Below are 57671 nucleotides of genomic sequence, written 5' to 3'. Positions count from 1 at the left end.
GCTAAGTGCAACTTATCATACACTGAAGCAAACAGAGTACACGATCGATCATGCTGCGATTGGCAAGCGTGCATTACGTAACCGTTGTCTGCAATACCTAGCACATACGGAAAAAGGTAATGATTTAGTGAAAGCACAATACGCATCTGCAAATAACATGACAGATACGATTGCAGCGATGAGTGCTGCAAATAGTGCTCAGCTTGAGTGTCGTGAAGCTCTTATGGCAGACTATAGCGATAAATGGAAGCACGATGGTTTGGTTATGGACAAGTGGTTTGCACTTCAAGGTAGCAATCCTGCAGAGGATGCACTTGAAAAAGTGAAAGCCACCATGAACCACGAAGCATTTAGTTTGAAGAATCCGAACCGTACGCGCAGTTTGATTGGTTCGTTCTTAAGTGCCAACCCTGTGCGTTTTCATGATAAATCCGGTGCAGGTTACCAATTTGCAGGAGAAATCCTTCGCCAACTTAATGATTCGAACCCACAAGTCGCATCTAGAATGATTGATCCTTTGCTTAAGTTCCGTAAATACGATGAAGGTCGCCAAGCTTTGATCAAAGCAGAACTTGAAAAGCTCAAAGCAATGGATAATCTTGCTAAAGACTTATTCGAAAAAGTGACTAAAGCACTAGACGAATAGTAAACAACACAATAGGGTGGTCATTAAGGCCACCTTATTGTTTATGTCACTTAGTTTTTACTTCATGAACTATTACTACTTCAACCTCAACATTTCATATCAAACGTTTTTATCCCATTATTCTGGCGCGGCAAGTGTTGTTCAAGTCGTCACACATAACGGTTTACGTTTGCAGTTACCCGCCGCACGATTCAGACCATTTCTTAGTCAATTAGGCATTAAAGGCCAGTTTAGACTAACAACTGACCAAAATAATAAGTTTCTTAAGTTAGAAACTCTGTGATGTATTGTATTTGCAGAGAGTTAAATAGGAATCTTAGTCACAGAATCGGACATTTCACCTCTTACCACCACGATTAGTTGTTAAACATTTGTAATTATGCTTTTACAATGGGCACATGCATTACCTATGCTTAGTTTCTAAGGTAACAACCTAGCTACTAAGTCCCCCTACAAAACAACAATTCTAATGTGGAGTGTGAATATGACCGCGCGTGAAAATGTAGTGCCGGTTCTGCTTGAAAAAGTTTACCAACTGATTCAAGACAAACTCGAGCTTTCTCACCAAACGCTTGTAACTAAACTTGCTCAACACTTATTCAGTAACATTGCTGATGATGACCTGATTCAGCGAAACGAATCCGATCTTTATGGTGCTGTCGTCAGCCTTTGGCACCATATCAATGAAAAAAAACCAGAAGAGATTTCGGTACGAGTATTTAACCCGACCGTAAGTCGTCAAGGCTGGCAATCCACACACACAATCGTAGAAATTGTTGTTCCAGATAGTCCATTCTTAGTGGACTCAGTCAAAATGGCTTTAGCGCGTTTGGACCTTGTTTGCCACCTAATGTTAAACAACCCAACACAGATACAGCGTGATAAAAAAGGCCAAGTTACCGACGTAAACGGTGAGGGTGGTGTTCTTCAATCACTGTTCCATATCGAGGTAGACCGCCTTACTAGTAAAGAAGAGATGCAAGCGCTTAAAGAAGAGCTGTTAAAAATTCTATCTGACACTCGTTTAGTCGTTGATGACTGGAAGCAAATGGTTGATAAGCTTAAGCTTGTGACTGATGAACTTGAGAAAAATAAAGATCGTGTTTCTATCCAAACGGATCGTATGGACGAAACGATCGCATTTCTTCGTTGGCTAGAAGATCATAATTTTACCTTTATGGGTTACAAAGATTATGACTTAGAAGAAGTCAATGGTGATACCGAGCTTGTTCCTGCTAAAGAAAAAGGACTTGGTCTATTTGCTGATGACAAGCGTGTACGTAGCGTCAAGCTATCTGAGCTTTCAGACTCTGCGCGGTTAGAAGCGAAAAAGCCATACGCTCTGATTATCACAAAAGGTAACAAAGCATCTCGTATTCACCGACCAGCTTATACTGATTACATCGGTGTTAAGAAGTTTGATGAAAACGGTAAAGTAATAGGTGAGCATCGCTTTACTGGTTTATATACCTCTGCCGTGTATAACCAAGCGGTACAAAGCATCCCTCTGATCCGTGAAAAAGTGGACCGTATCCTTGAAGCGAGCGGATACCGTCACGGATCGTATTCATACAAAGCATTGCACAATATCTTAGAAAACTACCCACGCGATGAACTACTCCAAGCAAATGAAGAAGAGTTGCTTGAGGTGGGTATGGGTGTTGTACAAATGCAAGATCGTGACCTACTGCGTTTATTTGTTCGTAAGGACCCATTTGGTCGTTTCTTTAGCTGCATGGTTTATGTCACTAAAGATCGTTACAACACGGAGTTACGTCGTCAAACTCAACGCATTCTTAAGCAGTACTTTGGTTGCGAGCAAGAGGTTGAATTTACAACGTTCTTCTCAGAAAGCCCACTAGCGAGAACACATTACATTGTTCGTGTAGACAATAACAACATTGACGTAGACGTGAAAAAGATCGAGCAAAACCTAATGGAAGTTTCTACCTCTTGGGATGACAGACTAAAAGAATCCATCATTGCTAACTTTGGTGAAAGCAAAGGCCTTCCTCTTTCAAAAGAATACATGAGTGCGTTCCCTCGCTCATACAAAGAGGACATGATGCCAGGTTCTGCAGTTGCAGATATTGAACGCTTAGAAGCGTTAAGTGATGATAATAAACTTGGCATGTTGTTCTACCGACCTCAAGAAGAGGGGGCGGATTCAAAAGCTGTTCGCTTGAAGTTATACCATCGTGATGAGCCAATCCATCTTTCTGACGTAATGCCAATGCTTGAAAACCTTGGCTTACGAGTGATCGGTGAATCACCGTATGAGATCGAGAAAAATAACGGACAGACATTCTGGATCCTTGATTTCTCTATGCTGCACAAGAGCGAGAAAACGGTTGATCTTCGTGAGGCTCGTGACCGTTTCCAACAAGCATTTGCCGCAATTTGGGCGGGCAACCTTGAAAGTGATGGTTTTAACCGATTGGTACTCGGTGCGTCGCTATCTGGGCGTGAGATTTCCATTCTTCGTGCTTATGCTCGATACATGCGCCAAGTCGGTTTCCCATTCAGTCAACAATACATCGAAGACACGCTAAGCCACTACCCAGACTTAGCAACAGGTCTAGTCAAGCTGTTCACCAAGCGATTCGATCCGAAACACAAAGGCAGTGAAAAAGGCCAAAACGATCTGATTAAAAAGCTAACAGAGCAGTTGGATCGTGTAGAGAGCTTGGATGATGATCGTATTATTCGTCGTTACATAGACATGATCATGGCGACACTTCGTACTAACTACTATCAGCTAGACGAAAGCAAGCAATCTAAGCCTTGGTTATCTTTGAAAATGAAACCGAGCGATATTCCAGAAATTCCGCAACCTGTACCAGCGTTCGAGATCTTTGTGTATGCACCAGATATTGAAGGTGTTCACCTTCGTGGCGGAAAAGTGGCTCGTGGTGGTTTACGTTGGTCAGACCGTCAAGAAGATTTCCGTACAGAGATTCTTGGCCTAGTGAAAGCGCAACAGGTTAAGAACACCGTTATCGTACCTGTGGGTGCAAAAGGCGGTTTTGTTTGTAAACGCCAGCCATCTCTCACAACCCGTGATGAGATCTTTGCTGAAGGCCAACGTTGTTACAAACGATTTATTCGTGCGCTACTTGATGTATCAGATAACATCATTGAAGGTGAAGTCGTGCCACCACAAAACGTTGTGCGCCATGACGAAGATGACCCATACCTAGTAGTGGCGGCAGATAAAGGCACAGCAACATTCTCAGATCTAGCAAACTCTGTTTCTGCAGAGTACAACTTCTGGTTAGGTGACGCATTTGCTTCAGGTGGTTCAAATGGTTACGACCACAAAGCGATGGGTATCACTGCAAAAGGTGGTTGGGAATCTGTTAAGCGTCACTTCCGTGAAATGGGCATCAACTGCCAGACCACTGACTTTACCGCAATCGGTGTAGGTGATATGGCTGGTGACGTGTTCGGTAACGGTATGCTGTTATCGAAGCATATTCGATTGCAAGCTGCCTTTAACCACATGCACATCTTTATTGATCCAAATCCAGATTCAGCCACCAGCTGGGAAGAACGTAACCGCTTGTTTAATCTACCAAGATCAAGCTGGGAAGATTACAATAAAGATTTGATCTCTCAAGGTGGTGGCATCTTCTCTCGTCGATCAAAATCGATCCAGTTGACACCAGAAATTCAGAAAATGTTAGGTACTAAGAAAGCATCTTTAGCGCCTAATGATCTGATTAAGATGATCTTGAAAATGAAAGTCGATCTGCTTTGGAATGGTGGTATCGGCACTTACGTTAAAGCCTCGACAGAAACTCATACGGATGTTGGTGACCGCGCTAACGACATGCTGCGCATTGACGGCCGTGACTTAAGAGCAAAAGTGGTTGGCGAAGGCGGTAACTTGGGTATGACTCAGCTTGGTCGTATTGAATACGCACTGACTGGCGGCCGAGTGAACACAGACTTCGTTGATAACGTGGGTGGCGTTGACTGTTCGGATAATGAAGTCAACATCAAGATCTTCCTTAATGGACTGGTTTCAAATGGCGATCTTACGGTTAAGCAACGCAACCAAATTCTAGAGTCTATGGAAGACGAAGTGGGTGAAATTGTCTTAGATGATGCTTACCGTCAATCTGAGTCGATCTCCGTTACTGAACAGCAAGGTGTTGGCATTGTTAAGGAACAAATTCGATTCATCCATACCATGGAAAAAGCAGGGTACTTGGATCGTGCTCTCGAATACATCCCTGATGATGAAACGCTAATCGAGCGTGAAAAACAGGGACTAGGTCTGACTCGCCCTGAGCTATCAGTGTTAGTTGCCTACGGTAAAATGGTACTTAAACAGCAACTTGTTACGGATGAAATCGCGAATGATGAATTCCATGCGAAACAGCTTGTTGAATATTTCCCAAGTGCGTTACGACGTAACTATAAAGATCAAATGGTTAATCACCCACTGCGAGCTGAAATTATCGCTACAGCATTGGCTAACCAGATGGTTAATGAAATGGGCTGTAATTTCGTCACTCGTTTGCAAGAAGAAACCGGTGCAAGTGTTGTCGATATTGCTAACGCATACAGTGCGGCTCGTGAAATTTTCGATCTAGAAGCAATTCTTAAGCAGACTCGTGAACTCGATAATACCGCCACAGCTCAAGCTCAGTACGAAATCATGTTTTATGTTCGTCGAGCACTACGTCGAATTGCACGTTGGTTGCTTCGCAACCGCAGTGGTAAATGCACAGTTGGTGAGCTGATTGCTATCTACAAGCAAGATGTCAATGTTATCACTGAAACCTTAGACACTATGCTGGTTGAGTCTGAAGTAGAAGAACACAATGAACTTGCTCAAGGGTGGATTGAGAAAGGGGTAGAAGAGAAACTTGCACATCAAGTCGCTCGTTTATCCAGCTTACAATCTGCACTGGATATCTCATCAGTGGCGAGTGAAACAGGTAAAACGGTTGAGCAAGCATCGAAGCTCTACTTTAACTTGGGTGACCGTTTGTCGTTACACTGGTTCTTGAAGCAAATTAACAGCCAAGCCGTTGATAATAACTGGCAGGCACTGGCAAGAGCTGCATTCCGAGAAGATCTGGACTGGCAACAACGTCAACTTACGGCTCAGGTATTAAATTGCGGCTGTGCAACGGAAGAGCTAGACGTGATGAAAGCGTTAGAAGATTGGATGGAAACTAACGAGCAATCACTGCACCGTTGGGAAAGCATCTTGAATGAGTTCAAAGTTGGCTCTGTCCACGAATTTGCTAAGTTTTCTGTAGCACTTCGAGAATTAGTACTCTTGAATCTCAACTGTTCGTCGAAAGAGTAGATGAGTTAGTCAAATTGTAAGTAAAAGCCTCGTTATTTAGCGAGGCTTTTTTGTTGCTCATCGTTTCTACTATAGTGCAGGTGAGTTACAGCGTAACAGCGTTTGGAAGTTAAAATAGGCTGAAATCGATTGCTTTAGGGTGGTTAGTTATAAATTTTATTGTTGAAATCTTACTCTAATTGTTTGTTTTATATTTGAAAATATTAGAAAGATATAGGTTTTTACTTAATACATTCATTTTCATTGAATTACGATGAAAAACAGTAAATAATATTGTCCCGTTTATACGGGGCTTTTTTCTTTCGGAGGCACAATGCTTTACCGTCTAGCCAGAACTGGCTTTTTCCAACTCGATGCCGAGAAGGCACACGATCTTGCAATCAAGAACTTCCAACGCTTTAACGGCACACCACTTGATCTCTTCTACCGCCAACAATTACCAACTCGTCCAGTTGAGTGTATGGGACTAACATTCCGTAACCCAGTAGGTCTTGCGGCTGGCTTAGATAAAAACGGTGAATGCATTGAAGCATTTGATGCCATGGGCTTTGGCTTTGTCGAAGTTGGCACAGTAACACCTCGTCCGCAACCAGGGAATGATAAACCACGCTTATTTCGCTTAGTCGAAGCTGAAGGTATCATCAATCGCATGGGCTTTAACAACCTAGGCGTTGATAATTTGGTCGAGAATGTAAAGCAAGCAAAATTCAACTGTGTTCTCGGAATTAATATTGGTAAAAACAAAGACACACCAATTGAGAAAGGGGCAGAGGACTACCTGATTTGTATGGAGAAAGTGTATGAGTACGCAGGCTACATTGCGGTTAATATCTCATCACCAAACACTCCGGGTCTTCGTTCACTTCAATATGGTGAAGCGCTTGATGAACTACTTTCTGAATTAAAAGCGAAACAAGCGGAACTTTCAGAGAAATACAACAAATACGTTCCGCTAGCATTAAAAATTGCGCCTGATTTGAGTGACGAAGAAATCTGCCAAATCTGCGATTCTTTATTGAAAAACAATATAGATGGTGTGATCGCGACTAACACAACTCTGGATCGCACGATCGTAGAAGGAATGAAACACGCCAATGAGGCAGGTGGTTTAAGTGGTCGCCCTGTGCAATCACGCTCTACGGAAGTCGTACGTAAGCTTCATGAAGAGCTAGGAGACAAACTTCCAATTATCGGTGTTGGTGGTGTGGATTCCTATGTTGCAGCCAAAGAAAAGCTGATGGCAGGCGCTAAACTTGTTCAAGTCTACACCGGCTTTATTTACCACGGCCCAGGCCTAGTACGTGATATTGTTAAGAATCTTTAACATACACATCAAAAACCACTGAAAAATCAGTAGCTATTACATAAAAAAGAGGACTCTGTTTCCTCTTTTTTTTTATCCGTTCGTTTGTAAAATTTAAAAATCACGAGTAGGTAATTAAGCGTCTTACCTCTTTACCACTGATTTAACTAGTCAAGAGAGAACGGAATAATGCTTAAACCCAGCGACAAATGGAATTGGTATTTTGACGAGCAAAAAGCTTGCTTAATGCTGGATCTGGGGGAGGAAATGATTTTCCAAACCAATTTATCCCGAAAATTGTTGGTTAACTGTGCCTTCTCGAACAATGAATTTACCGTTGATGACGCCAGTGCATTCCAAACGTTTAATGAACGTATTCGATGCCTCGACATCAGCGAATACCGCCAAGCTGAGTTAACACTGTATTGTGTTGCAGCAAAGCGCTTTCATAAACCTGTACAGCCTAAAAGCTGGTTCTTTGAAGCACAGTCCTCAGGTTACGAGCCTGAAGAAGGGGACATGGTCTTTCTAACAAACCAATATTCTGATGGCATGTTCATCGTGTTAGAACCAGGCGAGACGTCGAGCTTATGTGCTTATGTTAACCAAGAAGCGTTTGTGCTTGATGGCAATAAGGCGCTTCAGTTTGGGCAGCCGATTAAAGTAATGCATGACCGCATGGCTTGTGCAAATCACCTCTTTGCAATAACCCCTATGGCAATGGTGGGGTAAACCTGTTTAATTTTTTCTTTATTTCGTTCCTTTGTTTGCATTAGTCGACCTCGTTAGGTCGATTTTTTTTGTCCTTTCCTTTGATACTAGATCCCCATCAGCCATGAAACTGTATGTTTTCTATGCATGTAAACATGAAGCTGGTCACTTTTATTTTACTTATTTCAATCTGATGACTCCCTTAACTAGGCAACCTAGCGCTTAAAATGACCCCATTTATTCCCCTATAAGGCAAAAATGTAAGTAACTTACATCAATAATCATTACCTGGTATATACCAAAATTTATGTAAATAAGTATTCACTTCTTTCCAAGGGAACAAAATTTCGTTCGTGAATAAAAAATACTCAAATTGAAGATGTTGAAAGTTTCAGATCATTTTGTTGGTGATGATTTGAACTAACAGGTGGGGAAATTCCTTTAAAAACGAGGCATTGATCGTAAAGTCAGGTATAATTGAAGCCATTTTTTATCAGCGAAAGAACACTATGAATCAATATCTCGCGGTAACTTCAAATGGCATGGAAAATTTGCTTGTTGAAGAACTGACTAAACTAGGCATTGAAAATGCGAAACCAGTACAGGCAGGCGTAAAATTTAAAGCGACAAACGAACAGGTTTATCGCTGTTGTTTGTGGAGCCGTTTAGCGTCTCGATTTGTACGTGTTTTATCTGAGTTCACGTGTAACAACGACATGGACTTGTATTTATCTACATCTGCTATTAACTGGGTTAACCAATTTCATAGCTCTAAACGTTTTGTTGTGGACTTTAACGGCACAAACCGTGAGATCAGAAATAGCCAATACGGTGCGATGAAAGTCAAAGATGGCATCGTAGATTGCTTTGAAAATAAAGGTTTGCCGCGTCCCAACATCAGTAAAGAACGCCCAGATGTTCGTATTCACGTTCGTTTGCATAAAGATAAAGCGTTGCTTGGGATCGATATGGTAGGCAGTGGTTTGCATCAGCGTGGCTACCGACCAGAATCGGGTCGTGCCCCGTTACGTGAAACGCTTGCTTCTGCGATTATCATGCGTTGTGGCTGGGATGGGCATCAACCATTACTCGATCCAATGTGCGGTTCTGGTACTTTGCTTATTGAAGCTGCGATGATGGCTGCCAACATGGCTCCTGGCGTTAAGCGAAAGCAATGGGGTTTCGAAGTGTTGGAAGACTTTGAACCAGAGACTTGGGCAGAGATTAAATCAGAGGCTAATGTTCAAGCTAGACGAGGTGTCAAGAAAGTTGACGCTAAGTTTTTTGGCTTCGATAACGACCCTAAAGTATTAAAAGTTGCTCAAGAAAACGCGCGCAGAGCAGGCGTTGAAGAATTGATTGAGTTCGCACAAGGTGATGCTGCAACCATTACTCGTCCTGCAGGATTCGAACACGGTGTTATCGTTTCAAACCCACCTTACGGTGAACGTCTAGGAACTGAGCCGGGGCTAATTGCTCTCTACACCGCATTTGGTGGACAGCTAAAATCTGAGTTTGGTGGATGCAAAGCCTCTATCTTCTCGAGTTCAGACGAGCTGCTGAGCTGTCTTCGTATGCGTGCTGATAAACAGTTTAAATTGAATAATGGTGCGTTACCTTGTCACCAAAAGAACTACAGTATTGCAGAGCGCAGTGCTGATGAAGTGAAGGGGGCTGATACTAATGTTCAAATCGCACCAGACTTTTCAAACCGTTTAAAGAAAAATATTGGCAAGATTGGCAAGTGGGCTCGTAAAGAGAAATTAGATTGCTACCGAATCTATGACGCTGATCTTCCTGAATACAATGTGGCGATAGACGTATACGGCGATCAAATCGTAATTCAAGAGTATGCTGCGCCAAAAAACATTCCAGAAGAAAAAGCAAAACGTCGCCTAACGGATATCATTCGTGCAACGATTCAGGTGACAGGTGTAGAGGCGAACAAAGTTGTACTTAAAGTTCGTGAAAAGCAGAAGGGTCGCAGCCAATACCAAAAATTAGGTCAGGTATCAGAGACGCTTGAAGTAAACGAGTACGGTGTGAAGCTGATCGTAAACCTTCATGACTATCTAGACACTGGCTTGTTCTTGGATCATAAGATCACTCGTCGTCGCTTAGGTGAAATGGCGCAAGGTAAAGATTTCTTAAACTTGTTTGCATATACTGGGAGTGCGACGGTTCACGCAGCGGTTGGTGGCGCTCGTTCCACAACGACTATTGATATGTCAAATACCTACTTGAACTGGGCGAAAGACAATATGCAGCTTAACGGCTGTGTAGGACGTCAGCATCGCTATGAACAAGCAGACTGCTTGCAATGGCTAGAAAACGCGAAAGGTGAGTACGACTTGATCTTTATTGATCCACCTACATTCTCTAACTCTAAGCGTATGGAAACATCATTCGATGTACAACGTGACCACATTAAACTGATGAAGAATCTTAAACGTTTACTAAGAAGTGAAGGCACTATCGTATTCTCGAATAACAAGCGCCACTTCAAGATGGATGAAGAGTCGCTGGCTGAACTTGGTTTGAAGGCTCAGAATATTTCTTCTCAAACGTTACCATTAGATTTTGCGCGTAATAAACAGATTCATAACTGTTGGCTAGTAACGCACGCGTAGTATAAACAAAAGGATTAATACGTGCTGATATTGTATAGCACGGAGGGATGCCATCTTTGTGAGATGGCATTTGCTCTAGTAGACCAAATTGGTTTGGCCGAGCAAACAGATATCATTGATATTGCGTTCGATGATGCACTGTTTTCTCGTTACGGCGTCACAATACCCGTATTAAAGTATCAAGATTCTGAGTTGAACTGGCCGTTTGACTTAGAACAACTCACACATTGGTTGGATAATAATGGCATTACTTACCATTCATAACGCACAACTTGCATTTGGTGACCACCCATTACTGGACAAAGCGGAGTTCGCTCTTCAAGAAAACGAACGCGTTTGTTTAGTGGGTCGCAACGGAGCAGGTAAGTCCACGTTAATGAAAGTGCTTGCCGGCGACATTTTGTTGGACGACGGCAAGATTCAAATCACTCAAGACGTCGTTGTTTCTCGACTTGAACAAGATCCACCGCGTAATCAAGAGGGTACGGTTTACGAATACGTATCTGGCGGTTTGGCTGAAATCGGCGAACAACTGAAGATCTATCACGATCTTCTCGATCTTGTTGCTCAAGACCCGAGTGAGAAAAACATCAACCGTTTAGCCAAGGTTCAAGAGCAGCTTGACCATTCTAATGCTTGGCGTTTTGATGACCGTGTTAAGAACGTACTTGGTGCTTTAAAACTAAGTCCAGAAACTAAACTGACCGATTTATCCGGTGGTTGGCAACGTAAAGCCGCTTTAGCTCGCGCGCTGGTTTGTGACCCTGATGTATTACTTCTTGATGAGCCAACAAACCATCTTGATGTAACAACTATCGAATGGTTAGAGAACTTCTTAAAAGACTTCAAAGGCTCGATCATCTTTATTTCTCACGACCGTGCGTTCATCAAATCAATGGCAACACGCATTGTTGATTTAGATCGCGGGCAATTAGCTTCTTTCCCTGGTGATTACGACAACTACCTAGAAGAAAAAGAAGAGATGCTCCGCGTTGAAGAAATGCAGAATGCTGAATTCGACAAAAAGCTTGCTCAAGAGGAAGTTTGGATTCGGCAGGGCATTAAAGCACGCCGAACTCGAAATGAAGGTCGTGTACGCGCATTGAAGAAACTTCGTGAAGAGCGTCGCGATCGCCGGGATGTCCAAGGCAAAGTTAACCTTAATATCGATGATGCTTCACGTTCAGGGAAAATTGTATTTGAAGCAGAAAACATATCTTTTGCTTACGAAGGCAAGACAATCGTCGACAACTTTAGCTTTAACATTATGCGCGGTGACCGTATTGCACTTATCGGACCAAATGGCTGCGGTAAGAGTACGGTACTTAAATTGCTATTAGGGCAATTGGAAGCGCAGTCTGGTCGTTTACACTGCGGAACAAAATTAGAAGTCGCGTACTTTGATCAGTACCGAGAGATTTTGGATCCAGAAAAGACAGTGATCGATAACTTAGCGGATGGGAAACAAGAAGTAATGGTTGGGGGACGTCAGCGTCATGCGCTGAGTTATCTTCAAGACTTCTTATTTGCACCTAAGCGCGCAAGAACCCCGGTTAAGGCGCTCTCTGGTGGTGAGAAAAACCGATTACTGCTAGCTCGTATCTTGTTGAAACCAAACAACTTACTTATTCTTGATGAACCAACCAACGATTTGGATATCGAAACGTTGGAACTTTTAGAAGAAATGCTTGCCAACTATCAGGGCACGTTGCTTTTAGTTAGCCACGACCGAGAGTTTGTTGATAATACCGTTACCACAAGCTGGATCTTCGAAGGGAACGGAGTGATTGAAGAGTTTGTTGGTGGTTATCACGATGCAAGACAGCAGCGTGAACAGGTATTGGCGGTTCGTCAAGCGGTTGAAAAGCCAGCGAAAAAAGAGAAAGTGGTTGAGGAAACTCCCAAAACAACTCAACCTAAGAACAACTCGAAGAAGTTATCGTATAAGCTGCAAAGAGAATTAGAAGCTCTACCAGCTAAACTAGAACAATTAGAGTCGGATATCGAGGGCCTTCAGGAGCAAGTGAACGATCCAGAGTTCTTTGCTAAACCTGTAGAGCAAACTCAGCCGGTATTGGAACAGCTTGCTGCACTAGAGCAGGAGTTGGAAATCGCATTCGAGAGATGGGAAGAACTCGAAGCAATGCAACAGGATAGTTAAGAATTCAATGAATTGTAGTAATAAATTCAAATTGACCGCCATTGCAATGATGGTTGGTACCACAATGAACGCACAGGCGGCATTGTATCAAGTGGTTGAGGTTTCACCTCAGGATCATGGTTCAAACGGTGACTACCAAACGGCTTACGGGGTTGCAATTCAACAGGGCGATGCAGGTACAGATCCTTCAACAGATTCACCTTTCGCTTTAGGCTGTTTTGATTCTGCGGCAAACTGTACGCCGGAAAAGTTTAAGCTTGCGATGGAAACTCGCACAACACCTATTTCAGCGACACAAGCCGTGGATGGAAATAGCTATCGTGAGGAAATTCCATTTGGATTGGACGCAGGCTTTTATTACATCCAAGAACTCAAAGATTTTGAACGTTACTGTTATAACCAGCTTCGCTATTCTACTTGTGACTCTTGGGCTTCTGTAAACTGGACCCCATGGAACAAAGAGCGTAGTAAAGACTTTACTTCTAATGCGTTAGCATTTGTAGAAGGCGATTCTGCTGCTTATAAAAATGAATATAACAATGTTATCAATCAGCTCACCGAAGATGGTGCAGCTATCGGTAATCAAAGTAAAGTCAGCAGTGAAAACCAGTCGACACTGGAAACAAGAAATACAGTCGTAGCACCTATTGAACCAAATTTTGTTACAGGTGATAACGACGCAAGCGTTGTGCAAAGCCACGCTTGGAAAACCGATGGCACTTTTACCGTTGGTAGTGTATCTCGAACAGCAAGCAATACCAATGGCGCTCACCACACATCGAAAGCAGCTATTTGGGATCAAAGTGGAACCGTCAGTGAATTGGCTTGGCCAAGTGGCACATCTAAAGATGGAGAAAGACTGGCTCAAGGAAGCATGCGTGACCTTGTCACAGATGGAACAACGGTTTACGGCGTGGGTTACAACACATACAGTGATGATAACTATCTGAATGCTACTGTTTTTGTCGGAACCCTAGAGGCAGAAGGTAGCGTTGAAAACGCAACTTGGAAAAACAAAGTTGTTGTAGGAGCGAGACAGCGTGAGGGCGATGATACGGTTCATACAAACTCACGATTAACCGATGTTAACTCAAATTTTGTTGCTATTGGTGAAGCAAAACGTTCAGGCGGATACTTAATGCCAACGGGCTCTGCTCCAAATCGTCTCTTTATCGTAGATGATGTTCGTAAGGATTCTATTAACGCTTTTTACCCAAGTACCGGAATTTTCTTCAGCGGTGCGGGCGGTAAGATGGGCGGGATCAACTCTTACAATGAAATTGTCGGACAACTCGATGCGGAAACGACGCGTGAAGACGATGGTAAGCCACGTCGTAAGCGCGGTTTTATCTACCCATATAGCGTAGGTGGTGAGACTAGTGAACGTGCTTCAACACTATTTAATGGAAAAGCTTGGTTCCTAGATAGTTTGACTAATGGCGGTGACTACTCTGAACAAAACAACCAGTTCCGTATCATTGACGCAACCGATATCAACGATGCAGGTGTGATTTCTGGTACCGCGATGAAATGTGCTGGCGGTTACAGTACAACAGCAAACAATGCGACATGTAGTTCTGATGAACAAATCGTAGCTGTAAAATTGGTGCCTATTGCAGGTGCGACTGAGAAGGACATTGTGTCTCGAAGCGTTGACTCAACGACAACAGAGCGTCAAGGTGCAGGCCTTGGTTGGTTAGCTTTGACCATGCTTGGATTGTTTGGGTTCCGTAGAAAATAGTCAAAAATCGTCAGTAATTTTTAAATCAAGCAGAGGCTCACACATTTGAGCCTCTGCTTTTTTTATGCCTTGAGAAATCACTCAACTTGATCGATTCTTATAAGTGGAGTCATAAAAACTCCATCAAAGTTTCACAATAACAGCTGTACGTTAGTAAATGGACCTGTATGAGGAATTAACTATGAAGAGACAAAAGCGTGATCGCCTAGAACGAGCTCAATCTCAAGGCTATAAAGCTGGGTTGAATGGAAGGTCTCAAGAGGCTTGCCCATATCAACAAGTTGATGCTCGGTCGTATTGGTTAGGTGGTTGGCGTGATGCCAGAGATGAAAGACAATCTGGTCTCTACAAATAAACTCTCCACATACAAAAAGAAGGATTCGAAAGGGCTCTACGGAGCCTTTTCTACATTTATAGACTAGGCAAACAAAAAGGCCCCTAAATAGGAGCCTTTATAAATCGATTAAAGTCGTGATTAGAAGTTTGAAGTGTCTTGGAACAAACCAACTTTCAAATCTTTCGCAACGTAGATTTCTTTGCCATCTACGCATACACGACCGTCAGCCAAACCCATTACTAGTTTACGATTTACGACGCGTTTCATATGGATTTCGTAGGTTACTTTTTTCGCCGTCGGTAGGATTTGGCCTGTAAACTTCACTTCACCAACACCTAGAGCGCGACCTTTACCTTTACCGCCAACCCAGCCAAGGAAGAAGCCAACAAGTTGCCACATCGCGTCAAGGCCAAGGCAGCCAGGCATTACTGGATCACCAGGGAAGTGGCAATCAAAGAACCACAAATCTGGAGTAATATCCAATTCCGCCAAGATCAAACCTTTACCAAAATCGCCCTCTGTCTCAGACATTTTAGTAATACGATCCATCATTAGCATGTTTGGCGCAGGAAGCTGAGGGTAACCAGGCCCAAACAGTTCCCCTTGGCTAGAAGCAAGTAGATCGTCACGGTTATAAGAATCACGTTTGTTTTGCATTATCAATTACTCCAATTTTTGATAGCTGCATCTTAGTGAACACGTGTACGCTAAACAACTCCGATCAGTACTAGACAAACCAGTTTTTGATGCGCTGCACAATTCCTTCTGGATGCTCATGTCTTTCAAAGTTTTCAATACGTTCCGCTATTTTGCCAATAATGCTCTCGTCTTCGCCTCTAAAAGGTTTATTCATAACAATCGGAATAGCTTCATCTACCGTAGAGACGGACCAAATATGGAACTCACCATTTTTAATGCTTTCTATTACATCTTTATGTAATGCAAGGTGTTTAAGGTTTGATTTCGGCATGACAACGCCTTGATTTCCCGTAAAACCCTGATGTTTACAAACCTGATAAAAACCTTCAATTTTCTCGTTCAAGCCACCGACTGCTTGCACTCGACCAAACTGATCGACGGCTCCTGTAACCGCAACTTGTTGATTAATTGGAGATTCAGATAACGCACTCACCAAGCAACAAAGTTCTGCGAGAGATGCGCTGTCACCGTCAACTTCACTATAAGACTGTTCAAATACAATCGAGGCAGAGTAAGGTAGTGGTTCATCCAGTTTTAGAGCAGAGCTTAAGAAAGCTTGCATAATCATCATGCCTTTCGCATGTAGATTGCCTCCAAGCTCAGCTTTGCGCTCAACATCGGAAACATCGCCATCACCAAAGTGAATTACACACGATATTCTGGCAGGCTCACCATAGCTGACAGGGTGTCCAGCCATATCGATGACGGTTAGGCCATTGATTTGACCAACTTGTTCCCCAGTTGTCTCAATAATGACTTGTCCATCTAAAATATCGTACACGGCACGCTGAGGAAGATAGGATTCGCGATAATACTTGTCGTCAATCGCTTTATCTAATGACTCGTAATCTAATGTTTGGCCATCACTGAACTGGCTAGCAAGTGTTAGAAGTTGAGAATGCCACATTACACCTAACGGCAAATAATGTTGATCTTCAGTAAATCTCATACCAGCTAGCAACAGTCTTCTAAAGCCACTTTCCGTTAAGTGAGGCAGCTGATATTGAGAACATATCCAGTTCACCAAACCAAAGTAATCTGTCAAATTCTGCTCTGACAAATGAATATCTTCTTCAACTTCGGTATACATGGCAAAGCCTGAACAAAAGTCCTCGTCGATATATTCTAGCTCTGCTAACTGACTTCTTTCCCCAGTTACAATCAGTTTTACATCATAAGCTTTAGATGGCGGTACTGAAGTAGGTAAGCGAGTAGGGCTTAGGTTCAGTGGCTCGATAAGGTTTTGTTGAATTGCAGACTTTATATTCGGCCAAAGTCCCGGGTTAGCCAGAATGAGATTAGCAGGTACAATCAAATAACCGTCGTCAGCTTGTGAAATCAAGCCTGGTTGGAAGGCAATATCACCACTTACATCAACACTGTAACGGTCAAATAAACGTTTGGCATCAAGTGATTCCGACAAAACAATCGCAGCGTTAGAATGACTCTGAAGAGCTTTACTGATGAAATCTCTATAGACAGAATTATCGACGCAGTTAATGAGTAGCACGCGTGTCAATCCCGACATTTTGGAAAAGCGAGATATCGTTGCCGACATCCTCGGTTGAAGATCAGTAAAAGACTTCTTTGGTAATGAAGGTGCAGACTTTAAAAGTGCTTCGTACTGCTCAAGTGAAGGTGTTACGTCTTGCCAATTAAGTTGGTTCATTAAAATTCATCGTAATTCAATCTTGCCGACATTATAACGAAATGGACTATAACACCCTAGCACCAATTTGGTTCGCTCACGGCATTCAACACTCAATGAACAATACTTAGACAAATGAGTGATCAACATCGATACTTCTAAGAGTTTTATTTGCCCAAGTAAATTATCTGGGTTACGCTGTCACTAGGTTATGTTTATGGGTCGGAATAAATGAAATATCAGCAGCTTGAGAATCTAGAGTGTGGGTGGAAATGGAAGTATCTCATCAAGAAATGGAAAGATGGTGAAGCGATTACCCGACATATTGATACAAGTGAAGCAGATGCCGCGGTTGCAGAGCTAAAACGTCTTGAACACGAACCTACGCTTGTATTAGCTTGGATAGAAAACCACATGTCAGAAGAGTTGGACAACAAACTCAAGCAGGCTATCCGAGCGAAAAGGAAGCGTCATTTCAATGCAGAGCAAGTCCATACAAAGAAAAAGTCCATTGACTTAGATTATCGAGTTTGGGAAAAGCTTTCTAGCAGAGCAAACGAGCTCGGTTGTACATTATCTGACGCAATTGAATATCTACTTTCTGAAGCATCGAGAAGTGAAAAAGCGAGTCAAAAAGTTACCTCGATCAAAGAGGATTTGAGTAAATTGCTATCTAGCTAGGATAGGGAGTGCCAAATGTTATATGTAATCTTAATTGCTGCCATCGTAATCTTTTGGTTGATCGCAGTTGATAGACCAGTGCTAAAAGTAAAGTTTGATAACGGCCATATCAGTAACGTAAAAGGGCATCTACCACCTTCTTTCAAACATAACTTACAAGATATTAGTGAACATGATCCTTTTAGTGGTGAAATGAAGGTATATAGCCAACGAACTGGCATGCGTTTGAGCTTTTCCAAGGACGTTCCCAAAAAAATCCAGCAGCGGATTCGCAACGTTTTTCCGCATCAAGGTTTCAAAGCGAGCAAAGGCAAGAAGCGAGCTTAATTACATATCAGTTACTTAATCGTGTTAAATGGGACGCAATATAGCGTCCCATTTTCGTATCTATAGAAAAATTATTTATCATTGATTAATCAATAAGATAAACGGGCTTAAATTATGCGATACGTTGTAACTTTAATGTTCTTACTCTTCGTAAGCACTCCAGCTTTGTCTGACGACTCGGAAACGAACCCATTGGCTAAAAAGATTAAAACTAAGATTCAAAGGAAAGCGGACAATAAATTTGATGACTACCAAGGTTATTGCGATGTCATGATAGAGATGGAACACAAAGGTAAAAAAGCAGTAATAAAAAGAGTAACCAGTAGTGGTGACAAAAAAGTTTGTCGGTATGTGAAATCCAACTTAAGGAAAGGAAAACGCTATCGTTATAAATATCCAGAAAAGTATATTCGGCTTCATATAGCCACAGGTTCGTGATTGCAATGTTGATTAGAAGCACCGGACAGCAAGAGCGCAAAGCTTTCAGACTCGATGAACTAGATGAAAATGAAGTGGCTCTCGTGTAATTGGTTGGGAATGCAGGCTAGGTGAGTCATAAACCAATCATCTCGCAATGATAATCCGCAGATAAAAGCAGTATGGGAAGGAATTGCAAAAAAGTTTAACGGACTTGGATTATCAAGCATTTCAATGGCTTGTGCTGGATTGGCCTTAGTGATTGCAAGTCCACAGGAACCCCTATATCAGTGCGCATTATATGTGTTATGTTAAATATGGTGCTCGTACGCCAAATGTTGCCAATGAGCACTCCTATTCCCCTGTGGATTTGAAATTTAAGGTCTCTAGCATAACCATTAAACATAATGGCTATTTACCATAAAATACTTAATATAGATCTTAATAATCTATCGATTGTTAAGATCTATATTAATGCTTTTTCTACTTACAGAAATGGCTGTATAGCTTCAAAGATATCTTGTCTTCGAACTGGTTTGGAAATGAATCCATCCATACCTGCGTCAAGGCATTTATCTCTATCACTTTCTAACGCATGAGCGGTTAATGCGATGATTGGAGCCTTGAAACCTTTATCTCGGATAATCCTTGTTGCGGTAATCCCATCCATCACTGGCATCGAGACATCCATAAGAATCAGGTCGATTAAATCCTCATTTTCCTCTAAGAACGTTAATGCTTCTGCTCCATGACTTGCGATATGAACATTATGACCAAGCTTATTTAAAATAAGCTTTATTACAAACTGATTCGACTCGGTATCTTCGACTACGAGAAGATCCATCGCTTTTATTGGTTGGTTGTTTTCTATTTTAACTGGACGATTTTGATTGCAACGAGTTAAAACGGGAATCTTAATAGTAAATGTTGAGCCGATATGCTCGTCACTTTTAACGATAATCTTGCCGTGCATCATTTCAACTAAATGCTTGGTTATTGCTAGCCCTAGTCCTGTGCCACCAAAGCGTCTCGTGATGGAACGATCACCTTGATGAAATGCCGTAAATAGATGTTCTTGCTTGGCTTTAGATATACCAATTCCGGTGTCTGATATTGAAATTACAAGCTCGGAGTCTTGCTCAGATACTGAAACTTTTACTTCTCCTTCATCAGTAAACTTTATTGCATTCCCAATAAGATTAAACAGGATTTGAGATAATCGCGTAGAGTCAATCCAAAACTGTTTGTCGGTAGTTACCATGCAATTGAGTTTAAATTGAAGGCTCTTCTTCTTAGCTATTTGTTTTTGTTGAGAGATAACAAAAGTGACAGTGTCTCTTAAATTAACCCACTGTTCATTGAGTTGAAAGCGACCTGATTCAATTTTTGAGAGGTCAAGAATGTCGCTGATAATCGCGAGAAGTAACTCCGCTGAGCATTCCATTTGGCTCAGGGCATCGATTTGCTCTTCTGATAAGGTGGATTGTTTCAGAATATCGAGCATTCCAAGGACGGAATTTAGAGGGGTTCTAATTTCATGACTCATCATCGCTAAGAATTCTGACTTTGAGCGATTTGCAAGCTCTGCTTCTTCTCTTGCTTTAGCAAGCTGAGTTGTCCGCACTTCAACAATACGTTGTAACTTCTCTTTGGTCTCAATATCGATGACAGCTCTCTCTATTAAAGGTCGAAAGCGTCTTAAGGTTTCCTTATTTTCTATGCTAAAGTGCCCTTTCTTAGCACCAATGAGTAAGATGACTGTTTGTGTTACCTCTGAGCGTATGCCCGTTAGGACGACCGAGTTTACATGGCTTTTTATAAAGCTGTTTAGGTTAATAAATTCAGCAAGCCTATCTGGTTCGAACAGCAGAATACATTCGCCATTCAGCGCCCTCTCAGATGCGTTACCGTGTAACCAAGATATATTATCAAATACACTATTTGTCGATATCAATGTTTTGAAGGGGTACCTTTCATCATCACGAGTTAGAACGATAAAATCATCAAAGTTGATGTACTTTTTAAGTACATTATTTAATCCCGTAAATATCTCGTTCCGGTTTTTTGCTTCACTCATCGCGGATATCGCTGAAAGAATAGCTTTATTCTCATCGGCGAGCAGTCGTTCTCTTTGCCTAGCCTGTTTTAGTTCGACTAACGCTTCTTGCAGCGCTTCCTGTTGGTATATGTCTAAGTATTTATCTTTCATAAGGTTTATGGAATATCGCTGATGAAATCATCAGGTTTCCATGTCCATTCTCACCACCAATAAATCTACCTTGCTCACCAAAAGTAAAAGGGCAAATAAAAGGTAACTGTTCTAGTTCTTGGTTAATTTGTTCACAAACGCTATTCATGTCTTGCATTAAGTGCAACATAGGACCTGCGCAAAAGATGTTTATCACCCCAATTTTTCGAGATTCTTCTAATTTTTGATTAAAGGCTGCATTTACAACTTTAGCAGCGCGTGCAACGAGGTGTTCTCTGCTTCCTTTCATTAAAGTGAGTTCATCACCCTCTTCTATTCGTGTAAATAGCTCAATTCCTCCATCTCGCGTCTCACGAATTGGATGGGACAATTTGTAATATGGACGCTCATAGAGGTGGCCAGCGACACGCCCTAGTGGATAAGCGCTCGAGTTTGTAAATAGCAGGTTGTTTTTGCCTAGTTGGTTATCTTGATGGTTTGTCCACTTTCTATAAACATTGAGGGCTGGTTCGTCATCAATTTCTAGTAAGCACCTATCGTTAGTTTTGGTTGCAACCCCTTTGATATTGGTTGGAGTGTGCCCAGCACTAAAAGCAATATCAACAGGCTGTGAGGAGTAAAATAATGTCAGACTTAAACCTGCAGTTTGAGATCCTTGGGCGGTAATAACAGACCATTTTCCCGCGATATGATTATCAGCGGCTGAACCACCAATAATTGGGATCAGCGTACCAAACCTTTCATCTATAGATGCAATGATTGATTCCTCTTGCCCTGGAGTTGCATGAAGCAGTATTAAGTTTGGCACTTCTCCTACGCGGTTAGCGTTCTCAAGAGCCATATTTAAGGCTCTTGTTACACTGTCACCTAGGTCATGGTTAGAAATACCAGTGCCATAAGCATGAGGGCCTGAATCATAAATTGCGAGCGCCGCAATCACTGGGCCCGTATGAAACCCCTGGTCTGTCATTACTGCTTGGCATGAACTAGCTCCATGAAAAGGCACACCGGGAAAATGCTCAAGAAACGCTTCTCGAATTAACTCGAAGTCGTACTCTTCCGTGTAGTAGCACATCACGTAAGACAAGTTCTGTTGTGTCAGTTCGGACCTAAGCGTTTCTATCGCTGAGTCTTCATCTTTAATATGAGTAAAAACTGATTGGCAATGCATACGATTTTATAATTGGGTATCACTCTGCTGTTATACCATTCCAACCAATTTTCTCTAGGTAAGAAGGTGAAAATTTCATTAAGAAGTTGCGATTATCTCGTGACAGATCGTATTTATAATTGAACTACAACAATGTTTTCGCCTTTTTTAAAGGTGATTTTTTTTGATTCAGGCATTGTGTCCCATTCTATTTTCTTATGCTCTCGATCGAGATTGATAAATTCGCCAGATTGATTTGGATCAATTTTTAGAGTGCTACTTTTTATCGTTTCGAGCGAAATTCCCGTTGAGTCACGATTAATTGTGATTATTTCACCTTCAATTGTTACATCGCATCGTTCTTTTTGTGAACAGTCAATGCTAGTAACGCTCTCGTGTGTAAAGGTACGCCAGAAAAATGCGCCTATTAACACACTGAGCATGATTAAGATTTGTGCAAGTCGCGCCTTTGTTAACTTTTGTGCAGGCATAATTACTAATATCCTTGTTACAAACTTCAAACTTTTTAAATAAAAAATGATTTCCAGGGGGCCAGTAAGGTTACTACCCTGTCATTGAATTGTTAATTCAAGTATAGTGTCACGCTGAAAATGCCACTTTTTATTAAAGTCAGCAATGGAAATAAGGTGATGATAACACTTGAATTCTAGAGTTTACTTGGGTGGTGTTACGACGCAAGTCGTGTTGGAAGTAAAAGTGTAGTTAATTAGAAATTGGAAGCATGCAAATGAGCCAAGTAAAGCAGCTTGAACAAAACTACAACTATACAGTCGTTCGCCAATTTACCCTTGTGACCATTTTATGGGGCATAGTTGGTATGGCTGTTGGTGTTTTGATTGCCGCTCAATTAGTTTGGCCACAGCTAAACTTTGATACGCCGTGGTTGACGTACAGTCGCTTACGTCCACTGCATACTAATGCGGTAATTTTTGCGTTTGGTACAAGTGCTCTGTTCGCAACGTCTTATTATGTTGTACAGCGCACATGTCAAACACGTCTTTTTGGTGGCCCACTCGTTGCCTTCACCTTTTGGGGTTGGCAAGCAATCATCCTGGCAGCAGCCATTACTTTGCCTCTCGGTTTAACATCGGGTAAAGAGTATGCTGAGCTAGAATGGCCTATTGATATCGCAATTGCGCTAGTATGGGTATCATATGCGGTGGTGTTCTTCGGCACACTGGTGAAGCGAAACACGTCACATATTTATGTGGCAAACTGGTTCTTCGGTGCCTTTATTATCACAGTAGCAGTACTTCACATCGTGAACAGCATGGCTATTCCTGTGTCACTTGGTAAATCTTACTCGATTTACTCAGGCGCAGTGGATGCGATGGTTCAGTGGTGGTATGGACACAATGCGGTAGGTTTCCTACTCACCGCTGGTTTCCTAGGCATGATGTACTACTTCGTTCCTAAACAAGCTGAACGTCCTGTTTATTCTTACCGTCTATCTATCGTTCACTTCTGGGCGCTTATTTCTCTATATATTTGGGCAGGCCCTCACCACCTTCACTATACAGCGCTACCGGACTGGACTCAGTCTCTAGGTATGGTGATGTCGCTGGTTCTATTTGCTCCTTCTTGGGGTGGTATGATCAACGGTATTATGACGTTATCTGGTGCATGGCATAAGCTTCGTTATGACCCTATCCTACGTTTCCTAATCGTTTCTTTGTCATTCTACGGTATGTCTACCTTTGAAGGTCCAATGATGTCGATTAAGACAGTTAACGCACTTTCTCACTACACAGACTGGACCATTGGTCACGTTCACTCTGGTGCGTTAGGTTGGGTTGCGATGGTTTCTATCGGCTCTGTATATCACTTAGTACCTCGTCTATTTGGCCAAGAGCGTATGTACTCGGTCGGTCTAGTGAATGTGCATTTCTGGCTAGCGACAATCGGTACCGTTCTTTACATCGTTGCGATGTGGATCTCTGGTGTAATGCAAGGTCTGATGTGGCGCGCGGTTAACTCTGACGGTACGCTAACTTACAGCTTTGTTGAGTCTGTAGAAGCGTCTTATCCGTTCTACTTTGTACGTTTCTTAGGTGGATTTATCTTCCTATCTGGTATGTTCCTAATGGCATACAACACGTACAAAACGGTAAGTGCACCAAAAGAAAGCCTAAAAGCTATCCCACATCCGGCATAAGGAGATTTAAGAATGAGTAATAATTCTAATAATCGCCACGAAATCTTAGAACGTAATGTCGGTTTGTTGGCTATTTTTATCGTGTTTGCTATCAGCTGGGGTGCTCTTGTAGAGATCACTCCTCTGATTTTCCAAAAGCAAACGACTGAACCTGTAGAGAATCTGCGTGCTTACACTCCTCTGGAGATGGAAGGTCGTGACATCTACATCCGTGAAGGTTGTAACGTTTGTCACAGCCAGATGGTTCGCCCTTTCCGCTCAGAGACTGAACGTTACGGTCACTACTCTGTCGCCGGTGAGAGTGTTTGGGAACACCCATTCCTTTGGGGCTCTAAGCGTACAGGTCCGGATTTAGCTCGTGTTGGTGGTCGTTATTCTGATGAATGGCACCGCGTTCACCTACTAGATCCTCGTGAGCTTGTGCCTGAGTCAAACATGCCAGGTTTCCCGTGGCTAGCTGAAAACGTTTTAGACGGTAAGCTAACTCAGAAGAAACTTGAGCTATTTCGTGATCAGTTCGGTGTTCCATACACTGATGAAGAGATCGCGAATTCGGCTAAAGAAGTAGAAGGTAAAACAGAGATGGATGCAATCATCGCTTACCTTCAGTCTCTTGGTCATGCAATGAAGTAAGGGGATCATATGGATTTCGGTACAATTCATAGTATTTATACCGTTGTACTCTTCGCTAGTTTTATCGGCATCGTATGGTGGGCATTTAGTAAAAAGCGTAAAGCACGCTTTGAAGAAGATGCCAACTTGGTGTTTGCTGACGAAGAACAAACGACCCCAAATAACCAAGGAGTGAAGAAGTAATGACTACATTCTGGAGTCTCTGGATTATCGTGATTACTGTCGGTACGCTGGTAGGCTGTGCGATTCTCCTGACTTGGTGCGCTAAAGATAAAATGGGCGTCGAGGAAGGGGAAGACATGGGCCACGAGTACGATGGTATTCGCGAGCTAAACAACCCTCTACCAAAGTGGTGGACTTACCTGTTTGTAAGCACATTTGTGTTCGCAGCAGTTTACCTTGCCCTATTCCCAGGTCTAGGTAGCTTCAAGGGCTTTTTAAATTGGCAGAGTTCGGCTCAAACCGTTCGCTCACTAGAAGAGTCAAAAGAAGCCATCGCTGCAGCACAAGAGAACAAGCAACTAAACCAATATGCAAAAGAACTGGATGATGCCGACGCTTACTTCGGCGAAGCATTCCGTAAACTCGCGCACAATGACAGTGGTCTACGCCCAATTCCTGAAATTGCGCAAGATCCTGAAGCATTAAAAGTTGGCCAACGTTTGTTTTTGCAAAACTGTTCTCAATGTCACGGCTCTGATGCTCGTGGTCAGAAAGGTTTCCCTAACCTAACTGATGATGCATGGCTATACGGCGGTGAACCAGCTGCAATCGTAACAACCATCATGCATGGCCGTATTGGTCAAATGCCAGCATGGAAAGATGCGCTTGGTGAGCAAGGTGTGCAAGAAGTTGTAAGCTACACACTTAGCCTATCTGGTCGTAAAGTGAATGCTCGTGAAGCAGCGGCAGGTAAAGCACGTTTCGTCGTGTGTGCAGCTTGTCACGGTACTGATGGTAAGGGTAACCCTGCAGTCGGTGCACCTGATCTTACAGACCAAGATTGGCTATTTGGCGACTCTCGTGCAGCTGTAACCGAAACCGTAATGAACGGCCGCTCAGGTGTAATGCCCGCGTGGAAAGACATTTTGGGTGAAGATAAAGTTCAGCTCGTTGCCTCTTATGTCTGGAGCTTAAGTAACTCAGAGAGTAAGTAACTGAGATATTAAGTAACATAGCAATAACAGCCCCTTTCATAGGGGCTGTCTTTCCTTTAAATTTAACGCCTTACATTTTTTCATTTAGCTGTTGAGAACTTTTTTATGGTAAAGCCTTGGTATAAACAATTTTGGCCGTGGTTCCTAATCATCCTTCCTCTTACTGTCGTAGTTTGGACTGTGATTACTGTGGTCGTTTTCTCGAACAACTCTGTTTCTTTAGTCGCCGAGGATTACTATAAAAAAGGCAAAGGCATTAACATCGACATTAGTAAAATGAATGTCGCTCGTGACCTAAGTCTTAACGCTGAGATTTCCTCTAAAAATAACAATGTTGTGATTGTTTTCGCTAAAGGGAAGCTATCTCATTACCCTGCTCTAACGGCCACTTTCACTCATCGTACTCTTCCTGATCGTGACTTTACAAAGCTCGTAACGGCGGATGCATCTGGTAATTACCGCCTAACGGCAGAAGAATCTATTCAAGGTCCTTGGTTTATCGAACTACAACCACATGACCAACAATGGATGATCCAAGGTAAAGTTGAATTTCCTGCCTCGTCAACACCGTTAATGAAGTAAGCATATGTGTGAATCCTGTTATCACTGTGGTGAAGATGTACCAGCCAACACGGATTTTAAAGTTGATATACTCGGTGAATCCCGCAAGATGTGTTGTCCTGGCTGCGAGACGGTTGCTCAAACCATCGTAGACAGCGGCTTAGTATCCTACTATCAATATAGAACTGCGCCTGCGGAAAAAGCAGATTTAGTACCAGAGCAACTCCAAGCTTTAATTCATTATGATAATGAAGATGTACAATCAGAATTTGTGCGAAATCGTGAAAATGTCTCTGAAGTAACTCTTTCTTTAGAGGGCGTTTCATGTGCAGCTTGTGCGTGGTTAATCGAAAAGCAAGTCTCTAATACGGCTGGGTTAGTGTCTATCCGCGTGAATACAACCACTAACCGCGCGTTACTGGCCTGGGATAAAACTCAGGTGCGATTAAGTGAACTCCTATCTGTCATTCATAAACTGGGTTATAAAGCCGCACCATTTGAAGCTGATAAGCAAGAGGCCTCTTATCATCGAATGATGAAGCAATACTTATACAGATTAGGTATTGCTGGTTTAGCTACCATGCAAGTTATGATGCTAGCCGTCGCATTGTATCTAGAAGTTTTTGGTGACCTAGAGCCGGAGTTTAAAAATTACTTTCGTTGGGTAAGTTTGATCTTTGCTACGCCAGTCCTACTCTACTCTGCTCTTCCGTTTTACTTAAATGCGTGGCGAAGCATCAAAGGCCGAACCCTCGGTATGGATGTGCCTGTCTCGATTGCACTTATTTTTGCCTATGTGGCCAGCTTAATAGCAACCGTTACAGAACAGGGCGAAGTCTTCTTCGAATCGATTTCAATGTTCACTTTCTTCCTATTGGTTGGACGATTTTTAGAGATGCGAGCACGTCGCAAAGCTGCTGCGGCGAGTGGTAACCTATTAAAGTTAATCCCAGCGATCGCCACAACGTTGGATGGCGAGCAAATACCAGTGAAAACTCTTAAAGTTGGAGATCGTATTCGCGTCCTTCCTGGTGAACATATCCCAGCTGACGGCAAAGTTATTTCGGGTCGTATTCATATTGATGAATCCATGCTAACGGGTGAATCCGTCCACGTGGTGAAACGAGAAGGCGATGCGGTTTATGCAGGAACATTAAACGGTGATGAGTCATTTGAGCTAGAGGTCATGAGTTCCAAAGCTGACTCAATGATTTCCAATATCGTGCGTTTACAAGATGAAGCTCAACACTCCAAACCTAAAATCGCAGAAATTGCAGACGTTGTTGCTCGTTACTTTGTTGGAGCGATTCTTATTATTTCTGCTGGTACTTGGTTGTACTGGCATCAAACAAAACCAGATGATGCGTTTTGGATCATGCTATCCGTATTGGTAGCCACCTGTCCATGCGCCCTATCTCTTGCGACACCAACTGCTCTAACTTGTGCTACCTCTCGTATGGGAAACTTTGGCATTTTGCTTCGTAAAGGTCATGTGTTCGAGACGCTATGTAAGATCAACCACTTAGTTGTAGATAAAACAGGTACTCTGACGAAAGGCGATATTGAGATCTGTGATACAAAAGTGTTGAGTGATCTTCCAAAAGAAGATTGTCTCTCTCTAGCCGCGGCATTAGAAGCTCATGCAAACCATCCTATCGCTCGCTCTTTTGCAAGTTACGCCAATGATGACTTTGTTGTGTGTGAAGTGCAAAACGTGATTGGTTCAGGGATTGAGGGGATCTGGAATGGTAAAATCGTTAAGATAGGCAGTGCTGCGTTTGTTCAAGGCAAGGAAAGCGATGAAAGCCACGCGGTCTATCTTTCAGTTGATGGCGAGCATGTCGCTAGCTTTTACTACCGCGACCCTATCCGAAAAGAAAGCAAAGCCTTTATTCAACGTTTTGCTGACGCTGGAATTAAGACAACGCTGCTAACAGGTGACTCTCTCTCAAACGCTCGACCTGTAGCGAATGAAATTGGTATCGATCACGTCCTTGCGTCAGCAAAACCAGAAGACAAACTCGCGTACCTTAAGAGTCTTGATGAAGACAGTATCACAATGATGGTTGGCGATGGCATCAATGACGCACCTACTCTCGCCGGAGCTCATCTTTCTGTTGCAATGGGCGGTGGTACGGATGTCGCTAAAGCTTCTGCTGATATGACGTTACTTGGGGATAATCTCGAAAAGCTACTAGAGGCACGTTTGCTTGCACTGCGTACAAGAAAAATTATTCGAGAAAACTTGGCTTGGTCTTTGGGTTACAACCTGTTAATTTTGCCTTTAGCTGTCGCTGGTTTAGTGGCTCCCTACATTGCAGTAGTTGGCATGTCTGCAAGCTCAATTATCGTTGTATCTAACTCTTTGCGCCTGCTCAAAGAGAAATAAGTAGAGAAAGCAAACATGGAAAGTCTTTATATATTGATTCCCATCGCTATCGTTCTCGTTTGTGTTGCTGTTGCCGTTTTTCTTTGGGCAGTAAGAAGTGATCAGTTTGAAGATCTAGAACGACAAGGACATAACATTCTTCTTGATGAAGAAGACAAATCTAATAGTGATAAAAAATAGCAACCTTTATGACTCCTGACTTTATTGGTGCTTTGATGATCGGCCTCGTCGGGGCCGGTCATTGCATGGGAATGTGTGGTGGTATCGCGTCTCTGCTTACCATGGGCTCTTCTACAAGTAAAAGCTCACCCCTTATTCCACTCTTCTACAACCTAGGGCGATTGAGCAGCTATGCCGTAATCGGTGCATTAGTAGGCGGAGCAATATCAGGTTTATCTGAGCTAAGTGGATTAACGCATTCTCTTGCTTGGTTAAGGCTGATTGCCGCACTGTTCATGATTCTGGTTGCGCTTTATATTGCTAGATGGTGGCAAGGTTTACTGTTAATAGAAAAGTTAGGACAGCACATTTGGCGCTTTATCTCACCTGCTGGTAAGCGTTTGTTGCCATTAAAGCACCCTCTTCATGCTTTACCATTTGGCTTCATTTGGGGCTGGTTACCATGCGGCTTGGTTTATTCTGCGCTAACTTGGTCGGCGGTTTCAGGCAGCGCAATAAACGGTGGTCTTATTATGCTCGCGTTTGGCCTCGGAACACTTCCGGCAATGCTTATTATTGGATATGGTGCCAACCATTTTCAGAAATTACAAAAATCGTTAATATTTAGAAATATTTCAGCATTAATCCTTATTGGATATGGTTCGTACACTGCTGTAGGAGCTTTAGAGTTACTCGGTTTCATATAACGTTAAACTCTATTGAGGTGACATTTTTGCTACCCTTTAGGATTAAGCGATGCTAAAATATTGATGTATATCAAATAGTGAAAGGTTGTTATGATTTCTGAAAAACCTGCAACAAAGCGTATCCAATCAGGCGGTTGCGCCATTCATTGCCAAGATTGTAGCATTAGTCAGCTGTGTATCCCGTTCACTCTGAATGAGGCAGAACTTGATCAGCTTGACCAAATCATCGAACGTAAGAAGCCTATCCAAAAAGGACAAGAGCTTTTTAAGGCTGGTGACGAGCTAAAATCTCTGTACGCTATCCGCTCTGGTACCATCAAGAGCTATACGATCACAGAGCAAGGTGATGAGCAAATCACAGCGTTTCACTTGGCCGGAGACCTAGTTGGTTTCGATGCCATTACAGGTGACTCCCACCCTAGCTTTGCTCAAGCGCTTGAAACGTCGATGGTATGTGAAATCCCATACGAAATTTTAGACGACCTATCAGGTAAAATGCCTAAGCTTCGCCAGCAAATTATGCGTTTGATGAGTAACGAAATTAAAGGTGATCAGGAAATGATTTTGCTTCTTTCTAAAAAGAATGCAGAAGAACGTCTAGCGGCTTTCCTATACAACCTATCAACTCGTTTTTCTCAACGTGGCTTCAGCCCTAGAGAGTTTCGTTTAACGATGACTCGTGGTGATATTGGTAACTATCTTGGTCTTACAGTGGAAACAATCAGTCGCTTGTTAGGTCGTTTCCAGAAATCCGAGATCCTAAGTGTAAAAGGTAAATATATCACTATCTTAGACCACGATGCATTGATGGAACTTGCTGGTGTAACTAAAGAATAATACACCCCAATTATTGATGTAGCTCGAAAATGAGCTACATCATATTTCTCATAAATTCCTTTCGAAAGTCCTCAAAAAGTTACCCAAACTAAGCTACAGTAAAAATGTACGGTGAGTACTCCAAAATACTGATTTAATTTATATTCAGTATCTGGTTTTGCAATAGAAGTGGGCTTAGTTATGAGTATATACAGTAAGATCCTTGTTGTAGCTGACATCAATAATGATGAGCAGCCCGCACTTGCAAGAGCTGTTCAATTAGCTCAAAAAAGTGTATCTAGAAGCCGAATCACTTTCTTTTTATCCATTTACGATTTCTCTTATGACATGACGTCAATGCTATCAGTGGATGAAAGAGATGCTATGCGTCGAGGTGTTATCCATCAACGTGAGCAGTGGATGCGTAAAATTGCTCAACCTTATCTAAACGATGGCTTCGACTTTGATGTATGTGTTGTCTGGCACAACCGTCCTTACGAAGCAATTATCGCTGAGGTCTATGCAGGCAGCCATGACCTAGTCATTAAAGGCACACGTAAGCACGACGTGTTAGAATCTGTGATTTTCACTCCGACCGATTGGCACTTGTTACGTAAATGCCCTATCCCAGTACTTCTGATTAAAAATGCAGATTGGCCAGAACAAGCAAGCATTCTTGCCTCGGTGCACGTAGGCTCTGAAAATCCAACTCATATTGATCTCAACGATGCCATGGTCGAGCGACTAAAAGAAGTCACCACCCGACTGGATGCCAAACCATACCTTGTTAATGCGTATCCCGTTACACCGGCGAACATTACCATTGAACTTCCTGAGTTTGATCCAACGACTTATACCGATGCCGTTCGAGGTCATCACTTAACTGCGATGAAAGCATTACGCCAAAAACACGGCCTTGATGAAGAGCAAACGATTGTTGAGCAAGGCTTACCTGAAGATGTCATTCCAGCAGCAGCAGAGCGCTTGAATGCTGCAATGGTTATTTTAGGCACCACAGGGCGAACCGGGCTTTCTGCTGTCTTTATTGGTAATACAGCTGAGCACGTGATCGATAAAATAAATTGCGATGTATTGGCTCTAAAACCAAAAGGCTACATTAGTCCTCTTGATCCAAACACAGCAACCTAATCTCTCTTTAGCATTGCTATATTGAGCGCTTTCAAACAGACGCTAATAGATCCCCCTAATAAAGGGGGATTTTTGTTTGGGGACAGTTAAAGCGTTGAATACAAAAAAGGAGGTCTAATTGACCTCCTTTTTACGAGTTAGATGTTCGTAACATCGATGAACATTGATTCATCAATATTCGTCGAAGAAACGACAGCCTCATTAAATTCATACTCTTCGCGGTTACCTTCACGATCTAGCGGTAAGTTAACAAAGTCGAACAATTCGCGGTCTGCTAGTTGGCTTGGGCTTACGTTTTGAATTGATTTAAAAATCGCTTCCACACGCCCTGGCGTCTTCTTATCCCATTCAATCAACATTGCTTTTATAGATTGACGCTGAAGGTTCTCTTGAGAGCCACAAAGGTTACACGGAATAATTGGGAAATCCTTGTGCTCAGCGTATTTGATCAGGTCTTTTTCACGACAGTAAGTTAATGGACGAATGACCACGTTACGACCATCATCAGAGCGCAGTTTTGGTGGCATCGCTTTAAGGCGAGAGCCGTGGAACATATTCAAGAACATTGTTTCGACGATGTCATCCATGTGATGACCTAGCGCAAGCTTAGTTGCACCAATCTTCTCTGCAAATGAATACAGCGTACCACGTCGCAGGCGCGAACACAGACCACAAGTGGTTTTGCCTTCTGGTACCTTCTCTTTGACGACTGAATAAGTGTCCTTATCGACAATATAGTAAGGGATATTCAGTGTTTCGAAATACTCTGGCAGAATGTGCTCAGGGAAGCCCGGTTGTTTTTGGTCTAGGTTTACCGCAACCACTTCAAATTTGATCGGTGCGGCTTTTTGAAGATTCAGCAGGATATCAAGCATCGCGAATGAATCTTTACCACCGCTAATACATGCCATCACAACATCGCCTTCTTCGATCATGTTGTAATCAGTAATGGCATTTCCAACATGTCTTCTCAGGCGTTTCTGAAGCTTGTTGAATTCTAGGGTTTCTTTTCTTGTATCTATTTGGTTCATTGCGGGCTCTCACATCGCCGATAAATCGACTAGGACTTCCTAACATGGGTTTCTTTGGGGCGTGGATTATACGAGCTTTTTACGCAGGATTAAATGCTTGTCTTATTGAGACATTAAGAAAAGGACACGAAAGGTAGCTTAGTTACCGTCACAAATGAAAAAAGAGCCGCAATTGCAGCCCTTTCTAAACTCTCAGTGTTCACTTCTTTGCGTTAGGCAGATAAGGTAGCACTCGCATCGTCGGTTCTGGCAGTGTCATTGTGCCACCTTGCCCTATTTCACTTAGTGCGACTTGTATCTTGCCATTGACAATTGGCTTTTCGGTTCCGTTTGAGAAAATCACTTTATCATTCAGTTGATTTGCAAACTCCATCGTCACACCTTGAACTTCAGGTGTAAACCAACCCGCAAACATACCGCCTAAATCTTCCAACATCGTCTGCATTTGAGGTAGAAGAGGCTTAAGTTGCTCGTAAGAAACGTTACCCTGTAATGGTTCTTTGGTCATCACGACAAGTGAGTAATCGCAGCGAGTATCTTTTGGAGTATCGACAAAAACCAACGGATTCGCTGACTTTAAGTTTTTATCGACTGGCAGAGGCAACTCTTGTGAAGCAGGGATAACAAACTCTTCATAGTGCTCTTCTTTTTCCATCCAAGCTTTTTCTATTGTACAAATTTGCTTAGTTTTTGCGTCCACAAAGAAGACGCCAACTTTCACGTCGTCATGCCCTTCTTTATTGTTGTTTTTGAGTTGGGTGTATAACTTTGAGTATGTGAACATGTACTCTTGAGCTTGGGTTATTGGCGATACAAGAATTAGCGCCGCACTTCCCAATAGACTTAGGCTTAACTTTTTCATTTTATCCGTTATTTTATTGTGTCCAGTAGGCGTTATTATGACGAATCATAGCGCGAAGATCGTGTACATAAGCAATGCCACGTTCAGAATATGCTAGCAATCCATGAGTTAACTCTGACGCCGTTGCGACCGATAACAGGTCTTTGTTCTTTTCGGCTAGAGAAGCTCTGATTTCACGCAGTTCAGCATACGCTGGGTTTCGATTAACATTCATAAAGTAGCCATGAACCGACTGCTGTACAGAATCGAATTTTTCAACTTCATGAGCTTTGCCTGCGCCACGTTGCGCAGGAACAATTCCACAACCCTTTTTATAACACCATTGGCCGAACAAGTTGTTCGCTTGAGTGGCAAAACGAGAAGTGCCCCACGCAGATTCATTTGCTGCTTGAGTTAGAACCAGCGCTTCTGGTAAGACATTCACTCGCACAAGCATTTCTCCCAACCACGCGTGATCGACTTTGTTGTCGCTCAAAGGCAAAGAATACAGAGCCGCTAGTCGCTGAGCGTACTCTTCTTGCTCTTGAGTGATTTGTCCCACCTTTAAAGAAGTAAGAAACGCTCGTTCATGACGAATTCGTTGATTCTCAAGTGCTATTTTAGGCCTTAAGAAATCAAAAAACGCCGCTTTTTTCTCTTTAGTGTCTTTTATTGCGTTGAAGTCAGGGATATCACCAATGTGTGGCAAATGAGACAAATCGACATGCTTAATTGTCCCGGACAGCACATCAGGATTCTCAACATATTTAAACTGTTGCTCGTAGTGTAAATACGGTCCAATAGAAATGAAAGTGGCGGCTATACAGGTAGCCGCCACTCGTAAACTTATTGATTTTAAAGAATTAGGCATCAAACACCTGTGAGTTACCAACGTGATCATTGTCGTTTTTCTGTGTTGCAACGATCTTGAGCTTAATTCCAAACATTTCGCGGTAGAGTATGCCTTTCAAATGAAAGAAGAATGGCAACACAAAAATCAAGCCAATACCGTAGAACATCGCAGCGATAATAAACATCAACATCACGCCTAAGTAAAGCCCTGCGACGACAAAAATCTTCTTGTTAATAGCGCGAAGTGATAACAATAGCGCCTGCATTGGTGGCACTCTTTTTTCACAAATCAACAAGATAGAGTGACTAAACGCTAAAGAAAGATACAGGGACAGTAGAGGGAAGATCATACCAACTACGCCTTGCAGCATTAGGCTCATCAGCGTTGCTAGGATCACGGGAATAGTAAACTGCAGCCCTTTGCCTACATGGCGCAACTTAGTCTTTAGGCCCGCGATATGGCTCATGGCCATCAAGCTGATCCCTGCATAAATTGGGGCGCTGATCACCTCATAACTAAAGTTCGCGACATAAATAGAAGACACAATATCGTTAGTGAATGATTCTGGATTCTCAAATGCATCAAGAATAACGGTCAGATCACCCAACTGTAGTTGTAACGCGATATAGAAAATACCTAACTGGACAAAAAGCAATACAATAATAGCGGGAGAAAAGGATAAAAAGTGCTGGATGGTTGCTCGCCAAGCTTCATTGAAAACAGCCCCAGCTTTAAGCTCGTAGTTGCCAGACAAAGCTCGCTCTACACTCCCCCCAAGATTGAAATCTTTCTCAAAATCGTCGTTCATAGTTTATCCAAGATTAACTTGTAAAATTTTCACTGGAATTCCAGTCAATTAATGTGGCCGTTATTATAAAGAAATCTTTCCACATCTAACATCACAACTCACGTACTATCCTTGCAATCTCAACTGTATGGTTGATAATTAACCACTCTCAAAGTTATGAAATTGAAAACAATTATTGAACAGAGCTTAGTGCTATCAAACTGTGTTTAAATTCCAATTAATCTTATAAAAACAGTATGGTAAGGAATGATGACTTTTGCCTGCAAAATTTTTTCTGTTTCAAGATAAGAAAATGCTTTAATTTCACAATTTTGGTGATTATGATGCGCGCCTCAAAAGTGAATGGCTAGTGTCACATCAGCTGGGATTATCCCAGCTTGAACGTGGGGGAAATACAGACGTTGAACGCAAAACCGCAAGCAGGAAAGCCAGTTATTCGTTTATCTGGTATTAGTAAAAGTTTCGATGGTAAGGAAATCATCGGTAATTTAAATCTGGATGTTAATCATGGTGAGTTTCTGACGATTCTTGGGCCTTCTGGTTGTGGTAAAACGACAGTTTTACGAATGATCGCTGGTTTTGAAGCGGCGGATAACGGTCAAATCATTTTGGATGACCAAGATGTAACACAGGTTCCTGCTGAGCAGAGACACGTCAACACGGTATTTCAAAGTTACGCACTGTTTCCACACATGACCGTTTTTGACAATGTCGCTTTTGGTCTTCGTATGCAGAAAACGCCTGTAGCAGAGATTGAACCAAGAGTAATGGAAGCATTACGCATGGTTCGTCTAGAAAAAATGGCACAGCGTAAACCGCACCAACTTTCTGGTGGCCAGCAACAGCGTATCGCAATTGCTCGTGCAGTCGTTAATAAACCAAAAGTACTTCTGCTCGATGAATCGCTATCGGCGCTGGACTACAAGTTGCGTAAACAAATGCAGATCGAGTTGAAGCAGCTTCAGCGTCAACTTGGTATTACCTTTATCTTTGTAACACACGACCAGGAAGAAGCCCTATCGATGTCAGACCGCATTATCGTGATGCGTGATGGCGTTATCGAACAAGATGGCTCTCCGCGTGAGATTTACGAAGAGCCTAAGAACCTGTTTGTTGCTCGCTTTATTGGTGAGATCAACGTATTCAATGCAACCATGCTAGAGCGCATCGATGACAAACGCATCCGCGCAGAAATTGAAGGTGTTGAATCCGTCGTTTACTACGATAAGGAAGCACAGAAAGGCGACAAACTACAAGTACTACTTCGCCCTGAAGACTTACGTATCGAAGAAATCAAAGAGTCTGAAGAAAAAGGCATTGTTGGTCACGTAACTGAGCGTACTTATAAAGGTATGACGTTAGATTCTGTTATCCAATTGGATTCAGGTATGCGTGTAATGGTAAGCGAATTCTTTAACGAAGATGATCCTGATGTGGACCACTCACTTGGCCAGAAAGTCGCTATCACTTGGGTTGAGAGCTGGGAGGTAGTACTCAATGATAAGCAAGAAGATTAATCTTCAGAACGCGATCATTGCCTTAATCGTAGGCTGGCTAACACTGTTTGTGTTGGTACCAAACGTGATGATTATTGGTACCAGTTTCCTAACGCGTGATGAAGCAAACTTAATCGAAATGACATTCACTTTCGACAACTACTTGCGTCTGCTGGACCCACTGTATGCGAAAGTGCTGATGCACTCGTTCTACATGGCAATTGTGGCAACGTTGTTGTGTTTAGTCATTGGATACCCGTTTGCTTATATCGTAGCGAAAATGCCTGAAAAATGGCGTCCGTTTATGCTGTTTTTGGTGATCGTACCATTTTGGACGAACTCTTTGATTCGAACTTACGGACTGAAGATTGTTCTCGGTACACAGGGCATTTTGAACAAGTCGCTGATGGCAATGGAAATCATCGACAAGCCGTTGCGTATTATGTATACCGAAACGGCTGTAATGATTGGTCTTGTATACATCCTACTTCCTTTCATGATTCTGCCGCTTTACTCGGCAATCGAGAAGTTGGACAACACTTATATCGAGGCAGCAAAAGACCTCGGTGCGAACAAGCTCCAAACCATTACTAAAGTAATTCTACCTCTGACAATGCCTGGCATTATCGGTGGCTGTTTGTTGGTTCTACTACCTGCGCTGGGTATGTTCTACATCTCAGATCTTCTAGGCGGTGCGAAGAACCTACTGATTGGTAACGTAATTAAGAGCCAAGTATTGAATGCTCGTGATTGGCCATTTGGTGCTGCAACCAGTATCGCCCTCACCTTCGCAATGGCGGTCATGCTTTACGCTTACTACCGAGCAGGAAAATTATTGAATAAGAAAGTGGAGCTAGACTAATGGGACGCACAGTTAGATTTAGCTTTATGGCTTTGGTTTATGCATTTTTGTATCTGCCAATCGTTGTACTAATCGTAAACTCATTTAACGCCAATAAATTTGGTATGAAATGGGGTGGTTTCACCACGAAATGGTATGAAACCCTAGTCAACAACGACAGCCTAATGCAGGCTGCATGGCACTCATTGAACGTGGCGGTATTTTCTGCAACAGCGGCTACTATTATTGGTAGCTTAACAGCTGTTGCCCTATTCCGTTACTCGTTCAAAGGCAAAGGTGCTGTAAACGGCATGCTGTTTGTCGTAATGATGTCTCCAGATATTGTCATGGCGATTTCATTACTTGCTCTGTTCCTAGTATTAGGCGCACAGCTGGGCTTCTTTACTCTATTGATTGCCCACATCACCTTCTGTTTGCCATTTGTGGTGGTAACCGTATACAGCCGCTTAAATGGCTTCGATGTGAAGATGTTGGAAGCAGCAAAAGATCTTGGCGCAAGTGAATGGGTTATCTTAAAGCAGATCATCCTTCCTCTTGCAAAACCAGCAGTTGCGGCAGGCTGGCTGCTTAGCTTTACCCTGTCTCTGGACGACGTAATTATTAGTTCGTTCGTAACAGGTCCAACGTATGAAATCCTACCATTGAAAATTTACTCGATGGTTAAGGTGGGTATTTCACCGGAAGTGAATGCTCTTGCAACGGTCATGTTGGTGGTTTCTTTAATTCTTGTCGTAATTTCTCAGTTGCTCGCAAGAGAAAAAGTAAAGTAAAATCCACATCCGTTAACATCACGAAACAGAATGGTTACATGCCATTCTGTTTTTCTATCTACCGTCCAAAATGATTTGGACAACGTTTGGTTTGGAGCTAACGTCAATGAAAAAATGGGCTACTCTATTAGCTGGTAGTGCATGTGCGCTTTCTCTGTTCTCAGGTTCAGCGGCAGCGGACGATAAAGAATTGGTATTTATGAACTGGGGGCCTTACATCAACAGTAATATCCTAGAGCAATTTACCAAAGAAACTGGTATCAAAGTGATCTACTCGACTTACGAGTCGAATGAAACTTTGTACGCAAAGCTAAAAACTCATAATCAAGGTTATGATCTAGTGGTACCTTCAACGTACTTTGTAGCAAAAATGCGCGATGAAGGTATGCTACAAAAGATCGATAAGACTAAGCTGAAAAACTTCGGCAACCTAGATAAGAACTATCTAGACAAGCCTTACGATCCAAATAACGACTACTCTATTCCACACGTTGTTGCGATTACAGGTCTAGCGGTTAACGCAGATATGTACGATCCAAACGACTTCCAAAGCTGGGCAGATCTATGGAAGCCTGAGCTTGAAGGTCAAGTAATGCTGATGGACGACACTCGTGAAGTCTTCCACATCGCACTTCGTAAACTCGGCTATTCAGGTAACTCAAAAGACCCTAAACAAATCGATGAAGCGTACGCTGAGCTACAAAAGTTGATGCCAAACGTTCTAGTTTTCAACTCTGACAATCCAGGCGCACCTTACATGTCTGGTGAAGTGGGCGTTGGTATGCTTTGGAACGGCAGCGCTGCAGCTGCTCAAAATGAAGGCCTAAACCTTAAACTCGTATTTCCTAAAGAAGGCGGTATCGGTTGGGTTGATAACTTCGCTATCTCTTCCGGTGCGAAGAATGTAGAAGCAGCTCACAAGATGATCGACTTCCTACTACGTCCAGAAATCGCAGAGCAAATCTCACGTGATACTGGTTACTTAACAGCGGTAGAGGAATCGAACGCTAAGTTTAAAGATGTTGCACCGCTATTTCCTTCTCAAGAAGATCTTGATCGAGTGGAATGGCAAGATGCGGTTGGTGATCTAACCGTTAAGTACGAAGATTACTTCCTAAAGCTGAAAGCGGGACAGTAATCGAGCTTGTGTAACAAGTCATCGACTAAAAGAAAATAGGCAGCAATACGCTGCCTATTTTTGTAATTGACTGATATAATTATGCGTTGCTAGGTTTATCTGGCTCGATGTCTAGTTTTATCTTCTCACAAAGCGGAGATACAGCCCTCGAGCTAAATAAACAGATTTGTGCTTACTGCGATTTGGATCAACTTGATAACTCCAGCTAGTATTGACTTGTCCAATCGCGAAACAAAACGGAAAACAAATGAAAAGTAAATTCTACGCAAGCGCTCTATGTGCAGCGACGCTCATCGCTACCCCTGCAATGGCTGCTGATCAAGAACTGTATTTCTACAACTGGTCGGAATACATTCCAAACGAAGTTCTTGAAGACTTTACAAAAGAAACTGGAATCAAAGTTATTTACTCTACATATGAATCTAACGAGAGTATGTACGCAAAACTTAAAACCCAAGGTTCTGGTTACGACTTGGTAGTACCGTCTACCTATTTCGTCTCAAAAATGCGTAAAGAAAGCATGCTGCAACAGATCGACAAAGAGAAATTGTCTCATTTTGCCGATCTTGATACTAACTTCCTTAACAAACCGTTCGATCCGAACAACAACTACTCTATCCCTTACATTTGGGGTGCGACTGGTATTGGTATCAATGCTGACATGCTAGACAAATCGTCTGTTACTAAGTGGGATGATTTTTGGGATAGCAAGTGGGAAGGTCAACTAATGCTAATGGATGATTCTCGCGAAGTATTCCACATTGCATTGACTAAACTTGGTTACTCACCGAACACCACTAACCCAGATGAAATCAAAGCGGCTTATGAAGAGTTGAAGAAACTAATGCCAAACGTATTAGTATTTAACTCAGACTTTCCTGCAAACCCTTACCTAGCGGGTGAAGTTTCACTTGGTATGCTTTGGAACGGTTCTGCTTACATGGCTCGTCAAGAAGGCGCGAACATCGACATCATCTGGCCAGAAAAAGGAACGATCTTCTGGATGGACAGCCTGGCAATTCCAACTGGCGCGAAGAACGTTGATGCGGCTCATAAGATGATTGACTTCTTACTTCGCCCAGAAAACGCAGCTAAGATCGCACTAGAAATTGGTTACCCTACTCCAGTAAAAACGGCACACGAACTGCTACCGAAAGAATTTGCTAACGATCCAAGCATTTTCCCACCACAAGAAGTGATGGACAGCGGTACTTGGCAAGATGAAGTTGGCGAAGCGAGCGTAATGTACGATGAGTACTTCCAAAAGCTAAAAGTGAACAACTAATTCGTTAGTTTTAAAGATATGAAAAAGCGGCTCATGAGCCGCTTTTTTTGTTCTTAATGACAAGACAAAAGCTCTCCTCTGTGAGAATTATTACGCTCTTTCTTTTCCTTCTAGAGCCAGTATCTCGTCAACTAATTTTGGAACCTCGACGCTTGCTTTTCCATAGCGTTTTTCCTCAAATTCACTTTCTACCGCACTAGGCTCGAGGTTAATTTCGATGGTGTGCGCGCCATGCATTTTTGCATCATGAACAAAACCTGCTGCGGGATATACGACGCCAGAAGTCCCGATAGAAATAAATAAATCTGCTTCTTCTAATGCTGCGTAGATATCCCCCATTCGTAGTGGCATTTCACCAAACCAAACAATATGTGGTCGCATTTGTGAAGGGATCTGACAGCAATGACAAAGCTCACCAGTCTTAATGTCTTCACTATGTTCTATAACTTGGTTTGATTCACTGCATCTCGCTTTTAAAAGCTCACCGTGCATATGAATGACGTTATGGCTGCCGCCTCTTTCGTGAAGGTTGTCTATATTTTGAGTGATGACCGTCACTTTACCTTCTAACTCGGTTTCTAGGTGGCCCAGTGCCTTATGCGCGGCATTCGGCTGTATCGCATTGTCTTGAAGTTTCTTGCGGCGTTGGTTGTAAAAGTCTTGAACAAGGTCCGGATCGCGAGCAAACCCTTCAGGTGTTGCTACATCTTCAATACGGTGATTCTCCCAAAGGCCATCTTGCGCACGAAATGTTTGAATACCAGATTCGGCCGAGATACCTGCACCAGTAAGTACTACAATATTTCTATAAGGGAAATTCATAACTCATCCTTGCTGTTTTTTCATTAGCTTAACACTGAAAGAATAGCAACAGTAGTAATATGGATTAGACCATGGTCGTAATGGTCACTATTAGAATTACAATTTAAGAGGAACAGCAATGAGACAAGTATCTCTAGCGCTTATATTACTTACGACTTTAGCAGGTTGCCAACTAACCAATGTTGAAGGCGAAGTGGACGACGTAAAAGTAAGAGTCAGCACCAATGACGATAACCATCGTGGTAATGGAGATTTCTGTCCCCCTGGCCAAGCAAAAAAAGGCAATTGCTAAAAGAGCGGCTTTACGCCGCTCCCATATTGGCCTCAATCCTCGTTGGTCGAAGATATTTTATGAATGGCTAGGTCAGCGCCATTGAATTCGTCTTCTTCTGAAAGCCTTAGTCCCATACTGGTATTAATCGCGCCGTAGACTGCAAGTGCCCCAAGTACAGCGATGGAAATGCCCAAAAGCGTTCCTAGAAGCTGAACGATAATGCTCACGCCACCTAGCCCACCCAACGCGCTTTGACCAAAGATCCCCGCAGCAATACCACCCCAAGCGCCACATAAACCGTGTAAAGGCCAGACACCCAACACATCATCAATCTTGGTTTTGTTTTGTAGGTAGGTAAAAAGATAAACAAATAGCACGCCAGCAATCGCACCTGTCACTAAAGCACCGATAGGATGAATTAAGTCTGAACCCGCACATACAGCAACCAAGCCAGCCAGTGGGCCATTATGAATAAAGCCGGGGTCATTCTTACCAGCCAACAATGACGCGACAATGCCTCCGACCATTGCCATCAATGAGTTCATAGCCACCAAGCCACTTATGCCTGACACGGTTTGAGCTGACATGACGTTGAAGCCAAACCACCCCACACATAAGATCCAAGCTCCCAAAGCCAAAAACGGAATATTCGAAGGTGCAAAGTTGGTATGCTTTCCTGCTCGAACTCTGCCTTTTCTCATGCCCAAAAACACAACGGCAACCAACGCTATCCAGCCGCCAACACCATGTACAACGACCGAACCTGCAAAGTCGTGAAAGCCATAACCAAAGGTATTTTCAAACCAAGCTTGAACACCAAAGTTTCCGTTCCAGATCATTCCCTCAAATAACGGGTATACGATGCCGACAGTAAAAAATGTTGCGATTAGAATCGGATAAAAACGAGCTCGTTCTGCGATACCACCTGAAACAATAGCGGGAATCGCTGCAGCGAAGGTCAGCAAGAAAAAGAACTTCACCAACTCGTAACCATTGCCTTGAGATAATGTCTCTGCATCAGCAAAGAAGGTGCCGCCATAAGCGACCCAGTATCCAATGAAAAAATACGCAATGGCGGAAATACCGAAATCGGCCAAGATTTTAACTAAAGCATTAACTTGGTTCTTTTGGCGCACGGTTCCTACTTCAAGAAAAGCAAAACCAGCATGCATCAAAAAAACCATGATTGCGCCAAGTAGTAAGAAAAGTGTGTCGGAACTTTGCGTGAGAGTTTGTACAGCGCCGTGTACCTGATTGGCAGTTACACTCATTATAATTGTCTCCGTTGATCTGTAGCGCACTTATCCTGTGCATCTAAGTTAGGCTCATCACCAATTTGGTGAACTTGATTTATAGAGCGTCTAACAGAGCAATTCTCATTCCATAATTTATATTTCTAACACTTACGATTTAATTTATTGTTTTGTATGAACTTTAATAAAATTAGGCATTCTTAAAATGGCGCTTAACACGCTAATAAGTGCACCAATATGGTTTTAGTGCACCAATATAAAGCGCACCATATAACTCAACAAACAGCAAACTTTCTACGATAAACGTAAAAGCCACCCCATGAGAGGTGGCTTATATACGGAATTGCTAACTAAAGGGGTTTATCGAGTGATCTTCCCTGCTTTTACATCTTCTAGCCAACGCCCTTCAACAAGATAGGGTGGAAGCCAACCGGTTTCAACAGATAGACGGTTGCCTTTGTCGTACCATATTAACTTCTACTAAGCGTGCCTATTGTGCTCTTTAATCATTTCTGCGATTTCCTTGCGTCCCCACTCATAAGTAAACGCTATAGCGTCCATGTCTTTCATAGAGTTACCAGTATATTTAACCTTTGTATCTATACCAGCTTTTAGTAATAGCTCCACAATATTTTTATGACCTGCATGGATCGCAGCAAACAATGGGTTGCGGTCTGGTTCAGATGTATCCATCACTGCATTTCTTTCTAGAAAATAGGTAAGTAAGTCTAAATGACCTTCATATGCAGCTGTATTTAAAGGAGTTACACCTGAAGGCCCCCCCTTAACATTTACATCAATACCTAGATTCACCAGAAGCTCTACAATTTTATCTTGCCCTTGCTCCGTTGCGATATGCAACCAAGAACCCAGAGGCGTAATTAGATGAAGTAATTTGTCATCTCCTGAGAGAATTTTTTCAACCTCACTCACGTCACCGGATCTAATCGCGGCCATTACATCTTTTGCGCTGTATTCACCGGCCATCTTTATCTCCTCTCAGCTGCGGTTTTAACCAGTAATTTTAAAGCATTAACTATATCACCGCGTTTACCCAACATTTATCTGTCACTTTAAGAGTATCAACAACCTGCCGCAACGCATAAATATCATACTGACCTTCAATCCGATTTGGAGCCCACACTAAGTTCTCGTGGTCAAATATTGGATAAGTTCCATACTGTCTCAAAAGAATTTAACCTTCAACAACGAGAGCTGTTGCTCTGAACCTAGCCCCTTTTTGAAGAATATATGATGAGCATGTGGATCAGGCATATCTGTAGGAGGTGGACCAGCAACAGATTTTAAATATGCGCCAAAATCAAAGGCATCATCTGAGTTCTTGGTCTCGAATAACAAGCCTTGTAAAATTCGCAAACTGTCACTTTGCTCCAAAGATGTTTTCGTCCTTGATTTTCTGCGATAGCGTGTGTTAACAAAACCCTCTATCTTGAAGACATAATGGACTTAGGCCTACTATCATCTGAACAATTGATATGACGATAAAAAGTAATTTTGTTCTTCTCGCAATCAATATGGTTTAAATCGTGCTCATATCGAATATGATTTTTAACTTTGGGTTTTCGGATAATGCCACCAATTATGGGTCGTTCAACAAACAACAAGCTCCCCACCCTAAACGTAAAAGCCACCTCAAGATAGAGATGGCTTATATGCTGAATTGCTAACTAAAGGAGTTTATCGAGAGATCTTCCCGGCTTTTACTTCTTCTAGCCAACGTCCTTCAACGAGATAGGGAGGAAGCCAACCAGTTTCAACTGATAAACGGTTGCCTTTGTCGTACCACATACAAGCCATGCCAAGCAGAGGGAAGTTAATAAAAGTTCGGATGCCTATCCTATCTGGTCCTAATTCTCTAAGATGATATTTCTCTTGAAACTGTAGGTTTTTAACGAGCACTTCCTCAAAATCATAACCAATATTAGTAGTGAGCGCTGCGAAGGTTTCTAGGATCCCCATCGCAATTTCTAACGCCCAGTTATCCCCTTGAGCTACCGCTGCGTCCATTGCTGCAACCAACTTATCAGGATAATCTGATGTGCGGTTGTGGAACGACTGAATTACGTCTACTAGCATATAAGACAGCTCACCCGCTTTGGTAGAGCTCTGTCTCATCAAAGAAATCGGAAAGTTTGCCAACACATCCATGCTAGCTTTGTCACGGACGATGACAGAGGTAAAATAGGCATCTAACCACATTGAAGGACAAATGAAGCCTGTTTTTAAAATACCTTCGCCCTTCCATGTTACTTCAGGATAGTCGAGGATCTTTATGGTTAATTCATCACTGGGATGTATTGCAAGGCTATGATAACAAGCACTCATCAACGAAGTTTCGTAAAGGCGTAATGTACAAATTTTTTCGTCTTCACATGAAGCTTGATACCACGTAAACCAGCGCACTTGCTCGAATGCATAATCTCCAAAGCTAATCAAGTTCTCTCGCCTAATTTTGAGCCCTTCTTTTCTTTTATCTAAGATTCGATTGATATAATCTTTCTCAGAAGCAATGCTATTATCATCTAACTTGGGCCTTGCTGTACGCTCTATAATTTTGACTGGCTTTTTACCTTGCATTGTTGAACTAACCCTTCTTAATCAATTTTAAACTCAGCTATTCCTACTTTTATATCTGATGCATCACCTGTTTCCGGAATACTCGCCTTGGTGTGAATATACCGTATCGGAATACCGAATGAAGATGCATCTCTGATTTTTTTCGCAGCTATTTTTTCTGTCGTTTCATCTTCGTTTTCAGACATTAGCTTAGTGATTTCTTCAGCATATTTACTAGTCCCTTGCTGATACGCTTCGTTTCCAATTTTTCTACTACCCAAAGGACTGCTCCCCCCTTTGGCCTCAACAATGATAATTTCACCTGGTGGTGGCTCTTCCACCTCGTAAACCATATCAAAGTCGCCCGGCTTCGAAATTGAGGTTCCAATATCTTTGGGATGAAGCAGCTTAGCATTAGGACGTTTACTCCGGACAAAGTCATCCGCGGCAAGCTCACCAATTTTTGCAGACTGTTGGTTAATATTGCCAATTTGAGCGTTATATCCCTCTTCGCCAGTTCGGGCGTCCATTGCCTCTTGACGCTCTTTCAAGCATTCATCAATTTTTGCTTTGTTTTTTTCTGTTAGCTCATAATCACTCATATTGAGTTCTGAGTTTTCTTTATACTCTGCTTTATTCAGCACAAGATCTTCAGTGAAGATCGTACAACCTTCATCTCCACCGACTTTCTCTGAGTCAAAAACATGCGCATTGACAAATTCCTCAATCCCAACAACATACTGAACTTCGTGCCTGCTGCCATCTGAATGATTGATATGACGATAAAAAGTAATTTCATTTTTCTCGCAATCAATATGGTCTAAATCGTATTCATATCGAATATTGTTTTTACCATTGGGTTTTCGGATTTTGACTTGCGAGCGAACGCCATCTTCTCCGACAGATGACTCTTTTGCTGCCTCTAAAATCTGATCGCAAACCTCTTGAGGGACGTTGTTTTGCGCCTGATACTCAGCCAGCATTTGCTGCAAGCGTTTTAGCCCTTCTTCACACAAGAAGCCTGTTGGATCAATCCACTGGATAGGGTTGACTGCATATTGGTAATGGTTAATGCCACCAGCAATAGATATCGGATCTTGTTGGATAAAGCGTCCTAGCTTAGGATCGTAATACCGAGCGAGGTTGTAGTGTAAGTCGGTTTCTTGATCGAAGTACTGCCCTTGAAAACGCAGTGGATTTACTACTTTTTCAATATGTACATGAGCAAAACCGTGAGCATCGTAACTTGCACTCCATACAACATTCCGTTCGCAATCGATTAGTCGCTCTGGCTTACCAATTTGATCGCACTGGTACCAATAAATAACGTCATTCTCTAACAGTGCCACTGGCGTGTAGGTTTCTGGTTGATATAGGTACCAGCGGAAAGCACCTGAAGAGCGTTCACCAATTAAACGTTCACCTTCCCACAGGAACTCCGTAACGCCTTGTTCTGTAATTTTCTTCGTTCTGCGCCCTAATGCATCATATTCATATTGACTGATACCATCGTCGGTGTGAACTTCAATGAGCTGATTTAACGCATCAAATACGCGAGTCTGAACGTGTCCTTGCCCCTCACGTTTTGTCTGATTTCCTTGCGCGTCATATTTGAACCGGACATCATCGTGTACTTCAATACGATCAGCGAATACCTCTGAAGATGGCAAAGTAGGATTGCCAAAACTATCGTATTCAAATTTAGTCACTTCTCCGGAAGCATTGACTCGTTTCAGTTGCCCTAAGGCATCGTACTGATAGTGCGTTGCTCCTGCCGTATTATCAATGATTGATGAAATACGGTTTTGCGCATTGTAAACGTACTTTTTCTCTCTATCTGGCCAATGTTGTTCAACCAAACGACCAACACCATCATAAATGATGCGCTCATTAAAATGTGCCGTTTCAATTTGGGAAACTCGTCCCATTTCATCGTAATGAAATTTGATTTGAGGTAAATCTAGGTTTCCAAACCGAATCGCTGAAAAACGCCCATATCGATCGTAAGAGAAGTTCAGCTCCGTATTATCTGGCAGTACCTGAGATACGCGTTGGCCAACTCTGTTAAACTCCTGCGCTATCTCAAACTGACCTTGAAGGCGCTTTGTTAAATGCCCGAATGAAGAGTATTGGTATTGCAATGTTTGATGGCGATTGGATGCGAAAGTAAGTCGCCCACCAAACGTATAATTGAAGTGGTTCTCTACAATACTGCTACCATTTCCTGCTTTGACGTGCTTGAGATAACCCGCAGCGTCATAGCGGTACAGCACGGTCCTATCGGCGACTTGCTTACGATGGATGCGCCCCATATCGTCATAATCAAATTGGCTTTGTAGATTATCAAACCCAACAGTTCCTGATAGCTGGCCTTCATCGTCATACAGGAATTCGAATTCTAAGCCGTCACTCCGAACTAATTTAGTCAGGTTACGTTGTTGATCGTATTCATAAGAAATATGGCTGCCATCGGGGAAGATGACTGCTTCTTGTTGCGCGAGTGCTCCCCACTGATACGAGGTAATGCCTGCTGGCGTTCGAATCTGAGCAACACGGCTGTGCTCATCGTAAGAATATTCTTCGCTATAACCGACTTTGTCTTCGTCGTTAAAATAACGAACTGATGTACGCCTGCCAAATTGATCATAAGCGAGTTGAGCAATACACCCATCGGGATAAGCGACGCCATTCACTAGATCTTCTTCGTTATAGCTGTAACGAAGTAATGTACCGTCTATTTCATTCGCGATAAGTCTTTGTTGTTCATCCCACCACCACTGACTTTTCTTACCATCTTCAGACTCTTTTTTGACGACTTGACCGTGTTTATCGTAATCATATTCCGTGACACAGCCGAACTGATCGGTATCCCAAACTCTTTGACCGAGGCTATTGTAGTAAGCCTTCTCGATATCCCCGTCAGGTGAAACCGTTTTAACTAACTTACCTAAGCCGTCATAACCATATTGAATTTCTTTGCCAGAGGAATGAAACTTAGAAACTAATTGACCATGCTGATTATATTGATAATTGACCGTTGACTGATCAGGATAGATAGCTTGTGCTTTTCGTCCTAATTCATCATATTGCCATCGCCAAGTTTTACCGGTGGGGCTTATTTTCTCGAGTAAGTTACCCTGCTCGTCATGCAAGAAAGACCATTGATGATCTAACGAGTCAGAATAAGAAGAATGATTTCCCTGATAATGGAAGCGATAGTCATAAATTCCTGCGTCCCCAACGTTCCTGATGCATTTCGCGTTAGCACCTTCGCCATCCCATTCAAAATAATGAGTAAAGCCAGTTGGTCGTACACGCTTAACAATTAAATGGCCGCGGTATTGATACTGTTCCTTCAAGCCCAAATGATTAGTTGCACTGACCAAATCATCGTGCTCATCATAGGTATAAGTTGTCAGAACTTTTTGGGACTTTGCATTAAGCAGTTCTACAAGGCGTCCTTGCTTATCATATTGACATTCAAGAACCGGACGCTTGTTGTATGCAATCTCGATCAATCGATGGTTTCGAGAATACTGCAGTTGAAACGTTGAAAACGTGCCATTTCTGACTTGTTTAACAAGCCAACGATCATCTTTCTGTTCAAATCGATATTGATGCCCATTAGCAAGCGTCACGATCCGAGTTGCTGAATTTAGGAAATAACAGCTCGCACCAGCATATATCTGGTAACTTGTTGCTCCAATATCTACTGGCTCAAATTCTGTGATATCTGCCTTATCGTCAACAAACTTCCAAGCGATAACATTGTCTTTCTCGTCGGTCTTCTCGTGCAATTCAAACTGAAATGCATGTCGCCAACCAAAGCCCATTCCATGATTTACATCCGACTGCGAAGAGCGGTAATTACGCTGCCAAGTAGTGCCTTGTTGTAGCTCGATATCATAGAGTTCGAGAATTTCTTCACCCGTAACAAGTGATACAGGGTCACCGGCTTTCTCATGTTTTTCGCTGCTTTGTTGCTGAGGCTTGGCGGATGCGGCACTTCTTCCACTCTTTTTATTCGACTTCCCCTTTCCCTTCGATGGTTTTGCATTGACGGTATTTTGAGCCGGTGGAGGCGTAACCGCTGACGAGAGTGCGTAGTTTTCTCCAGTCGGTAAAATTCGAGCGACATGCAAGTCACCGTTCACCAAAGCATTGGCAAACGTTGAATTATAGTGTTGGGAAGTAAGCTCATCGTCAGGTATGTTTGGCTTGAATTGACCAATCAAATAGAACAAGTCTTCGACAGAGCGAAGGTCAAGCTCACCAAAGCTCTCAAGAAACTCTATTGCCTCTTGTTTGGTCACGAATGTTTTAGGTTCGCCGCTAGTAAGTAACTGACCTGAGAAGTGATAGCTTTCGCCAAAGCGATTCGTGATAGGAATGACGAATTGAGGGATCATAGCCGTAACGTGTTTGTCCTTTTCTTACCTTGCCGCATCATTTAATGCTCGTTTCGCTCTTTTTATTTGTGAGAGCAAGATGCCTTAATCAAACACCCTCCGATAGAGATTCCTCTGTATGCGTAGACTGAATGTATTGATGGCAATTTTCACGTATGCAACTCTTTGAATTTCTGAGCGCAGCGTACTTTAACGGGACGATGAATCCTGAGTAAATGAACAATAGCGTGAGTGAGACTAATGTCTCATCGCGACGCGATTTTTTTACATGTTTCTTACTTAACTATGATTTTCTGCCCAGTTACGTAAATTCACTCAATAAGTTGCATCAAGTATCACCTGTGGGACTCAGCGCTTCATATTTGAGACATGACAGCAACAAAAAAACCGCCTATTACGGCGGTTTTGCTTAAAGAATACTGATTAAAGGTTTGGACCTGTCGATGGTCTGTGTGGTTGGTTATTGCGCAGTTGCTGCATCCCTTGAAACATTCGCATAAACCACACCAAGATGGCTAATGCAGCAAACACCATCCCTATCCAAGGAATAAAGTAAGCGATGGTTTCAAGCAAAGTACTATGCAACCAATAATCACTCACGCCAACGAGTACACCGTTAGAAGTCGCGACGGTGACGATCAACACAACAAAAAACGTCAGGTAGAGAAAGAAGGTACGAATTAAACCGTAGTAATGAGAAATCACTACGTCGCTGTCTTCTCCCTTATCTAATCGGTAACCAGCATAGATAATTGCAATAACGCCTGAGATCAGAAACGTAAACGGGGTCAGACAGCTCAGGATGTACGCAACCCAAATCCCGTTATGAGGTTTGTTCATTCGCTTTCGCTCCTTTTGCTTCCGTTTGTGCCGTATCTGTTTCGCCCATCGCTTCTTTGGACTTCACTTCTTCATACCAAAGATCGTGGTGTTCTTTCGCCCATGTCTCGTCAACTTCACCAGTCACCATGCCTTCTAACGCACCTTCCATACCAAATAGACCAATATAGATGTGGAAGATAAAGCCACAGATTAGAATCAGTGCCGAAATCGCGTGAACTAAGTTAGAAAGCTCCATGTCACGGCGAGTTTGGCCAAAGATAGGAAAATCTAGAACTAAGCCACTCACTGCCGCGATAGCACCAAAGAAGATCAATAACCAATAGATTGCCTTCTCGCCACCGTTTGAGAAACCAGCTGACGGATGTGTGCCTTTGTGTTTACCAACCATACCGCCCATTTTCATGAACCAACGAACATCAGTCATGTTTGGAATCGACTTGCGCCACCATTTAAAGAGCACGAGCATCAGCAAAATGAAGAACAATGGTCCCATGTAATTGTGGTACTGCTTCGCCAACATGACGATAAAGCCCCAGAACTCAGTAGGAACGTACGGTTTTAAGAAGTGCTTACCGTAAACCAGCATCAAACCACTGAATGCCAACGTTAAGAATGTAAACGCCATACTCCAGTGAAGCGCGCGGTCTAAACGAGACCAACGTTTCATCTTTCTGCCAGTACGCGGCTTGCTAAGCATTAAAGGGCCAACGAGTACGTAAGCCATGATTACCAATGCAATACTGCCGAAAATCGCGACAGCACCAGCTGGAGACATCCATTTCTCTTTTAGAATGTACCAAGTCTCGCCAGGTTTACTGATCAATACGCCATGTTCTGGCGATTGAGACGTGGTGTAGCCTTCTTGCCCCTCTCTGACTTCGCGCCAATAGTCTGCCCCGGCGAGTTGCGTGATCTCCTGTTGAATAACTTTAGAAGATTGTTCCTCTGCTGAAGCAGGCATTGCGAAAGTCATCAGCAATGCCGTCATCATTGACAGCATTGCTAGAGACGCACGTTTAAGCGTGTTTAACATGTGCCTCTCCTTACTTAGCTTTTCGTCGCATCGTAAGAAAGATCGTTTCCGTCTGTCCAACCTGCGTTTTTCGCGCCGCGTTCTACCACACGTTGACGGAAAATGTCAGAGACTTTCTCTGCGTCACCCGCAAGCAGCGCTTTGGTTGAACAAAGCGATGCACACATTGGTAACTTGCCTTCTGCGATACGGTTCGCACCGTATTTTTGACGTTCTTCCTCAGAGCCAGGCTCTGTTTCTGGGCCGCCCGCGCAGAACGTACATTTATCCATTTTGCCACGTTCACCAAACGCTTCTTGTTTAGGGAACTGAGGTGCGCCAAACGGACAAGCAAACAAACAGTAACCACAACCGATACACAGATCTTTATTGTGAAGAACGATGCCGTCTTCGGTATGTTCGAAACAATCAGCTGGACAAACTGCCATACAAGGCGCATCGGTACAGTGCATACAAGCAACAGAGATGGAGTTTTCACCGGCTTCACCATCGTTTAGTGTTACCACGCGGCGACGTTGAATGCCCCATTCAAGCGCATCGTCGTTTTCGTTCTTACATGCAGTAACACAGCCGTTACACTCGATACAGCGCTTGGTGTCACATAGAAATTTCATTCGTGCCATTGTCAGACTCCTTACGCTTTACGAATGTTACATAGGGTTACTTTGGTTTCCTGCATCAAGGTAACCGGGTCGTAACCGTAAGTGGTTGCCGTGTTAGCCGATTCGCCAACAACGTAAGGCTGTGTACCTTCTGGGTATTTAGGACGTAGGTCTTCACCTTCGAACTTACCGCCAAAGTGGAACGGAATGAACGCCAAACCAGGTTTCACACGACGTGTTACCATCGCTTTCACCTTGATTCGTCCCTTCTCTGCACCTTCAACCCAAACATCATCACCATCTCTAAAACCAAGGTCGTTCGCGTCTTTCGGATTTACTTCGACAAACATTTCTTGTTGAAGCTCGGCAAGCCATGGGTTTGAACGCGTCTCTTCACCACCACCTTCGTATTCAACCAGACGACCAGAAGTCAGAACGATTGGGTACTCGCCCGATTTGTCTTGCTCTTGAATTGATTTATACAATGTAGGTACACGGAAGATTGCATCTTTGTCTTCCCAAGTTGGGTAGTCCGTTACAAGGTCACGGCGTGGTGTGTAAAGTGGTTCACGATGCAGTGGCACACGGTCTGGGAACGTCCAAACAATCGCACGCGCTTTCGCGTTACCAAATGGAATACAACCGTGCTTGATCGCGACACGCTGAATACCGCCAGAAAGGTCAGTCTTCCAGTTTTTACCCTCTGCTGCCACTTTCTCTTCAGCAGTTAGGTCGTCCCACCAACCAAGTTGTTTCAATAACTTGTCAGTGAACTCTGGGTAACCATCTTTGATTTCACAGCCTTTCGAGTAACTGTCTTCTGCAAGAAGGCTCTTGCCTTCGAATTCCACACCAAAGCGCGTACGGAAGTTACCGCCACCTTCTGCAACCGTCTTAGACGTATCGTACAGAATGTGTGTGCCTGGGTGTTTCATTTCCGGTGTACCCCAACATGGCCAAGGTAGACCGTAGGTTTCACCGTTGACAGGGCCACCTTCCGCTTCCAATGTGGTTTTGTGGAACGTATGCCAGTTTTGTTGGTGCGCTTTCAAACGCTCTGGGCTTTGGCCTGTGTAACCAATCGTCCACATGCCTTTGTTGAATTCACGCGTTAGGTCTTCAATCACCGGCTGGTTGTTTTCAACACGGATGTTTTTGAACAGAAGATCTGAATAGCCCAGTTTCTTCGAAAGCAGGTACATGATTTCGTGGTCTGGTTTTGATTCGAACAAAGGTTCAATCACCTGATCACGCCATTGTAGAGAGCGGTTAGAAGCGGTAACACTGCCGTATGTTTCAAACTGCGTTGTTGCAGGAAGCAGGTAAACGCCGTCGGTACGGTCGTTCATTACCGCAGCAACAGTTGGGTATGGGTCCACGATCACCATCATGTCCAGCTTCTGCATCGCTTTTTTCATCTCAACACCACGTGTTTGAGAGTTCACTGCGTGTCCCCAGTAGAACATTGCACGGATGTTTTCGCGTTGACGAATGTTGTCTTTGTTTTCCAGTACACCATCAACCCAACGGGATACAGGAATACCTGCACTGTGCATTGGTTTCTGACCGCTATAAGCGTTATCATCGAAACGACCTTTAATCCATTCGTAATCAATTTCCCACACTTTTGACCAATGACGCCAAGCGCCTTCAGAAAGGCCGTAGTAGCCCGGTAGCGTGTCAGAAAGTACGCCAAGGTCGGTTGCGCCTTGTACGTTATCGTGACCACGGAAGATGTTTGCGCCGCCGCCTGATTTACCAATGTTACCAAGTGCGAGCTCAAGCACACAGTAAGCACGTGTGTTGTTGTTACCGGTAGTATGCTGAGTACCACCCATACACCAAACGATACAGCCTGGGCGATTTTCAGAAAGCAGTTTTGCGGTTTGGTAAACGTCTTCTTCGCTTACGCCTGTTACACGCTCAACTTCTGCTGGCGTCCACTTCGCTACTTCAGCACGGATTTCATCCATACCGAATACACGTTGACGGATGAACTCTTTATCTTCCCATTGGTTTTCGAAGATGTGCCACAACACACCCCAAATGAATGCTACGTCAGAACCAGGACGAAGTGATACATAGTGATCCGATTTTGCTGCCGTACGTGTACGACGAGGATCCGCTACGACGATCTTACAGTTGTTCTTCTCTTTTGCGATCAGAATGTGCTGCATCGCTACTGGGTGTGCTTCAGCTGGGTTTGAACCAATGAACAGCATCGACTTACAGTTGTGCATGTCATTGAAAGAGTTGGTCATCGCACCGTAACCCCAAGTGTTTGCTACACCCGCCACGGTTGTTGAGTGACAAATACGCGCTTGGTGGTCAACGTTGTTAGTGCCCCAAAGTGATGCCATTTTGCGGAACAAGTACGCTTGTTCGTTGCTGTGCTTTGCGCTTCCCAAGAAGTAAACCGAATCAGGGCCAGACTCTTTGCGGATGTCCATCACCTTGTTACCGATTTCTTCGATCGCTTGATCCCAAGAAAGCTTTTTCCACTTACCGTTTTCAAGCTTCATTGGGTATTTAAGACGGCGCTCACCGTGACCATGTTCACGCAGTGCTGCGCCTTTTGCACAGTGACCACCGGCGTTAAATGGGTGGTCGAATGCAGGCTCTTGACCCGTCCAAACACCATTTTGAACTTCTGCGTAAATACCACAACCCACTGAACAGTGAGAACAGATAGTACGTTTTACTTCTGTTTTCGCTTCTGGATCGACGGATTTTGCTTGCGCTTTTTTCATCATTCCCGGTGCGAATAGACTAGCACCAACCACTGCGCCACCAGCGGCAAGCGAAGTGTTTTTCATGAATGCACGACGAGATACGCCAAGCTGGTTCGTTTCTTTGCTCACACTGTCGGAGCGTTTGACAAGTTTCATCCGTTATCTCCTAAAGTGTATCGTAGTAATCGCGAATGTGTTGAGTTTCACGATACCCTTTCTTCTTCACGTCTTTTTCAGAAGGCTCAACCGTTTCTGAAGCAACGGCCACTTTCGTGGTTCCCGCAACAACAGCACCAGCAACGGCAGCGGTTGTGAAGCCTTTTAGGAGATCCCTACGGCTTGTGTTTATTTCTTTATTATCTTTCATCATTGCTTCCTTACCTTACGGTAGATCTTTGGAGACTCATGCCTCTCTATCGATATGACCAAGTACTGCTCGATTACTCGTAATCAGTGACGTTTTTCACATCAATTTTTAATTTGTTCTTACTGCTTTTGGTGTTCACGCTAAAGCGCACTTGCTCTAATGTTAAAAACGCATCGCAAAGCTGTGCAGCTGGCTTGTAGAAGTTCACGCTTTCTGCGTTCTCTAGTTGGCGCGTAAAAGATTGGAACCAAGGGGCGATGTGTTTGTTAAACAGCGCTTGTTGAAGTTCTTCCTCTTCACCCGTCAGCATTGCCATCACTTCGCACAGTGCAGAAATATGGTCTTCAGGCTCTTTCACGTTCTCTTCTCGCTCGATGCCTAAAAGATCCAAATCGCGACGAATTTCCGCTAACGGTTTTTCCATCATCGAGCCAGTGCGATGCCAAGACCCGAATGGCACAACTTCACCACGTCCAATGCCAATAAACAGATCTTGATATTCTTCTTCTAACGCTTCTCGCTGCGCTTCGTTCGCGGCTTGTTGCAGTGCGAGCCAAGCTTTTTGCATCGCGCTCTCAGACGGTTCAATTTCTAGCGATTTCAGGAACGCCAGCATTTCATCACTTGGCGCACTACGAAAAAGTGCGGATAGAACGAGATAAATGTCTGTTCTCAGTGTTTGTTCTTGTTGTGTATCCACTGCGAGCTCCTAGTATTTCAATTGATTCATTGGATCTGCAGCCATCGATTCAAACATGTCGATCACACGACAGTCTTCACACATGGCGATGCGATTAATGGCAGCTTCATCAGAGAAATGAGAATGGCCACGAAGCTTGTTTTGCAGCATGTCGATCATCGATTGCGGAGCAAAAGGCTTGTGACAGCGAATGCACTCGGCTGCCTTTTCTTCATGAATCACAACCGCTTTCTGGCGTTCTTCTTTCACCCAGTTCATACGAGGAGTAAGCGTCAGCACTTTCTCTGGACACGCTTTCTCGCACAGCCCACATTGAATGCAGTCTTGCTCGACGAATTTAAGCGACGGAGATTGGCCGTCCGTATGCAATGCACGAGTTGGACACACCGCCACACAGCTCATGCACAACGTACAATCTTTACTTTCACAAGAAACCGTGCCGTAAGGTGCGTTCGCTGGCAGTTCAACAATGTTCTCAACTGGAATACGTGATGCTGACAACGCATCCAACGCCGTAAATAGACGCTGACGTTTGTTGCCTTGCAAATCACCTAATGCCAAATCAAAAGACTCGGTACAAAGTGTCGGAGCACCTTCACGTAGTGACTCTAGATACAGAATGTCGATGGTTTCTTTGGCGATACCAAGCTGGTCGAGCAGCTCTTGAGCAATACCTACTTCGCTATTAAGCACACGAATAATGGTTTGAGGCATAAAACGCGAAGCCGCAAACAGCACCTGAGTGGCACCGTTCACAAGCGCAGCGAACCAAGTATCAATACCAACCGAAGGCAGTTCTTCCACCACAATGGGAATCACATTATCTGGCAGTGCTTTTAGTGCCATCACGTTGTAGCTCTCGTGGCGAGAACTACAAATCAATACGATAGGGTCTAAACCACCCGCTTGCTCATAGTTGGCTAGCGTACGTTCAATAAACTTTTGTGTATCTTCGGGGTTTGGCAATGCGTAATGAATAGCTTCTGTCGGACACGCCGTAGCACAAGTACCTACGCCTTGACATAGGTATGGGTTGATCTCGATGCGATGGCCCGTTTTGTCGCTGCCTTCACTCGATAGTGCCCCTGCCGGACAAGCATCCACACAACGTTCGCAACCTTTTACGCCACGAGAGCTGTGTGCACATAGATCGGTATCTAAACGGAAGAATTTAGGTTTATCGAACGTCCCCATCAAGGTTGGAATTTCTTCCAACGCTTCAGCCAGTTTCGGATAGCCACG

General features: G+C 43.2%; 50 protein-coding genes and 2 pseudogenes (2 of these 52 only partly in view). 30 read left to right on the top strand and 22 right to left on the bottom strand.

The genetic code is table 11. The features are described from left to right. From pepN to rmf, 10 genes are all read left to right on the top strand, one after another. Positions 1 to 646, top strand: the 3' portion of a protein-coding gene (pepN, locus tag ACZ5ZC_RS15595; protein WP_464932083.1) for an aminopeptidase N. The gene continues 1961 nt to the left of window position 1, outside the view; only the last 646 of its 2607 coding nucleotides appear in the window; its start codon lies off the left edge, out of view; it ends in the stop codon at positions 644 to 646. A 64-nt stretch (positions 647 to 710) separates the two neighbouring features. Further along, positions 711 to 929, top strand: coding sequence for a DUF2835 domain-containing protein (locus ACZ5ZC_RS15590; RefSeq protein WP_046876238.1), 219 nt, complete (start codon positions 711 to 713; stop codon positions 927 to 929). Between the two features lie 201 nt (positions 930 to 1130). Continuing rightward, the gene (locus tag ACZ5ZC_RS15585) at positions 1131 to 5972 is read left to right on the top strand and encodes an NAD-glutamate dehydrogenase (protein ID WP_301615461.1); all 4842 of its coding nucleotides are present in this window, start codon (positions 1131 to 1133) and stop codon (positions 5970 to 5972) included. A 313-nt stretch (positions 5973 to 6285) separates the two neighbouring features. Further along, positions 6286 to 7296: a quinone-dependent dihydroorotate dehydrogenase gene (gene pyrD / locus ACZ5ZC_RS15580; protein WP_006743218.1), complete on the top strand. Its 1011-nt coding sequence runs from the start codon at positions 6286 to 6288 to the stop codon at positions 7294 to 7296. A 168-nt stretch (positions 7297 to 7464) separates the two neighbouring features. Then, complete coding sequence (locus ACZ5ZC_RS15575) at positions 7465 to 8007, top strand: cell division protein ZapC (RefSeq protein WP_464932081.1); 543 nt, start codon at positions 7465 to 7467, stop codon at positions 8005 to 8007. Between the two features lie 488 nt (positions 8008 to 8495). Next, positions 8496 to 10616: a bifunctional 23S rRNA (guanine(2069)-N(7))-methyltransferase RlmK/23S rRNA (guanine(2445)-N(2))-methyltransferase RlmL gene (gene rlmKL, locus ACZ5ZC_RS15570; protein ID WP_005396504.1), complete on the top strand. Its 2121-nt coding sequence runs from the start codon at positions 8496 to 8498 to the stop codon at positions 10614 to 10616. A gap of 21 nt (positions 10617 to 10637) precedes the next feature. Then, complete coding sequence (locus ACZ5ZC_RS15565) at positions 10638 to 10880, top strand: glutaredoxin family protein (RefSeq protein ID WP_074190119.1); 243 nt, start codon at positions 10638 to 10640, stop codon at positions 10878 to 10880. Next, on the top strand, positions 10858 to 12777 hold the full coding sequence (locus tag ACZ5ZC_RS15560) for an ABC transporter ATP-binding protein (RefSeq protein ID WP_006743219.1): 1920 nt from the start codon (positions 10858 to 10860) through the stop codon (positions 12775 to 12777). The genes ACZ5ZC_RS15565 and ACZ5ZC_RS15560 overlap by 23 nt, the downstream gene beginning before the upstream one ends. A gap of 7 nt (positions 12778 to 12784) precedes the next feature. Then, positions 12785 to 14518 (top strand): DUF3466 family protein, encoded by a 1734-nt coding sequence (locus ACZ5ZC_RS15555; protein WP_047010354.1) that lies wholly within the window; start codon positions 12785 to 12787, stop codon positions 14516 to 14518. Positions 14519 to 14699: 181 nt separating this feature from the next. After that, on the top strand, positions 14700 to 14873 hold the full coding sequence (gene rmf, locus ACZ5ZC_RS15550; RefSeq protein ID WP_005377453.1) for a ribosome modulation factor: 174 nt from the start codon (positions 14700 to 14702) through the stop codon (positions 14871 to 14873). A gap of 120 nt (positions 14874 to 14993) precedes the next feature. Here rmf and fabA read toward each other — a convergent pair whose 3' ends face one another. Beyond that, positions 14994 to 15512: a bifunctional 3-hydroxydecanoyl-ACP dehydratase/trans-2-decenoyl-ACP isomerase gene (gene fabA / locus ACZ5ZC_RS15545; protein ID WP_005396499.1), complete on the bottom strand. Its 519-nt coding sequence runs from the start codon at positions 15510 to 15512 to the stop codon at positions 14994 to 14996. A 70-nt stretch (positions 15513 to 15582) separates the two neighbouring features. Then, the gene (locus ACZ5ZC_RS15540; protein WP_464932080.1) at positions 15583 to 17223 is read right to left on the bottom strand and encodes a S16 family serine protease; all 1641 of its coding nucleotides are present in this window, start codon (positions 17221 to 17223) and stop codon (positions 15583 to 15585) included. Between the two features lie 210 nt (positions 17224 to 17433). Between ACZ5ZC_RS15540 and matP the strand changes: the two genes are divergently transcribed. The 4 genes and pseudogenes from matP to ACZ5ZC_RS15520 all read left to right on the top strand — a co-directional run. Next, entirely contained in the window at positions 17434 to 17883 is a 450-nt protein-coding gene (gene matP / locus ACZ5ZC_RS15535; RefSeq protein WP_005396497.1) for a macrodomain Ter protein MatP, read from the top strand. 15 nt (positions 17884 to 17898) lie between these two features. Then, positions 17899 to 18210 carry a DUF3634 family protein gene (locus ACZ5ZC_RS15530; protein WP_048626406.1) on the top strand — a complete coding sequence of 104 codons (312 nt, stop codon included), beginning with the start codon at positions 17899 to 17901 and terminating at the stop codon, positions 18208 to 18210. A gap of 114 nt (positions 18211 to 18324) precedes the next feature. After that, entirely contained in the window at positions 18325 to 18648 is a 324-nt protein-coding gene (locus ACZ5ZC_RS15525) for a hypothetical protein (protein ID WP_048626405.1), read from the top strand. A gap of 126 nt (positions 18649 to 18774) precedes the next feature. Further along, a pseudogene (locus ACZ5ZC_RS15520) lies at positions 18775 to 18942 on the top strand (DUF3693 domain-containing protein); the annotation flags it as partial. 172 nt (positions 18943 to 19114) lie between these two features. On the opposite strand, the gene ACZ5ZC_RS15515 reads toward ACZ5ZC_RS15520, so the two are convergent. The 3 genes from ACZ5ZC_RS15515 to ACZ5ZC_RS15505 all read right to left on the bottom strand — a co-directional run bounded on the left by ACZ5ZC_RS15515 (position 19115) and on the right by ACZ5ZC_RS15505 (position 22477). Further along, complete coding sequence (locus ACZ5ZC_RS15515; protein ID WP_464932079.1) at positions 19115 to 20836, bottom strand: ATP-binding protein; 1722 nt, start codon at positions 20834 to 20836, stop codon at positions 19115 to 19117. Further along, positions 20826 to 22007, bottom strand: a complete 1182-nt coding sequence (locus ACZ5ZC_RS15510) for an FIST signal transduction protein (RefSeq protein WP_464932078.1) — start codon at positions 22005 to 22007, stop codon at positions 20826 to 20828. Before ACZ5ZC_RS15510 ends, ACZ5ZC_RS15515 begins: the two co-directional genes overlap by 11 nt. A gap of 113 nt (positions 22008 to 22120) precedes the next feature. Then, positions 22121 to 22477 (bottom strand): hypothetical protein, encoded by a 357-nt coding sequence (locus ACZ5ZC_RS15505; protein WP_041852960.1) that lies wholly within the window; start codon positions 22475 to 22477, stop codon positions 22121 to 22123. Between the two features lie 257 nt (positions 22478 to 22734). Here ACZ5ZC_RS15505 and ccoN point away from each other — a divergent pair, with 257 nt between their 5' ends. The 10 genes from ccoN to uspE all read left to right on the top strand — a co-directional run bounded on the left by ccoN (position 22735) and on the right by uspE (position 31733). Continuing rightward, entirely contained in the window at positions 22735 to 24162 is a 1428-nt protein-coding gene (ccoN, locus tag ACZ5ZC_RS15500) for a cytochrome-c oxidase, cbb3-type subunit I (protein WP_005396488.1), read from the top strand. A gap of 12 nt (positions 24163 to 24174) precedes the next feature. After that, positions 24175 to 24795 (top strand): cytochrome-c oxidase, cbb3-type subunit II, encoded by a 621-nt coding sequence (ccoO, locus tag ACZ5ZC_RS15495; RefSeq protein WP_005377475.1) that lies wholly within the window; start codon positions 24175 to 24177, stop codon positions 24793 to 24795. 9 nt (positions 24796 to 24804) lie between these two features. Then, complete coding sequence (locus tag ACZ5ZC_RS15490) at positions 24805 to 24978, top strand: cbb3-type cytochrome oxidase subunit 3 (RefSeq protein WP_005396487.1); 174 nt, start codon at positions 24805 to 24807, stop codon at positions 24976 to 24978. Beyond that, positions 24978 to 25952, top strand: coding sequence for a cytochrome-c oxidase, cbb3-type subunit III (gene ccoP, locus ACZ5ZC_RS15485; RefSeq protein WP_005377487.1), 975 nt, complete (start codon positions 24978 to 24980; stop codon positions 25950 to 25952). Before ACZ5ZC_RS15490 ends, ccoP begins: the two co-directional genes overlap by 1 nt. A gap of 105 nt (positions 25953 to 26057) precedes the next feature. Beyond that, positions 26058 to 26534, top strand: coding sequence for a FixH family protein (locus ACZ5ZC_RS15480; protein ID WP_464932077.1), 477 nt, complete (start codon positions 26058 to 26060; stop codon positions 26532 to 26534). A 4-nt stretch (positions 26535 to 26538) separates the two neighbouring features. Next, complete coding sequence (locus tag ACZ5ZC_RS15475; protein WP_464932076.1) at positions 26539 to 28902, top strand: heavy metal translocating P-type ATPase; 2364 nt, start codon at positions 26539 to 26541, stop codon at positions 28900 to 28902. Positions 28903 to 28917: 15 nt separating this feature from the next. Further along, positions 28918 to 29082 (top strand): cbb3-type cytochrome oxidase assembly protein CcoS, encoded by a 165-nt coding sequence (gene ccoS, locus ACZ5ZC_RS15470; RefSeq protein WP_012841826.1) that lies wholly within the window; start codon positions 28918 to 28920, stop codon positions 29080 to 29082. A gap of 8 nt (positions 29083 to 29090) precedes the next feature. After that, positions 29091 to 29768, top strand: a complete 678-nt coding sequence (locus ACZ5ZC_RS15465; protein WP_145474025.1) for a sulfite exporter TauE/SafE family protein — start codon at positions 29091 to 29093, stop codon at positions 29766 to 29768. Positions 29769 to 29858: 90 nt separating this feature from the next. Then, positions 29859 to 30605, top strand: a complete 747-nt coding sequence (locus ACZ5ZC_RS15460) for an FNR family transcription factor (protein ID WP_005377497.1) — start codon at positions 29859 to 29861, stop codon at positions 30603 to 30605. A gap of 180 nt (positions 30606 to 30785) precedes the next feature. Then, positions 30786 to 31733, top strand: a complete 948-nt coding sequence (gene uspE, locus ACZ5ZC_RS15455) for a universal stress protein UspE (protein ID WP_053807422.1) — start codon at positions 30786 to 30788, stop codon at positions 31731 to 31733. Between the two features lie 137 nt (positions 31734 to 31870). On the opposite strand, the gene ttcA is transcribed toward uspE, so the two are convergent. The 4 genes from ttcA to ACZ5ZC_RS15435 form a co-directional block, all read right to left on the bottom strand. Further along, positions 31871 to 32764: a tRNA 2-thiocytidine(32) synthetase TtcA gene (ttcA, locus tag ACZ5ZC_RS15450; protein WP_005377502.1), complete on the bottom strand. Its 894-nt coding sequence runs from the start codon at positions 32762 to 32764 to the stop codon at positions 31871 to 31873. A 199-nt stretch (positions 32765 to 32963) separates the two neighbouring features. Beyond that, a complete protein-coding gene (locus ACZ5ZC_RS15445) occupies positions 32964 to 33626 on the bottom strand; it encodes a DUF2987 domain-containing protein (RefSeq protein ID WP_005396478.1) in 663 nt (220 codons plus the stop codon). Between the two features lie 13 nt (positions 33627 to 33639). Continuing rightward, entirely contained in the window at positions 33640 to 34476 is an 837-nt protein-coding gene (locus ACZ5ZC_RS15440; RefSeq protein WP_031780554.1) for a glucosaminidase domain-containing protein, read from the bottom strand. Next, a complete protein-coding gene (locus ACZ5ZC_RS15435; protein WP_464932075.1) occupies positions 34469 to 35266 on the bottom strand; it encodes a DUF2189 domain-containing protein in 798 nt (265 codons plus the stop codon). The genes ACZ5ZC_RS15440 and ACZ5ZC_RS15435 overlap by 8 nt, the downstream gene beginning before the upstream one ends. Positions 35267 to 35667: 401 nt before the next feature. Here ACZ5ZC_RS15435 and potA point away from each other — a divergent pair, with 401 nt between their 5' ends. The 5 genes from potA (at position 35668) to ACZ5ZC_RS15410 (ending at position 40817) form a co-directional block, all read left to right on the top strand. Beyond that, positions 35668 to 36783, top strand: a complete 1116-nt coding sequence (gene potA, locus ACZ5ZC_RS15430) for a spermidine/putrescine ABC transporter ATP-binding protein PotA (RefSeq protein WP_054867061.1) — start codon at positions 35668 to 35670, stop codon at positions 36781 to 36783. Continuing rightward, a complete protein-coding gene (potB, locus tag ACZ5ZC_RS15425) occupies positions 36764 to 37624 on the top strand; it encodes a spermidine/putrescine ABC transporter permease PotB (protein ID WP_012841831.1) in 861 nt (286 codons plus the stop codon). The genes potA and potB overlap by 20 nt, the downstream gene beginning before the upstream one ends. Beyond that, on the top strand, positions 37624 to 38394 hold the full coding sequence (gene potC, locus ACZ5ZC_RS15420; RefSeq protein ID WP_005396472.1) for a spermidine/putrescine ABC transporter permease PotC: 771 nt from the start codon (positions 37624 to 37626) through the stop codon (positions 38392 to 38394). Before potB ends, potC begins: the two co-directional genes overlap by 1 nt. 106 nt (positions 38395 to 38500) lie before the next feature. Beyond that, positions 38501 to 39532, top strand: coding sequence for an extracellular solute-binding protein (locus ACZ5ZC_RS15415; protein WP_012841832.1), 1032 nt, complete (start codon positions 38501 to 38503; stop codon positions 39530 to 39532). Between the two features lie 247 nt (positions 39533 to 39779). Then, the gene (locus tag ACZ5ZC_RS15410) at positions 39780 to 40817 is read left to right on the top strand and encodes an extracellular solute-binding protein (RefSeq protein WP_053807418.1); all 1038 of its coding nucleotides are present in this window, start codon (positions 39780 to 39782) and stop codon (positions 40815 to 40817) included. A gap of 90 nt (positions 40818 to 40907) precedes the next feature. Here ACZ5ZC_RS15410 and cobB read toward each other — a convergent pair whose 3' ends face one another. Continuing rightward, entirely contained in the window at positions 40908 to 41639 is a 732-nt protein-coding gene (gene cobB, locus ACZ5ZC_RS15405) for a Sir2 family NAD+-dependent deacetylase (protein ID WP_054867062.1), read from the bottom strand. Positions 41640 to 41757: 118 nt separating this feature from the next. On the opposite strand from cobB, the gene ACZ5ZC_RS15400 reads away from it, so the two are divergent. Continuing rightward, positions 41758 to 41931: a hypothetical protein gene (locus ACZ5ZC_RS15400; protein ID WP_012841833.1), complete on the top strand. Its 174-nt coding sequence runs from the start codon at positions 41758 to 41760 to the stop codon at positions 41929 to 41931. 32 nt (positions 41932 to 41963) lie between these two features. Here the strand turns inward: ACZ5ZC_RS15400 and ACZ5ZC_RS15395 are convergent, their stop codons facing one another. The 12 genes and pseudogenes from ACZ5ZC_RS15395 to ACZ5ZC_RS15340 all read right to left on the bottom strand — a co-directional run. Further along, positions 41964 to 43184, bottom strand: coding sequence for an ammonium transporter (locus tag ACZ5ZC_RS15395; RefSeq protein ID WP_464932074.1), 1221 nt, complete (start codon positions 43182 to 43184; stop codon positions 41964 to 41966). 342 nt (positions 43185 to 43526) lie between these two features. Beyond that, positions 43527 to 43637 (bottom strand): annotated as a pseudogene (locus tag ACZ5ZC_RS15390) (immunity 49 family protein); the annotation flags it as partial. A gap of 9 nt (positions 43638 to 43646) precedes the next feature. Beyond that, on the bottom strand, positions 43647 to 44153 hold the full coding sequence (locus ACZ5ZC_RS15385; RefSeq protein ID WP_464932073.1) for an ankyrin repeat domain-containing protein: 507 nt from the start codon (positions 44151 to 44153) through the stop codon (positions 43647 to 43649). 711 nt (positions 44154 to 44864) lie between these two features. Beyond that, positions 44865 to 45764 (bottom strand): immunity 49 family protein, encoded by a 900-nt coding sequence (locus tag ACZ5ZC_RS15380; protein ID WP_054867066.1) that lies wholly within the window; start codon positions 45762 to 45764, stop codon positions 44865 to 44867. Positions 45765 to 45781: 17 nt separating this feature from the next. Beyond that, the gene (locus ACZ5ZC_RS15375) at positions 45782 to 50152 is read right to left on the bottom strand and encodes an RHS repeat-associated core domain-containing protein (protein ID WP_464932072.1); all 4371 of its coding nucleotides are present in this window, start codon (positions 50150 to 50152) and stop codon (positions 45782 to 45784) included. A 423-nt stretch (positions 50153 to 50575) separates the two neighbouring features. Further along, positions 50576 to 50992, bottom strand: a complete 417-nt coding sequence (locus ACZ5ZC_RS15370) for a hypothetical protein (protein ID WP_005396167.1) — start codon at positions 50990 to 50992, stop codon at positions 50576 to 50578. Then, positions 50976 to 52028, bottom strand: coding sequence for a formate dehydrogenase subunit gamma (locus ACZ5ZC_RS15365; protein WP_301615087.1), 1053 nt, complete (start codon positions 52026 to 52028; stop codon positions 50976 to 50978). Before ACZ5ZC_RS15365 ends, ACZ5ZC_RS15370 begins: the two co-directional genes overlap by 17 nt. Positions 52029 to 52042: 14 nt before the next feature. Beyond that, complete coding sequence (gene fdh3B / locus ACZ5ZC_RS15360) at positions 52043 to 52651, bottom strand: formate dehydrogenase FDH3 subunit beta (RefSeq protein WP_005377536.1); 609 nt, start codon at positions 52649 to 52651, stop codon at positions 52043 to 52045. Positions 52652 to 52662: 11 nt separating this feature from the next. Further along, on the bottom strand, positions 52663 to 55518 hold the full coding sequence (locus tag ACZ5ZC_RS15355; RefSeq protein ID WP_074191458.1) for a formate dehydrogenase subunit alpha: 2856 nt from the start codon (positions 55516 to 55518) through the stop codon (positions 52663 to 52665). A 10-nt stretch (positions 55519 to 55528) separates the two neighbouring features. Further along, a complete protein-coding gene (locus tag ACZ5ZC_RS15350) occupies positions 55529 to 55729 on the bottom strand; it encodes a twin-arginine translocation signal domain-containing protein (protein WP_005396171.1) in 201 nt (66 codons plus the stop codon). Between the two features lie 73 nt (positions 55730 to 55802). Then, positions 55803 to 56429, bottom strand: coding sequence for a TorD/DmsD family molecular chaperone (locus ACZ5ZC_RS15345; RefSeq protein ID WP_054867070.1), 627 nt, complete (start codon positions 56427 to 56429; stop codon positions 55803 to 55805). 9 nt (positions 56430 to 56438) lie between these two features. Further along, positions 56439 to 57671: the 3' portion of a 4Fe-4S dicluster domain-containing protein gene (locus tag ACZ5ZC_RS15340; RefSeq protein ID WP_140097442.1), read on the bottom strand. Its footprint extends 429 nt past the window's final position; the window shows 1233 of its 1662 coding nt (coding positions 430-1662); its start codon lies beyond the right edge, outside the window; the stop codon is at positions 56439 to 56441.

It is taken from the genome of Vibrio sp. JCM 18905 (genome assembly GCF_055393305.1).
The sequence above is the reverse complement of the archived record's forward strand: the minus strand, read 5'-3'. Positions and strand labels throughout refer to the sequence as shown.

Excerpts from the sequence above, each read along its gene's own strand:
- fabA (WP_005396499.1), bottom strand. The coding sequence starts at position 15,512 with ATGCAAAACAAACGTGATTCTTATAACCGTGACGATCTACTTGCTTCT.
- ACZ5ZC_RS15460 (WP_005377497.1), top strand. The coding sequence starts at position 29,859 with ATGATTTCTGAAAAACCTGCAACAAAGCGTATCCAATCAGGCGGTTGC.
- ACZ5ZC_RS15375 (WP_464932072.1), bottom strand. The coding sequence starts at position 50,152 with ATGATCCCTCAATTCGTCATTCCTATCACGAATCGCTTTGGCGAAAGC.
- ACZ5ZC_RS15505 (WP_041852960.1), bottom strand. The coding sequence starts at position 22,477 with ATGCCTGCACAAAAGTTAACAAAGGCGCGACTTGCACAAATCTTAATC.
- rmf (WP_005377453.1), top strand. The coding sequence starts at position 14,700 with ATGAAGAGACAAAAGCGTGATCGCCTAGAACGAGCTCAATCTCAAGGC.
- ACZ5ZC_RS15540 (WP_464932080.1), bottom strand. The coding sequence starts at position 17,223 with ATGAACCAACTTAATTGGCAAGACGTAACACCTTCACTTGAGCAGTAC.
- ACZ5ZC_RS15515 (WP_464932079.1), bottom strand. The coding sequence starts at position 20,836 with ATGAAAGATAAATACTTAGACATATACCAACAGGAAGCGCTGCAAGAA.
- ACZ5ZC_RS15510 (WP_464932078.1), bottom strand. The coding sequence starts at position 22,007 with ATGCATTGCCAATCAGTTTTTACTCATATTAAAGATGAAGACTCAGCG.
- ccoP (WP_005377487.1), top strand. The coding sequence starts at position 24,978 with ATGACTACATTCTGGAGTCTCTGGATTATCGTGATTACTGTCGGTACG.
- potB (WP_012841831.1), top strand. The coding sequence starts at position 36,764 with ATGATAAGCAAGAAGATTAATCTTCAGAACGCGATCATTGCCTTAATC.
- ACZ5ZC_RS15415 (WP_012841832.1), top strand. The coding sequence starts at position 38,501 with ATGAAAAAATGGGCTACTCTATTAGCTGGTAGTGCATGTGCGCTTTCT.
- rlmKL (WP_005396504.1), top strand. The coding sequence starts at position 8,496 with ATGAATCAATATCTCGCGGTAACTTCAAATGGCATGGAAAATTTGCTT.
- ACZ5ZC_RS15530 (WP_048626406.1), top strand. The coding sequence starts at position 17,899 with ATGTTATATGTAATCTTAATTGCTGCCATCGTAATCTTTTGGTTGATC.
- ttcA (WP_005377502.1), bottom strand. The coding sequence starts at position 32,764 with ATGAACCAAATAGATACAAGAAAAGAAACCCTAGAATTCAACAAGCTT.
- ACZ5ZC_RS15395 (WP_464932074.1), bottom strand. The coding sequence starts at position 43,184 with ATGAGTGTAACTGCCAATCAGGTACACGGCGCTGTACAAACTCTCACG.
- pyrD (WP_006743218.1), top strand. The coding sequence starts at position 6,286 with ATGCTTTACCGTCTAGCCAGAACTGGCTTTTTCCAACTCGATGCCGAG.
- fdh3B (WP_005377536.1), bottom strand. The coding sequence starts at position 52,651 with ATGGCACGAATGAAATTTCTATGTGACACCAAGCGCTGTATCGAGTGT.
- ACZ5ZC_RS15590 (WP_046876238.1), top strand. The coding sequence starts at position 711 with ATGAACTATTACTACTTCAACCTCAACATTTCATATCAAACGTTTTTA.
- ACZ5ZC_RS15560 (WP_006743219.1), top strand. The coding sequence starts at position 10,858 with ATGGCATTACTTACCATTCATAACGCACAACTTGCATTTGGTGACCAC.
- ACZ5ZC_RS15585 (WP_301615461.1), top strand. The coding sequence starts at position 1,131 with ATGACCGCGCGTGAAAATGTAGTGCCGGTTCTGCTTGAAAAAGTTTAC.
- ACZ5ZC_RS15350 (WP_005396171.1), bottom strand. The coding sequence starts at position 55,729 with ATGAAAGATAATAAAGAAATAAACACAAGCCGTAGGGATCTCCTAAAA.
- ACZ5ZC_RS15555 (WP_047010354.1), top strand. The coding sequence starts at position 12,785 with ATGAATTGTAGTAATAAATTCAAATTGACCGCCATTGCAATGATGGTT.
- ACZ5ZC_RS15400 (WP_012841833.1), top strand. The coding sequence starts at position 41,758 with ATGAGACAAGTATCTCTAGCGCTTATATTACTTACGACTTTAGCAGGT.
- ccoN (WP_005396488.1), top strand. The coding sequence starts at position 22,735 with ATGAGCCAAGTAAAGCAGCTTGAACAAAACTACAACTATACAGTCGTT.
- ACZ5ZC_RS15465 (WP_145474025.1), top strand. The coding sequence starts at position 29,091 with ATGACTCCTGACTTTATTGGTGCTTTGATGATCGGCCTCGTCGGGGCC.
- ACZ5ZC_RS15480 (WP_464932077.1), top strand. The coding sequence starts at position 26,058 with ATGGTAAAGCCTTGGTATAAACAATTTTGGCCGTGGTTCCTAATCATC.
- ACZ5ZC_RS15355 (WP_074191458.1), bottom strand. The coding sequence starts at position 55,518 with ATGAAACTTGTCAAACGCTCCGACAGTGTGAGCAAAGAAACGAACCAG.
- uspE (WP_053807422.1), top strand. The coding sequence starts at position 30,786 with ATGAGTATATACAGTAAGATCCTTGTTGTAGCTGACATCAATAATGAT.
- cobB (WP_054867062.1), bottom strand. The coding sequence starts at position 41,639 with ATGAATTTCCCTTATAGAAATATTGTAGTACTTACTGGTGCAGGTATC.
- ACZ5ZC_RS15440 (WP_031780554.1), bottom strand. The coding sequence starts at position 34,476 with ATGCCTAATTCTTTAAAATCAATAAGTTTACGAGTGGCGGCTACCTGT.
- ACZ5ZC_RS15575 (WP_464932081.1), top strand. The coding sequence starts at position 7,465 with ATGCTTAAACCCAGCGACAAATGGAATTGGTATTTTGACGAGCAAAAA.
- ACZ5ZC_RS15410 (WP_053807418.1), top strand. The coding sequence starts at position 39,780 with ATGAAAAGTAAATTCTACGCAAGCGCTCTATGTGCAGCGACGCTCATC.
- matP (WP_005396497.1), top strand. The coding sequence starts at position 17,434 with ATGAAATATCAGCAGCTTGAGAATCTAGAGTGTGGGTGGAAATGGAAG.
- ACZ5ZC_RS15445 (WP_005396478.1), bottom strand. The coding sequence starts at position 33,626 with ATGAAAAAGTTAAGCCTAAGTCTATTGGGAAGTGCGGCGCTAATTCTT.
- ACZ5ZC_RS15365 (WP_301615087.1), bottom strand. The coding sequence starts at position 52,028 with ATGTTAAACACGCTTAAACGTGCGTCTCTAGCAATGCTGTCAATGATG.
- ccoO (WP_005377475.1), top strand. The coding sequence starts at position 24,175 with ATGAGTAATAATTCTAATAATCGCCACGAAATCTTAGAACGTAATGTC.
- ccoS (WP_012841826.1), top strand. The coding sequence starts at position 28,918 with ATGGAAAGTCTTTATATATTGATTCCCATCGCTATCGTTCTCGTTTGT.
- ACZ5ZC_RS15525 (WP_048626405.1), top strand. The coding sequence starts at position 18,325 with ATGCGATACGTTGTAACTTTAATGTTCTTACTCTTCGTAAGCACTCCA.
- ACZ5ZC_RS15370 (WP_005396167.1), bottom strand. The coding sequence starts at position 50,992 with ATGAACAAACCTCATAACGGGATTTGGGTTGCGTACATCCTGAGCTGT.
- potC (WP_005396472.1), top strand. The coding sequence starts at position 37,624 with ATGGGACGCACAGTTAGATTTAGCTTTATGGCTTTGGTTTATGCATTT.
- ACZ5ZC_RS15490 (WP_005396487.1), top strand. The coding sequence starts at position 24,805 with ATGGATTTCGGTACAATTCATAGTATTTATACCGTTGTACTCTTCGCT.
- ACZ5ZC_RS15380 (WP_054867066.1), bottom strand. The coding sequence starts at position 45,764 with ATGCAAGGTAAAAAGCCAGTCAAAATTATAGAGCGTACAGCAAGGCCC.
- ACZ5ZC_RS15435 (WP_464932075.1), bottom strand. The coding sequence starts at position 35,266 with ATGAACGACGATTTTGAGAAAGATTTCAATCTTGGGGGGAGTGTAGAG.
- ACZ5ZC_RS15385 (WP_464932073.1), bottom strand. The coding sequence starts at position 44,153 with ATGGCCGGTGAATACAGCGCAAAAGATGTAATGGCCGCGATTAGATCC.
- ACZ5ZC_RS15475 (WP_464932076.1), top strand. The coding sequence starts at position 26,539 with ATGTGTGAATCCTGTTATCACTGTGGTGAAGATGTACCAGCCAACACG.